Genomic DNA, 57,671 nt, shown 5'->3' with positions numbered 1-57,671 from the left:
AACTAATAGACAGAGGAGAAGAAAGAAATGGCGAAGAAGCTAATCACAGTTTTACTGGTATTAACCATCGTCGCTTGCTCATCAGTTTCCATTTACGCAGCAGAAAGCAGAGAAGTAGAATCTAGTAACGATACAGAAAAAGGCGGACAGAGAGTAGAGCAGATGGTCGACGAATACGACGAAGCAGAAGCTCAGAAGGAAGCAGAGAAAAAGAAGAAAGCTGAGGAAAAGAAAAAGAAGGAAGAAAAGTACCGTAACGGTCTTGCCGCTTACATCAGAAAAATTAATCCAAATGTAGGAACAAGAAAATCCAAGACTTTGGCAAAACTGTTCATTGAAAAAGGCGAGAAGTACGATTTGGATCCTAAAGTACTGATGGCAGTTGCTCAAGGCGAAAGCACTTTTTATACCAATGCAACTAACCCTTATGGCTATAAGGGGCTTATGCAGACCAGCGATTCTTTAGCAAGAAGTTACGGATATAGCCCGTCAAGCCTTTACAAGCCGGAAGTCAGTATTGAAGTCGGCGCAAGGTATTTAAAAAGTATGAAAAAAACATACAAGACCTATAAAAAGGCGCTTTCCGCCTATGCGTATGGACCGGGCTCAGTGAATGCAGGAAAATTTTCCTACAGTTATGCAAACCGAGTACTGAATCGCAGAGATAATATTACAAAATATTTGGAACGCAATAAGTATATCTAAGCTTTTAAATACCATGCTGGCGCATAGTGTTTAAAGATAAAAAAGACGCAGCTGCGAGGGCTGCGTCTTTTCCTTTTGAAATTGTGGGCGTTTATGCAACGAAAACATTAACTGCGCGAAGTTTTGCGGAATCCCTTGGATCCTGCTCTACATCGTAGGTTACATGCTGTCCTTCTTCCAGGGATTTGTAGCCTGCACTTTGAATAACAGAAAAATGTACAAAGACATCTCCGCTACCATTATCTCCTGAGATAAAACCAAAACCTTTTTCGTTGTTAAACCATTTTACAGTACCAGTATTCATAAGTGGTACCTCCTTTATATTATATTAGCCCAAATGATACAAATAAAAAACACCACGGGCAGGTCAAAATGGAAAATCGACCTTGCATTGTGGTGACAATCAATCATACATCTTAGAACTAATATTAGTATAACAGATATTTTAGAATTTACAAGAGTTTTTATATGAAAAATTTAGAAAAATATAATTCTGGTTAATTTATAACTAGCAGAAGTGGACGGAGACGATGCTGCCAGCATCGCAAAACATGCAAGGGAATTCTTGTCAATACCGCACTCAGTGTGGTATACTATAAGCTTAGAGGAGTGTAAAAATGAAAGTTTTCGATATTGCACCGGTTAAGTATCTGGACGGAAAAATGCTTGTTTTGGATCAGACCTGTTTGCCCGGTGAAGAAATTTACATAGAAATGCAGAGCAAAGAAGACGTCTTTGAAGCAATTTACAAATTGCGTGTTCGAGGCGCGCCGGCAATTGGTGTGGCAGCGGCATACGGTCTTTATGTGGAAATGCGGGATTTTCCGGAAGAAAAGGGGCTTGCAGAGTTTATGCAGGCGCTAAAAAAAGCAAAGGACTATCTGATTTCGGCAAGACCGACGGCGGTCAATCTGGCATGGGCACTGAATAGAATGTGCGGCGTGCTTGGGGCGGAGAAACCGCAAAGTGTTGAAGCCGCAAAGCAGAGGCTCTTTATCGAGGCGGAATCCATTCGCAGTGAGGATGAGGCTGCCTGCTATGCTATGGGAGAATATGGTTTGTCGCTGCTGCGTCCAGGTATGGGAATTCTGACCCATTGTAATGCTGGAACCATAGCGACTGCCAAGTACGGAACTTGTCTGGCACCAATTTATCTCGGTGCAGAGCGAGGGTTTGATTTTCATGTCTTTGCTGATGAAACCAGGCCGCTTTTGCAGGGGGCAAGACTGACTAGCTGGGAGCTTTCCAAGGCGGGTATTGATGTTACTCTGATTTGTGACAACATGGCGGCGACTGTGATGAAGAAGGGCTGGGTTGACGTTGTTGTGACCGGCTGCGACAGAATGGCGGCAAATGGTGATGGCGCCAACAAAATAGGTACCAGCGGCGTAGCAATTTTGGCAAAGGAATATGGGATCCCTTTCTATATGTATGTGCCGACTTCGACCATCGATTTGAATACGGCAAGCGGCGAAGCAATAGAGATTGAGGAAAGAGACGGAGAAGAGATTTATAAGATGTGGTATGAGAAGCCTATGGCGCCTGCAGGGATTAAGACTTACAATCCGGCTTTTGATGTGACTGAGGCGAAATATATCACAGCAGTAATTACGGAGAAAGGAATTGTCAGACCTCCCTACAGGGAAAATCTGGAAAAGTTATTGAAATAAATGAAGAAGAATACGACGATTTACGCACTTATGGTACTGGCTGCTTTTTTGTGGTCGGGGGCTTTTATTGCTGGGAAATATACGGGTCCATACATTCCGTCCGGCTCGGTGACATTCCTGCGATTTGCAATTGCTTCGGTTTTAATGTATTTTATCATGAAGGCGACCCAGGAGAAGGAGCCACAGGCGGCATATAAATTTACAAAGAAGGACATTCCGCATTTTCTTTTTACAGGGGTTGTGGGTATGGTAGGCTATCATTTGTTTTTCTTTGAATCCCTCAACTATACGACGGCAATCAATTCTTCGATTATCAGAGCTATTGACCCTGTGATTACGGTGCTCATCGCTTTTGTGTTTTTACATCAGAGGGTGCCGCTCAAACAGCTTCTCGGCATTTTACTGTCTCTATTTGGGGTGGTGCTTACGATTACAGCCGGTGACTTTGCACATTTTGCAGAGATGGAACTGAATCGAGGCGACCTATATATGATCGGTGCTGTGGTATGCTGGTCGGCATATGGGGTTTACAGCAAGAGCAGATGCAGTCACATTCCACCGGTGGTATTGACTTATTACAGTTTTTTGGTATGTTCCATCGTGCTGATTCCTGTTTCGCTCATGGAAAAGCCGTGGGAATTTCTGCCAAGCGTTCCGGTGTCTGCTTGGATCGCACTATTATTCATGGCTGTGTTCTGCTCAGGCATCGCTTATTATATACAGCAGATTGCGCTTAGAATCATCGGACCGACCAGATGCTCAATTTTCGTCAATTTAGTGCCGGTATTTTCTTTCATCCTGGCAACGTTGATGCTGGGAGAGGAACTGCAGCCGGTTAAGATATTAACAACGGTTATCATCATTGCTGGCGTTTGCATATGTCAGGCGGCAGGAAACAGGAGTGAAGCGAAATAATGGAAAAAGAAAAGAAGGGCGTTCTTGCCCGCTATGTTAAAATTATTGTAGTACTGGCTGTAATGGCAGGGTCCTCCTCAGGCATTTTTGGCAGTGTGATTGAGGCGCCTTCTCTTGCTATTGGATTTTGGAGACTGACTATCGGTGTGCCGTTCTTTGCGGTTCCGGTGCTTCTAAAGCAGCGGGATGTGCTGAAACAGATTTCTGTGAAAGACTACATATGGACCTTTGTTGCAGGGGCATTTTTGTTTGGACATTTCTTTTCCTGGTTTAATGCGGTGAAAATGACGAATGTGGCTAGTGCAGTTGTGCTGGCAGCACTGCATCCGCTGGTCGTTCTGGCAATCACGATTTTTATTTTCAAACGGAAGGTTGGACGCAGACCGATTATGGGCATTGTTCTAGCCCTTCTCGGCGGTGTCATGATTGCTGGACTTGATTATCAGCAGCTTACGGCAGGCAACTTTAAAGGCGATGTGCTGGCGTTCCTTGCCGGTGCATTTATGGGCATTTACTTTGCAATCGGCAATGAAGTGCGAAAAAAGGTGCCAGGCGCGGTTTATGTATTTTTAGTATTTTTCTCCTGCTGGATTTGCTTTTCTGCAGGTGTTATTGCAACGGGAACGCCGGTTTTGGGCTACAGCAGCATGGACTATATCTATATTATCGCAATGACGCTGGTTTGCCAAATCGGCGCCCATGCAGTGCTTAACCTGTGCTTTGGCTATGTGGATTCTCTGTACGTTTCTGCATGGGAGTCGGGAGAATCCGTGTTTGCTATCATCATGGGCGTTATCTTTCTGGGACAGATTCCGACTTCCTACGAGCTGATTGGCTGCGTGATAGTGATTATCGGACTTTTGTACTATAATTATTATACGGGCATCGCTGAAAAGGAGAGATTATGAGTTACAAAGTAAAGCTGCCTATTTTTGAGGGACCTTTTGACCTTCTTGTATATCTCATTGAGAATGCCCAGATGAGTATCTATGATATAAAGGTTTCGGAAATTACCGGACAGTACTTAGAATATATCAAAGCGATGCGGGAGATGGACTTTAACATCGGCACAGAGTTTATGGTGCTGGCAGCGACTTTAATTGATATTAAGTCGAAGATGATTTTGCCGAGGACAACCATCGACGGCACGACGGTGCTTGAAGATGACCCAAGAAGCGAACTGGTTGAACGTCTGCTGGAATACAAGCGATTTAAAAGAGGTGCGGAAATTCTGGCGGAACGAGAAGCGTATATGTCTTTTGTTTACGAGAAACCGCAGGAAGATATTTCTGCTTATCTGGAAGAACCGGATGAATACCTGGCGCTGGATATTAAGCAGTTTGCGACGGCTTTCGATCTGTTTCTGCGAAAGAAAAAGCGGGAGGAAGATGTCAGAGCCCACTATACCAGGGTGGAGAGAGAAAAAGCCACCATTGAAAGCAGAATGGTCTACATTAAAGACCGATTTAAATCAGCCTTATCAAGGGGAATTGGCAAGCTGAATCTGAAGGAACTGATTCCTGACAAGAAAGATCGATATGATGTGGTGGTTACTTTTACTTCTGTGCTGCAGATGATGCGCGACAAATATCTGGACGCAGAGCAGAAGCATATTTACGGAGATATTATGGTTTTGCCGGGAGAAAAAAACATGGAGGAGACAATCGAACATGAACAGTAAGAAGACAATCAAATCTGCGCTGGAATCCATGATGTTTATCTGGGGCGAGCCTCTGGAAGTGAAGACTTGTGCAGATCTCTTTAATATCAGTAAAGAGGATATGATGGAATATTTTCTGGAACTGAAAGATGAGTATGAGCAGGAAGGCAGGGGAATTGTCGTCAGGCAGGTGGGAAAGTCTTTTCAGTTTGTAACAAGACCTGAGAATGCCGAGTTTATTGAGAGACTGTGCACGCCGGTCAAGGTGAAAAAGCTGTCTCAGTCAGCGCTGGAAGTACTGGCAATTATCGCTTACAAACAGCCGGTAACGAAGGGGGAAATCGATGCGATCAGAGGAATCAAATGTGACCGGGTGATCGATGGTCTTGCAAAGAAAGACTTGATCTGTGCAAAGGGGCGGTCTGAAGGGATTGGAAGACCCATTTTGTACGGTACAACAGATACGTTTTTAAAGAATTTTGGATTTACCAGTCTGAAGGAATTGCCGGAGATTGAGGATATTGAAGGCGTGATTAATGTGGAAGAGCCTAAGGACATGGAACAAATATCAATTGAAGAGGTGGATTATGGAGAGGGAGAAATTTAAATGCCCGGGCTGCGGGGAAGAGATTATGATGGATATCCATGAATTTGTAGATGTGTGTGTGGAGCCGTCGTATAAGGAGAAGGTCATGAATGGGTCCTTTTTCCTTGCAAAATGTCCAAAGTGCGGAGATGAAACGCTGGCGGAGTATCCGATGATGTATATGGATCCTGATCGGAAACTGACCATTTACATGGCGCCGGAACACGACAACTCTTTGCTTGCGCAGCTCAACAGTCTGGAACTGCCGGAGTCTTCGATAGACGCAGAGGCAGTTTTTCGAGTAGTCAAAGATGGCGGAGAGCTTTTAGAAAAAATTCTCATCTTTGATGGCGGCAGAGATGACCGGATTATCGAGCTTTACAAGGCGCTGGTTTATGAGAATATAAAGGGCGAATGGCCTAAGGTGCGCCGCGAGGACCTTTTGTATTATCTCGATGGTGAGGAGGATTACTTTATTATTTGGGATTATACGAACGCTATGGGCGAACAACTGACGGTTAATTTGGATGAGGAACTCTACGGGCAGCTGGAGCGGGATTATCTGAAGTCCCTTTCAGTGCCTGCCGGAAAGTATGCCGAGGTCAATGCCGCATGGCTTTCTGAACGGGTGGATGTGGAGTAAGTCTGTAATAGGGTTATTTATGAAATGAAAATCGCCGTTGCAGAAAAACGTTGAAATATAATTGAAAAAAGGAAAATTTGATTGATAGGGGCGTCCGGTGATGGGGATGCTCCTTCTTTTTGAGAAAAATATAGGCGGAAGGAGTGTTGTATCCGTCTTGCGACGTATTGTCTTTAGGAATTTTCCTTTTTTTTGTGGCAACAAAGGGTAAAGTTCTGTAACTTCCAAAATGCTTTTACATAAGCCTTACTGTCAACAAAAGGAGGCAAGCTGTCTCTTGTAGTTTTTGTAAATATCTCGTATACTATCCGTATGTGTGATGGAAGATTTTATGTTGGGGGGGGAAGAGAATGAAAGAATCCACGAAAAATTATAAGCTTCACAAATTGGGAGAGCGGCAGTACCTGACGCTAAATGCTTTTGCGGCATATCCGGAGCTTGTGCATCTGTTTACAACGCGTCACGGCGGTGTGAGCGGCGGCTGTACCGCCAGCTGGAATTTTGGAGCGCGAACTCTGGACAGTGAGGAAAATATACGGCAGAATTATGAGCTTTTAGCGGAGACATTGGGAACTGGCGCTGAGAGCCTTGTCGTTTCAGATCAGACCCATACCACCAATATTCGAGTGGTGCAGGCATCGGATGCGGGAAAGGGTGTAACGTGTCCCAAGGATTACGAAGATGTGGATGGTCTTGTGACTGATGTACCGGGGATTGCTATAGTAACTGGTCATGCAGACTGCAATGCAGTGTTTTTTTATGATCCGCTAAAGAGAGTTATCGGTCTTGCCCATTCGGGATGGAGAGGAACACTTGGCGGTATCAGCAGGGAAATGGTGCGTAAGATGAAAGATTGCTACGGCAGCTCTGCAGAAAATTTGATCACAGGGCTTGGACCTGCCCTTTGCCAAGACTGTTTTGAGGTGGATACGGATGTCGCGCAGCGTTTTTTTGATAAGGACGAAAATTATAGAAATTTTTCTTACCAAAAAGGCGAAAAATATTATCTTGACTTAAAGCAAATCATCAGGTATGATTTGCTGGCAGAGGGAATTTTGCCAGAACATTTCAGCGATATGAATCTCTGTACGAAATGCCATAAGGACGTATTCTTTTCCCACCGGGGGCACCAGGGGAAACGAGGTATTATGGCAGCAGCGATGATGTTACGATAGAAAGAGGACGAAAAAATGCGATATCTACAGAAAGTGTTATATCTGACTGCAGGGGTCGGGGAACAACTTCTGCGATGCGGTGCGGAGATTGCCCGTGTAGAAGAGACCATGGAGAGAATTGCAAAGCACTATGGAACGACAAAACAGCAGGTATTTATCATATCTAACGGTGTGTTTGTCAATTTGGAAATGGGAACAGAAGAGCGGGAGACCAGCCTGGAGCCGATTATGAGCACCAGTGTAGATCTAAACAAACTTTGCGAACTGAATAATCTGTCGCGAAAAATAGAGCAGATGGATTTAGAGATTGATGCCGCAATAGAAGAATTTGAGGCAATTAGACAGGGGCGGAAATATAATAAGTGGCTGCACGTTCTCTGCTCTGGTATCGGTGCGGCAGCGTTTTGCTATTTTCTCGGAGGAGGAACGTTAGACTGCATGGTAGCTTGTCTGATGGGGATTCTCGTTTGGGGCTTTTTTCTGGCACTGGAACCCCTGCATCTTTCCAATGTGCTTCTGCACATTGCTGCTAGCTTTATAGCGGCGGGAGGCTGCGTGCTGATGATGAGAATGGGCATGGTGGAAAATCTTGATAAAGCCATTGTCGGGGCGATTATACCGCTGCTTCCCAGTGTGGCTTTTGTTAATGGCGTGCGGGATTTAGTGGATCAGAACTATATCTCCGGCGGGGTCAGAATGGTAGACGCAATTTTACTGTTTACCTGCATTACCACAGGAGTATTTTTAGCATTGCAGCTGGGAGGTCGTGTCTGATGATAGAATTTGTATTGCAGGGCATTGCTGCCTGTATCGGAACAGCGGCTTTTGCGGTGCTGTTTAAAGTGCCGGGCAGACAGTGCGGCGTATGCGGCCTTGTGGGACTTGCGGGCTGGATTATTTATACGCTTTGTATTCCTTTTATGTCCATTGCGCTGGCGTCATTTCTTGCAGCGTCAGTCATTGCGCTATTGGCGAGAATCCTTGCCGTATTTTGCAAGGTGCCTGCCAACGTGATTATGATTCCTGGGATATTTCCCATTATTCCAGGGATTAGCATCTATAACATGATCTATAATCTGTTTATCGGAAATACGGTGCAGGGGCTGTCTGGCGGTTTTGCAGTGCTGAAAATCATCGGCGCTATGGTGCTGGGCATGGTTGCGGTGTTCTCTCTGCCGAGAAGTATGTTCCGCAGACATAAAAAGGTTTCTTAAAAAGAACCTTTTTCGTGAATTTTCTCGTTTTCACAGTGAATTCTGTAAAGTTCTATGAATAGAGAGAAAAAGTTTCTTAACAAGATACATAGATGGAAAAAGTTTCCTTTAAGGAAACGACCCTATGTTTGTCATCGGCAGATTTCAGATGATAAAATAGCCTCATGAATTTTAGTTGTGAGGTGTAAAGATGAACAAAATTAAAACAGCTGATTCCCTGACCATTGGCTTTGCACTCTTTGCAATGTTCTTTGGAGCAGGGAATCTTATTTTTCCTCCATTTTTAGGCTGGGAGTCCGGCGGATCCTGGCTGATTGGATTTTTATGCTTTATTTTTATTGATATCGGTATGAGCTTGTTTGCCATGATTGCTATTGCAGGAAGCGGAGAGGGTGCAGAAGGGCTTACGGGAAAGCTTGGAAATAAAATTTCTACTGTGGTTCTTGCGCTTAACTGTCTGTGCATTGGACCTTTTGTAGCGGTTCCTAGGACGGCGGCAATTACCTATGAGGTCGGTGTAGTACCGAACCTGGGAGCAATAAACTCCTGGTTATTTACTGGGATTTTCTTTGCAGTCGCATTTCTTCTCAGCGCAAAACAGAGCAAGGTTGTAGATCTTGTAGGGAAATTTATGGCGCCTGTGATGTTTGTTGCACTTTTAGTAATGATTGGAAAAGGAATTGTAACGCCGCTGGGGGAAATCGGACCTTCTGCCCAGACGGGAAGTGTTGTGAGAAACGGACTGCTGTCCGGCTATCAGACTATGGATATGATGGCTGCGTATATTTTCTCTGTAGCGATTTTGATGACCATTCGTCAGAAAGGATATAGCCAGCAGAAGGAACACTCTGCGCTGATTCTAAGGGGTGGTCTTATTGCAACGGTATTGCTAGTCGTGGTGTATGGCGGCCTTGCCTATATAGGCGCGACTATGTCGGTTTCTGTAAAGGAACAACTGAGTCAGGCACAGCTTCTGATTTTGCTGACAGAACAGCTTCTGGGAAAGCCTGGTATGCTTCTTCTGGGTGTGATTGTCGCCTTTGCCTGTCTGACGACGGCAGTTGGACTTTTGACTTCCATTGCATCCTTCTTTGCAGAAAAAACAGGTGTAAAGTATGAAGTGCTGGTTGCTGTATTTACGCTGGTTTCCTGGGTCATTTCCAATTTTGGAACTTCAACGATTATTTCTATGGCAGCGCCGGTACTGGATTTGATTTATCCGGTGTTGATTGTGCTGGTGGTATTTGGATTTTTGGGAAGGTGGATTCGGTCAGAAACGACCTACCGCTTTGCAGCATTTGGCGCCTTTGCAGCATCGGTGCTTTTGCAGATTGGAAATATCTTCGACATTGATATCTTTGCAAATTTGCTGCCGCTGTCCGGTCTGGGCTTTGGCTGGATTATCCCGGCAGGGATTTTTACAGTGCTGGGCGTGCTGAAAACGAAGAAAATTTAGCGCCTTTGCAGCGATACGATACCGGTGTTTCGAATGCGTCTGATTTCCGTCTGGTCGAAGGTGAGGGCGTCAAGGAGCAGCTGGTTTTCTGTCAGCGGTTTTTCTGAAATGACTGCCTTGCAGGTGACGGGAACCAGATTGGCAAAGGATAGACCGGTGAGAAGACCGATATTAAAGAGCAGGTTATCCAGATTAGAGCGATAGCAGATGGAAACCTGCTCAATATTATTTTTTTGATTGATTAAATGCAGATGCGTAAAGATGTCCTTTTTGGTGATAAAACCGTAGTAGAAACCCTGGCATTTTTCGGGTGTCTGAAAAGAGGGAACGCCGTAGAACATGGAAGCTTCCTGATGATGCAGATTCGAATTTTGATTGCCGCTGTAAATTTCTACAAGACTTCTGTGGAGTGTGCCGCTGCGTCCGGCAAGGTTGTACAGATAAAACTGAGATACGACGTTTTTTTCAGATGGGAAGTCTTCTTCCTCTGCAATTGTTAAAAGTGCGTGCATTGGTATTTGCAGAAGCTGGCATATTTCGTGCAGGGTTTCAAGATCCAGTGCAATAGCAGCATGCTCATATTTAGAAATGGTTGACTTTGTTTTATGCAGTGCATCTGCAAATTCTTGCTGACTGAAGCCCTTGGCTTTTCTGAACATGCGGATTCTGTTTCCAACTTCTTTGCTGTACTGGTTCATCAATTCTGTGCCTCCTATTTTCCTCCTTATATTGTACATCAGGTTAGGGTGGTTTGCCAATGATTCTTTTTGCAGAGATTCAAGCCTGACTTTGCTATCTGAACCGATTTATGGTAGAATAAAAAACTAAGTGAAAATGATAGGAGTTTAAACGAAACATGCAGAATATTATTTTAGTGGGAATGCCCTCCTGCGGGAAGAGCACGGTGGGTGTTGTTCTTGCAAAAACTTTAAATAAAGGTTTTGTGGACACGGATCTTTTAATTCAGCAAAGGGAGAAAAAAACCTTGCAGGAGATTATTGACAGTCGGGGCAATGGGTACTTTCATCAGGTAGAAGAATCTGTGCTGCTGGATTTTGAGGGAGAGGATTATGTCGTTGCCACAGGCGGCAGCGCGATTTATTTCGACAAGGCGATGAATCGCTTCAAGGAAAACGGCATCGTTGTCTATCTGCAGGTGACGCTGGACACGGTGCTTGAGCGGCTGTCTAATATTAAAACCCGCGGCGTGACTTTGGAAAAGGGACAGACTCTGGCGGATCTTTACCAGCAGCGAGTGCCGCTTTATGAAAAATATGCGGATGTAACGATTTGCTGTGATGAATGTACGGTAGAAGACGTAGTAGAAAAAATTGCCGCAGCGCTGAACTGATGGAAATCTGTGCATGAAATTAGGAGGTGCGGCATAAATTGAGAAGAATGGGAAAAGATATTTTTACAGGAATAACCGAAAGGAAGGTTTTGTTATAGGAACGTTTTGATACACTTTGCCGCATAGCGGCATCTTGTTAAGATTGGGGTAAGGAATTTTATGTGTACAGCGATTACGTACAAGACGAAGGACTTTTATTTTGGGAGGACACTGGATTATGAGTTCTCTTATGGGGACGAGGTTACCATAACACCGCGAAACTATCCGTTTCGCTTTCGGAACATGGAGACGATGGAAAACCACCATGCGATGATTGGGATGGCGTATGTGCCGGAGGATGAGCCGCTTTACTATGAGGCCGTCAATGAAGCGGGGCTTGGTATGGCAGGACTGAACTTTGTGGGCAACGCGGTGTATCAGAAAGAAGTGAAACAGGGGAAGTGCAATCTTGCCCAATTTGAACTGATTCCGTGGCTTCTGGGACAATGCGTTTCAGTAAAGGAGGCACGGAAGCTGCTTGCGCGCGTGAATCTTTTGGATACTCCCTACAGCGACAGTCTTCCGCCGGCGCAACTGCACTGGATGATTGCCGACAAGCAGGAAGCTATCACGCTAGAATCTACCGCGGAGGGATTGTTTATCTATGATAATCCGGTGGGCGTACTGACCAACAATCCGCCTTTTGGGGAGCAGATGTTTCAGCTGAATAACTATATGAGCCTGTCGACCTGCGCGCCGCAGAATCATTTTTGTGATAAGCTGCCGCTTTTTGCTTACAGCCGGGGCATGGGCGCTTTAGGGCTTCCGGGAGATTTATCCTCTCAGTCGCGCTTTGTGCGGGCTTCTTTTGTAAAAATGAACTCGGTCAGTGATGATTCGGAAGAAGAAAGCGTCAGTCAGTTTTTTCATATTCTAGGCGCAGTAGATCAGCAGCGTGGCTGCTGTGATTTAGGAGACGGCAAGTACGAGGTGACCCTCTTTACGGCTTGCTGCAATGCGGATCGAGGAATTTACTATTATACTACCTACGATAATCATCAGATTTCGGCAGTGGATATGCGAAGAGAAAATCTGGAGGCATCGGAACTGATCCGGTATCAGCCGGTTCGGGGTCAGCAGATTTACAGGCAGAACTAAATATTTTGCGTTTGCTAGCAAGCCGCTCCCTTGGGCGCGGCTTGCTGCTTTCGCTTTACGGCAGCAGGTTCACAACTGGGTCTACAGCCGGGTTCACAAAGTAGGCAGTCTGTCAGTGCAGAAATTCCAAAAAATCTTCTAAAATATGCACAGCCTGATCTATGTCCGGTGGAGTAGTGGAGCAGCGAAAACGGTAAAGGCAATCAAACTCGCTAGCATTTTTACGTGCGGGTTTTTCTTTTGCTTGACGAAAGAACAAATGTTCATTATAATGATAAGGTATAACAATGAAAGAAGGAGTGATCCCTTGATTTTTGGACGTCATATCAATCCATATTATTTTCGGTATGCACCGATGCTTTTCTTCGGCATGGCCGCACTGCTTTTGGTAGACTGCCTGCAGCTGGCGATTCCTAATTTATATCAGATGGTAATAAATGGTATGAATCAGGGCTTTGTCGAGGTTGACGGAACGGCAGTATCTTTTGATATGGACTTTTTATTGGATAGAATCTGCATGCCGATGACAGGGATTATTCTTGCCATCGTTTTCGGCCGTTTTTTGTGGCGGGTGATGTTTTTCGGGGCGGCAGTCCGTGTGGAAGCAGGGCTCCGGGAGGATATGTTTGACAACTGCCGACGGCTAAGCCTGGCGTATTACCAGCACAATAAAGTCGGCAATTTGATGAGTTTATTTACCAATGATTTGGATACAGTACAGGAGTGTTTCGGCTGGGGCATTATGATGTTTTTGGACACGCTTTTTCTCGGCGTTTTGGCAATCGCCAAGATGTGGAAGATGGACGCGGTGCTGACGCTGCTTTCTCTGATTCCTATGGCGCTTCTGCTTGCCAGCGCTACGGTTGTAGGCCGTTATATGATGGTGAAATGGGACATCAGACAGGAGGCTTTTTCCAAGCTTTCAGATTTCTCGCAGGAAAGCTTTTCGGGCATTGCTGTCATCAAAGCCTTTGTAAAGGAAGCAAGGGAACTGCTGGCGTTTCAGAATTTGAATGTAGAGAACGAAAACGCCAATATCGATCATACGAAGGCCTCGGTACTTCTGCGCATCCTGGTTACCATGTTTGTGGAAAGTGTGATTTGCATCATCCTGGGATATGGTGGTTATCTTGTCTACCGGGGCGTCTTTAACGCAGGGGAACTGGTAGAGTTTATCGGATATTTTAATGCTGTAGTATGGCCGATTATGGCGGTTTCCGAACTGATCGACATGACCTCTCGGGGCAAGGCTTCTCTGAACCGAATCGGAGAACTTCTGGATGCGGAGCCGACCGTAACGGATCGCCCCGGTGCGTCTGTCCTGGAGGATGTCAGAGGCGAAATTCGTTTTGAGAGTCTCTGTTTTCACTATCCTGGCGAAAAGCGGGAAGCTCTGTCTGATATTACCTGCACGATTAAAGCTGGGGAGCAGGTGGGCATTGTAGGAAAGACTGGCGCGGGAAAAACGACTTTCGTCGATCTGCTGCTACGAACCTATAACGTGAATGACGGCATGATTTTTCTGGATGGAAAGGAAATCAACGACCTGACGATTGCTTCCGTGCGGGAGGCGTTTGCCTATGTGCCGCAGGATAATTTTCTCTTTTCGGATACGATTGCGCGAAATATCGCCTTTGGAATGGATGGAGACGTGTCAGGGATGGATCGCATACAGACCGCGGCGAGAATGGCGGACATTGATGAGGATGTCTGCGGCTTTACCGCTGGCTACGATACGGTGCTGGGCGAAAGAGGCGTGACGGTGTCCGGAGGTCAGAAACAGAGAATTTCAATCGCGCGCGCTTTGATGAAGGATGCGCCGATATTGATTTTGGATGATTCGGTTTCAGCGGTGGACACCAAGACGGAAAGAATGATTTTGCAGAATTTGCGTTCGGTGCGGAAGGGAAAAACGACGCTTCTAATCGCGCACCGTATTTCCACCATCGAGCAGATGGACCGTATTTTGTTCTTGGAAAACGGGCGCCTGGTGGCGGAAGGAAGCCATGCGCAGCTTTATGACAGCTGCCTGCCGTACCGCAAGATGGTGGAGCTACAGAAACTGGAAGAGAGAGGAGATGAGGCGAATGCGTAGCTATCTCCCGATTCTGATTGTGGGTGCAATCATCGGTGTCTTTACGCTGATTTTTGTACTGACCTATCTGGTAGAAAAAAATAAAAAAGAAGCGCCGGATTTGGACCGCCATATGAAAGATGGAGAACTGATCAAAAGGCTGATGACCTATGCCAGACCTTACCGGAAAGAATTTTTGAAGGTACTTATACTTTTGTTATTTTCGATTGCGTATGATTTGACTTCACCTCTTTTAATTGGCTATATCGAAGAGACGGTAAAGGGTTCGTTCGCCCTGTCTTATCTTTGGACGATGGTGGGATTTTACGCAGGAATTTTGATTGTCAGTATGATCTGTACCTACGGACAGTCCATGATTTTACAGCGCACGGGGCAGAAAATTCTTTCTGCGCTGCGAGAGGATGTTTTCATCCATATAGAGGGGCTTTCTCATGGACAGCTTTCGGCGATTCCTGTAGGTAAGCTGGTTACCAGGGTGACCAATGACACCAATGCAATTTCCTATATGTTTACCAATATTTTAGTGACGCTGATTAAAAACATGGTAGTCATCTTCGGCGTGCTGTTTGCCATGCTACTGCTCAACTACGAGCTGACCCTGATGGTGTTGTGCTTTGTGCCTTTTGTGGTGCTGTTTACAGTACTCTTTCGGCATTTTTCCCGTAAAGTGCACCGCAGGGTTAATAACGCGACGACGGATGTGAATACCTACCTTTCAGAAAATCTGTCCGGCATGAAGATTACGCAGGTATTCAATCAGGAAGAACGCAAGATGGAGGAATTTCGGGCAAAAAGCCAGACGTTACGGAAGGCAAAAAAGGACAGAATTTTCGTTTTCGGGATTTTTCGTCCGATGGTATACATGCTTTATGTATCTTCGGTGATGTGCCTGTTTTATCTGGGTGGCAGGGGCTACATTGATGATCTTCAGCTGTTTGGACAGACGGTGACCAGCGGCGTAGTTGTCACATTCTATATGTATATTTCACGTTTTTTTAATCCAATTCAGACTTTGGCGGAGCAGTTTGATATGCTGCAGCGATCCTTTGCCGCCGCGGAGAAAATTTTCACTATCATGGACATGGCGCCGGAAATTGTGGACGTGGAAGAAGAGGAGCAGCTGATTGAGCTAGAGACTTTGCGCGGCGAGATCGAATTTCGTGATGTTTGGTTTTGCTACAATCCTGGTCAGTGGGTGCTGAAAGGTGTGTCCTTTCATGTGTATCCGGGTCAGACCGCAGCCTTTGTTGGCGCGACAGGCTCCGGCAAGTCGACCATCCTGTCTCTGATTTGTAGGAATTACGATATTCAGGAAGGGCAGATTCTGATTGATGGAATCGAAATCAGAAAAATCAAGATTGCTTCGCTTCGCCGCCACTTCGGGCAGATGCTGCAGGATGTATTCCTGTTTTCCGGCACGGTGCGCAGTAACCTGACGCTACGGGGTGATTTTACCGATGAAGAGGTCTGGCAGGCGTGCCGCTATGTCAACGCGGACAGTTTTATCAGTAAGCTGGAGCATGGTTTGGATCAGGAGGTCAGGGAAAGGGGGAATAACTTTTCCGCTGGGCAGCGGCAGCTTTTGTCCTTTGCCAGAACGGTGCTGCACCGACCTTCTGTGATGATTCTCGATGAAGCAACGGCCAATATTGACACGGAAACGGAACTTCTGATTCAGGATTCTCTAGAGAGGATGCGAAATATTGGCACCATGCTCATTGTAGCACATCGTCTTTCTACGATACAGCATGCGGATCACATCATTTTGCTTTCTCATGGCGAAATTGCAGAAGAGGGCAACCATCAACAGCTGCTTGCAAAGCAGGGGAGATATTACCAGCTGTATATGTTGCAGTATAGCCGCAGACAGATGGCGGATGGAGAAACTTACGCGTCGGGGCAGGAAGAGTGCTGAAGCAACATAGAAAAAGCCGGACAGGCAATTAGGTTTGCTGGTCCGACTTTTTGCATATTTTCTTTAGATTTCCGCTTTCCAAAATCCGTGGAGATTACAGTATTCATAGGCTGCGATTGCTTTTTCGCCTTCACAGAGAACAAACTGCGCAGTGGGTTTTCCGGTTTTATCCAGATATTTTCTCTGTACGCCCTGATTTGTCTCCAAGATGATGAAGGCGATGTGATGCTCTTCCATCATCGGATGTTCGGTGCTGCTGACACAGACAGTAACTTTATTTCCGTCGATAGTAACAACGGGCACATGTTTTTCCTGCGCTGCGTCTGTAGTGTTTGGATTCATCAGCTGCATCGCTTCACCGCAGCAGGCGGGTTTTACACCTTTGTCTTCCACCATTTCTACAATATTACCGCAATGGGCGCATTTAAATAATTTTACCATGCAAATTTCCTCCTGATTGATTTGTTTTTATTAATATACCCCCTGGGCACGGAATTTAATCATAGCTAGAGAATTGCAGCACTGCGCGAGTTTGTGTGTAGGGAACAGGTGCAGCGGCAGCGGTTGGTTTTGCTATATTTTTAAATATATGTTATAATATCAGTTCAAGACAAAAAATATCATAAAGGAGCAGGAATTGTGATTGATGTAGTAAATGTAAGTTTAAACTTCAGCGGGCAGCCGCTGTTTAAAGATGTAGATTTGAAATTCACGCCGGGCAACTGCTACGGCATTATCGGCGCCAACGGCGCAGGAAAGTCCACATTCCTTCGGATTTTGTCCGGAGATTTGGAACCGACTACAGGGCATGTTTCCGTCAAGCCGGGCATTCGGATGTCGGTTTTGAAGCAGGACCACTTCGCTTATGACGCGTATACGGTACTGGATACTGTTATCATGGGCAATGCCAGACTTTACGAGGTTATGCAGGAGAAAGACGCCATCTATATGAAGGAAGATTTCAGTGATGAGGACGGTATCAAGGCGGCGGAGCTTGAGGCAGAGTTTGCGGAGATGGACGGCTGGGAGGCAGAGTCCGATGTGAGCAGGCTGCTGCAGGGACTGGGACTTTCCAACGATATTCTCTATAGCCAGATGAGCGCCCTTTCCGGTAAGGAAAAAGTGAAGGTGCTGCTGGCCCAGGCCCTCTTTGGCAATCCAGGTATTATCCTTTTGGACGAGCCGACCAACCATCTGGATGTAAAAGCCATCAACTGGCTGGAAGATTTCCTCATGGATTATGACGGCACGGTCATCGTAGTTTCCCACGATCGTCACTTCCTCAACACAGTTTGCACAAACATTGTGGATGTAGATTATGGTAAAATTAAGATGTATGTGGGTAACTACGAGTTCTGGTATGAGTCCAGCCAGCTGGTACAGAAGATGGTGAAGGATCAGAACCGCAGAAACGAAGAAAAGATTAAGGAACTGCAGGCGTTTATCCAGCGATTTTCTGCCAACAAATCCAAATCTAAGCAGGCGACCAGCCGTCGTAAGCTGCTCGATAAACTGACGGTAGAAGAGATGCCGGCGTCCTCAAGACGGTATCCGTTCGTAGGCTTTAACATGGATAGAGAGCCGGGCAAGGATATTCTTATTGTAGAAGGAATTTCCAAGACTATCGACGGAGTTAAAGTGCTGGACAACATTTCTTTCCGCGTAAACAAAGGGGATAAAATCGCTTTCGTTGGAGAAAATGAAATTGCAAATACGACTCTATTTAAAATCATCATGGGTGAAATGGAGCCAGATGAGGGTTCCTACAAATGGGGCGTTACCATCACTAACTCCTATTTCCCGATGGACAATTCGGAATTTTTTAACGGTTGTAGCTTGAATCTGGTGGAGTGGCTCAGCCAGTACACCAGCGAGACTACAGAGACCTTTATGCGAAGCTTTTTGGGCAGGATGCTTTTCTCAGGGGACGATGTCTATAAGGAAGTACAGGTTCTTTCCGGAGGTGAAAAGGTGCGCTGTATGCTTTCACGCATGATGCTGTTTGGCTCTAACGTGCTGGTTTTGGATCAGCCGACCAACCATTTGGATTTGGAATCTATCACGGCGGTCAATGACGGTCTGAAAAATTTCAAAGGGAATGTGCTCTTTGCATCCCATGACCATGAATTTATTCAGACCATTGCCAATAGAATTATGGAAATTCGCAAGGATGGCACGCTGGTTGACAGACTGTGCACCTACGATGAATATATAGAAGAAAACTAAGGTTTCAGATTGGGGGATCAGAGATTATGCCGGGATTTTATGCGCATCACCGCTTTGGGAAAGAAGTTCTCATCTGTTTGAGGGAGGATTTGCGGGAAGTTGCAGAGAAATACAGGGTACAGTTTGATATTGGACTGCAGGGACCGGATCTGTTTTTCTTCTATAAGCCTTACAGGAAGAACAGAGTTGTAACCTATGGACATCAGCTTCATAAACGGTCTGTGCTGCCGTTCTTTGAACACGGCCTTTCTGTTGTGGAGAGAAGGGGTGTAGACAGCAGAGAATATGCCTACTTGCTGGGTTTTATCTGTCATTTTATGCTGGATAGTCAATGTCATAGCTATGTCAACTCCATGGTCCTTGAGACAGGCGTTGAGCATCTTGAAATTGAAGAGGAATTTGAAAAATTTCTGCTCCGAGAGGACGGTAAAAAGCCGGTAGCATTTTCGGCGGCTGAACTGGTGCCGCGCGATGGCGAAACTGCCGCATCCATAGCGCCTTTTTATGATGGTATTAGCGAGAAAATTGTGGCGGATTCGCTGGCAGATTTGCAGAAAGTAAAGAGACTGCTCACGGCGCCGGGGATTTTGAAGCAGGGCATCATCAATGGCGCAATGAAGATTTCGGGCCATTACGGGCAGTTGAAAGGTCTGATGAACCAGAGGAAGGATAATCCGGCTTGTGAGGAGACAAATCGGCAACTTCGGGAACTCTTTGAAGAGGCAGTACCTCTGACTGCTGCTATGATAGAAAGTTACGACGCAAGTTTGCGGACGGGAGAAAGACTTGCGAAGCGGTTTGACAGGAATTTTGAATAAGGTATGAGGTAGAAGGTTTCGGCTAAAATAAAAGTTAGATGCATTTTAGCCGAATTTTTGTGCCTGTGATAATCTCCATACGTTTTGATTATGAATTGACATACTGCATAAGTATTAGACATGACTGGCGAGGTGTGTTATACTGAGAACAGTTAAGTTTGAACTGGAATGAAACCGACAGGAGGTTGTTATGGAATATCGTGTAAACCGCCGGACAGGCGATAGAGTAAGTGAGATTGGAATGGGCGCGCATCTGACCCCTGCGACAGAAAAAGAGGGCGTGGAGACCCTGCAGATGGCTTATGAAGCAGGTATTAACTTTTATGACTTCGCGGCGGCAGAAAGCGCTTGTTTTGACTATTATGACAAGGCTTTCGGTGATGCCAGAAAGAATGTATTCTATCAGATTCACTTTGGCACGGAGTTCAGCACCGGTGTTTATGGGAAAAATTTAGCGCTGGATTCTGTGAAGAAAAATATCGACTGGCAGCTTTCTAAGCTGAACACAGATTATATTGACTACGGTTTTATTCACTGTTTGGATACGGAAGAGGAGTGGAACAAATACCTCGATAACGGCGTTCTGGCATACATAGAAGCATTGAAGCAGCAGGGCGTGGTGCGTCATATCGGTATGTCTTCCCATACGCCTTCTGTAGCGGCGCTGGGACTTGATACGGGTCTTGTGGATATGCTCATGTTCAGCATCAATGCGGGCTATGACTACTGTCACGGCGAGTATGCGGTCGGCGCCTCTGATGAGCGAATGGAACTTTATAAACGCTGCGAGAAAGAGGATGTCGGGATTTCGGTGATGAAAGTATTCTCTGCCGGGCAGCTGCTTTCGGAAAAAACTTCTCCTTTTGGCAAGGCGATGACGGAAATTCAATGCTTGCAGTACGCGCTGGATAAGCCTGGCGTGCTGACAGTGCTTCCGGGTATCATGAATAAGGCGGAGCTTCAGCGGATTTTGAGTTTCTATGATGCTTCGCCATCGGAAAAAGACTATTCTATGATTTCGTCTTTAACGCCGGCTGAGGTGAAAGGTGTATGCGTGTATTGCAACCATTGTCAGCCGTGTCCGGCGGGACTTGATGTAGGTCTGATTAACAAGTATTACGATCTGGCAAAAGTTGGCGATAGCCTGGCAGCCGATCATTATGCAAATCTGGAAAAGAAAGCCGGACAGTGTACCGCTTGCGGCCACTGCGACAAAAGCTGTCCTTTCGGCGTAGGTCAGAGTGAACGCATGAAAGAAATTGCTGCGTACTTTGGTGATAGCTTAGCTGTTGGCGACTAACGGCAGATTAATACACGGCAAACGTCAGGAATCTACGTAGCGTAGGTTGCTGTCGAAAGGTAGGCATGAAAGTGGATATCTATGGCTGGATTGTTGCACACTGCAATCAGCGCGGACTGTTTAATATATGCGTGTAGAGATATTGTTCTCTACACGTTTTTCTTTTGGCATCTAGTCAGGATAAGCAGAAAAGAAATGACGATATTGGGGTATCATGATATAATGTGCATAAAGATAAACTGGAATTTGAAAACTATGATTTTATAAGTGGTTACTGCCACTCATAGGGCGTTAATAAAATCCTCCAAAAGCCTTGAAAATAAAGGATTTATCGCAATGTGTTCGCCTTATCCCTTTATATGATTTCACACAAGTTTATTCTTTCCCTGATTGCTTATAAGGGCAAAATCAAGGGCAAGAAAATCTCATAACAAGATATAACAGAGTGTGGCAATCGGGGAAATGTGATGTATGTGCGAATATATTAAAACGGAGGATTTTTTAATGGATAAGTACATTTATGATGAAAGCAATGGTCTTTGGTATGAACTACAAGGAGATTATTATATTCCTTGTCTTACTTTACCAACCGAAAAAGAATACAAGCCTATCGGCTTATGGGGACAGCGACACAAACGCTATTTACAGGAACATAAACGGACAGTTTATATTTCGTTGCTCACAAGTGGCAATTTGAACAGTTATCTTGCTGACATCAACGAACAAGTTGAAAATATGTTTTGTCGGTTGGTTAAGAAAATGGCTACAAAAGAGAAAGTGACAGAACAGCTCAAAGCCGAAAATCAAATGTTGTGGGTGCAGTTGATGAATAACATTCACAACCGTGCAATGGAAGTTGTAAATAGCGAAATTATTTATCAATAAGATCATAGCGGTGTTTCTGTTCCTCAAACAGAAACACCGCTTGAATGATAAGAACTTAATTACCGGTTAATATTTCTTCTCGAAAGTTAATAAGTGGTAAATAGAAAATATAAGTATTTAATGCTACAATATAGGTACGAAAAAGTTAATTCGTAAAGGAGATAGCATTATGAAAATCAATGAAATAATTCGTGAGCGACGCTTAGCGAAAGGTTTTACGCAAGAACAGATTGCGAATTACCTTGGGGTTTCTGCACCTGCTGTAAATAAGTGGGAAAAAGGAACTTCATATCCCGATATAATTTTATTGCCAGCACTTGCCCGACTTCTCGATACAGACCTGAATACGCTATTATCTTTTCAAGATGATTTGTCAGAAAAAGAAGTTGCACTGTTTATGAATGAAGTTTCTGAAACGATGGATAAAAACGGTTTTGAAGCAGGATATTTGCTTGCCACTGAAAAGTTAAAAGAATATCCTACTTGCGATTTACTGGTGAGCAATTTAGCCATGCTGTTAGACGGTGCCTTGATGCTTCATGGTAGCAAAAACAAGTCAAATGAAATGTATCGAGAAAAAATTGAATCTTTATACTATCGTGCAGCACAAAGTGAAGATGCAACTATCAGAGAGCAAGCACAAGCGTGTCTAATTTCTAAATTGATGGGAAAACAAGATTATGAGCAAGCGCAGGAAATACTCAATACACTCCCCAAGAAAAGTCCTGTGGACAGAGAACAGGCTCAGGCAAATATATATATTGCACAAGGAGATTTAGAAAAGGCAGCGAAACTGATAGAGGAAAAACTATTATCTGCCACAAATGAAATTCACGCAGCGTTAATGACTTTAATGGAGATTGCACTTAAAGAAGAACGAATGGACGATGCTGAGTATATCGCTGATGTTGATAAGCAGGCGGCTCAAGTATTTGATTTGTGGGAATATAATTCCTATGTTGCACATTCTCAGCTTTATGAAGCCACAAAAAACAGGATTAAATTTTTGAAGATACTATTGCCTATGTTAAAATCACTCACAAAAAAATGGGATATTAACAAATCGCCATTATATCGACACATCCAAACAAAAGAAATTGATAAATCATTTGGACCAAAACTTCAAAAAGCTATTATTCAGTCAATTAACGCAGATGAAGAAACCGAGTTCTTAAAAGACAGTCCAGAATTGCATGAACTAATAAAGGAAATAGATATTGAGCAAAAGTAACTTAATAGCATTGTTTTTTCTATGTAGACACCGTCAGCAGGCTGCTAACGGTGTTTTCTTTTATCGGCTATCTCTGTCAATGGATTTTTTACGCTGTCTTTGCGGCGGTTGCTGCTTGTTGCGTTCCTGTATCTCTCGTAGATGTTTTAACACGCTCTGCTTTTCGGGCGGTCTGTGCTGTTCTTTGGCGGCGACTGTCGGTTTCCTGCTGACTTGGTATTCCCACTCGGCAAGGTCACGGTTGTACTGTTCTACAACGCTTTCCATTTCTCGGAAAGTCCTCATAAAAACTTGTACATCGGGATAACCGTCCGCTTTGAGTGTATCAGGAATTTTATCCAACCTGTCGGCAATCTCTGCTTCGGTTTCTTTGATTTTTACCTCTAACGCTTTTCGTTCTTTGCCTTTGAAAAGCCCCTTTGTATCGGCAAGCTGCTGTTTCAACTGCGGCAGAACTTTATCCTGCAAGTTTTTGATTTTTACCGCCTTATCCTGTACTTTTATCATCAGGTTTCTCATATGGCGGAACTCTGCCATATCAATATCAAGTGTAGGCTTGGGCGGCATATCTTTTTCTCGAATAAGGTTTTGAAGAAAATCTTTTGCCTTTGTCACAATCCCACGGAACAGATTGGGCAGCCAACCCTTGCTTTTGATAGACTGGCTTGCTTTTTCGTGTATCTCGGTCTGCTTGACTTCTAAAATTTTTGCTTCGGAAATACCCGATATGAGTGCCATATCCGCTGTCCTGTTCCATTCCTGCCTTGCGGCATTATCCGTTTCAATCTCGGCGGCTTTGGGATTGTTCTTGCCGATTTTCTTGGTGGGAAGATAAACGCTGTTCTTATCAAATACCTTTAACTGCTGCTCAGGATCGGAGATATGCCGATTGATAAGGTCAGTGTAAATCTCTTTTACCTCCCGAAGAAAAGGCTCGCTTTTGAATTTATCATCTTTCACGGTAAAAAGGTGGCTTTCATAAATTTCTCCCTTTTTTATGACAGTGCAGCCTTTTCGTATCTGCCCGTCCTCCCCTGTGATTTCTTTCTTGGTGCGTACCCTTTTGCCCGTTTCGTCATAGAACACGCTGCGTGTGGCTATCTTGATGTCAGGTTCAGGAAGCAGCTTTCTTTCGCTGAAGATAAGGTGGATATGATAGTTTGTCTTGCGTTTGTTGTGGTGGAGGGCTGACACGCACTCCACACCATACCGCCTGCGGAACTCCTCCGTAAAATCTTCAAGGACTTCCTGCGGCTCGTATCTTGTATATACTTCGGGCAGGGCGATAATCAATTCCCTTGCTTCAATACATTTGCCCTCTGTACCGCTTCGCTTAAATTCCTGCTGGCTTTCCCTTGCAAGGTTACTCCAAAATTCATTGTCGGCGGTGCGGTAGGTGGCATAGAGGTTTTCCTGTCTTGCGTGGCTTGTGATATAGGATATTCTTCCCTTGACATTGGGTAGCTTTGACATCTGTATAAAACTGTGTCTTGCCATATACTCCTTCCTCCCGTGACGGGCATACTCTTTTTGCAACCGAGAAATCGGTTGCCGCTGTTTCGGCGGCGTAAGCAGACGGACAGCGAAGAAAACAGCGGGCTGTTTTCTTCTGTATCATAGCGGCGGTGCTTTGTCCGAAGCTGTGATACATAGCCCCCTGCAAGGGCGAAATACCCAGAGTACAAATCGAAGATTTGTGCGAGGGGTGTATTTCGCTCTCAAACGCCGAGGGCTTGGAGAACGGTTATTCTACTTTGCGGACATCGTTTTCATTCAGCAGGTTTCTTCCCTGATTGACGCTCATAAATCGCTCTAAAGTATCCCTGCGGATAATCGTTTTTCTGCCGACTTTGAGGACGGGAAGTTTGCCCCAGTCTACCAACTTACGCATTGTATTTCTTCCGATACCCGTACATTCTGCGGCTTCTTCTATGGTTAAACCCATTTTGATGTCGCTCATTTTATCAACCTCCTTTCAAAGTACGCATTTTGCAACTACGTATCTGTAATTATACTTATTTTGCTATCTCTTGTCAACTTGTTTTGCAACCTATTAAGGAATATTTTTGTCTATTATTAAATTTATGGTTGCAAAATAGGTTTTTCTGTGCTATACTATCAGCAATAGGAGGTGAAAACCTTGAAAAAAGAAATTACATTCACCGCAAAACAGGTCGGTGAACGAGTGAAAGAACGCCGAACAGAATTAAACTTAACTATGCCCGAACTTGGCAAGCGTGTCGGGGTAAACAAATCTACCATTCAGAGATATGAAGCGGACGGAGTAGACCCGAAGCGTACAATGATTATCAACGGGCTGGCAGAAGCACTCCTGACCACTCCCGAATGGCTGACAGGACTTTCCGAAGATAAGGAATACGACAGCCGCACTTTATGTGCAAAGGATATGGAGGAACATATCAAAAATTATCTTGATACTGTTTCTTCCGTGGTAAAGGGAGAACCGCACCAACAGCTGCTCACCACATTCCTCGGAAAGATGATTGACCTCTATACGGTTATGACCTATCACTTTGCAGACGCTATGGCTGAGGTTGACCGTGTAGCGGAGGACGAGGGCTTAAAGCAGTCCTTACGCCGCTATGCGATTGAGTCAGGGGCGATTATAGAAAGAGTTTACCGTAAAGAAATGGAACTTCCTATCGAGGATATGAAGCAGTTTTTAGACGGGATTTTACATATCTACGATGAGGGACGCACCGCTGTAAAGATGGGCGACCTGTTCGGGATAGCGACAGCAGCCGAAGAAAGGGTTGCTGAAAAAGAAAAATTCCGTGGCTCTTTGACAAGTGAAAACGATGACTGACACTCATCGGCATAAGTAACCTTATTACTTTATGCACACCATATGTCACAGTCCCGATTGCCACGGATAGAAAGGGGAAATTTATCTATGGCAAAAGGTTCTGTAAGAAAAAAAGGTAAAAAGTGGTACGCACGCTTCTATATCGAAGATGAAAGCGGCAGAAAAGCACAGAAAGAGTTTGTGGGAACAGAAAGCAAGTCTGAAACAGAAGCCCTGCTCAGAAAAGCAATCGCTGACTATGAGGAAAAGAAATTCGTTGCGAAGTCTGAAAACATCACGGTTGGTATGCTGCTCGATCTGTGGGTGGAGGAAGAACTGAAACCCGGCAGTCTCAGCAATGGAACGGTAATGTCCTATCAGGGAACGGTCAACCGTATCAAACAGCACCCGATAGGAAACCGAAAGCTGAAAACCGTAACCGCCGACCATTTACAGGCGTATATAGACTTTCTCAGCTTTGGCGGTACAAATCCTGACGGCACAACCGCAAAGGCACTCAGCAAAGGGTATCTCCGATTGTTTTCGGCAGTTTTACAAGGGGCGTTCCGTTTTGCGGTATTCCCGAAAAGGCTGATAACCTTTAACCCGATGCAGTATGTGGTATGGCGGGGAAAGAAAGAAGAATATGAACTGTTCTCGGACGAGGATGGGGAAACAACTTCCACACCAACGCTCAGCTACGAACAGTATCAGAGGTTAGAGGACTTCCTGAAAAAGAAAAACAACCCTGCACTCCTTCCTATACAGATAGCCTATTATACAGGCTTGCGTATTGGAGAGGTCTGTGGTCTGACTTGGCAGGACATCAACCTTGAAGAACAATATCTGACAGTACGCCGCAGTATGCGTTACAACGGGGCAAGGCACAAAACAGAAATAGGGGCAACAAAGCGTAAAAAAATCCGCACCGTGGACTTTTGCGATACGCTTGCCGCAATCCTGAAAACTGCGAAAACAGAACAGCACAAAAACCGTTTCCGATACGGGGAACTGTACAGCCTTAATTACTATTTTGAGGTCAAAGAAAAAGACCGCATCTACTATGAGGTTTACAGTCTGCCGAGGTCGGAAGAAGTCCCAGAGGGGTACAAGGAATTATCCTTTGTCTGCCTTAGACCTGACGGGGCATTTGAAGCACCGAGTACGGTGGGGATTATGTGCAGGACAGCGAGAAAAAAGGTGGAGGGATTGGAGGATTTCCACTTCCATATGCTCAGACACACCTATACAAGCAATCTGCTTTCAAACGGTGCAGCACCTAAAGATGTGCAGGAACTTCTCGGACACGCTGATGTCAGTACCACAATGAACATTTACGCTCACGCTACAAGGGAAGCAAAGCGTACTTCCGCAAGACTGCTGGATAAGGTAATCGGCGGAGAATAAAAATTTCCCTTGTTTCGGCTCATAAGGGCAAAAACAAGGGAAAATACATAAGGTTTGAACATTTAATAGGCGATTTGCCTTGAAAATACAGGGTTTATAGAGGATTGAATAGATAAACTGGAATTTGAATGAGGATTTCTATTAAGTTGGAGTCCTCCCCCACACTTTTGCAACTGCCAGTTGACACATTTCCATGCCTAAATGGTAGTCATGCAACTGATAATATTGCTATAATCACACTATGAAAGGAAGTGCTGATAATGAATATGGCAGACAGAATACAATATTTAAGAAAAACAAAGGGAATATCACAGGAAGAACTTGCTGATAAAGTCGGTGTCTCAAGGCAGGCTGTTTCTAAATGGGAAAGTGAACAAAGTACACCCGACTTAGAAAAAATAATTATAATGAGTGACTTTTTTGAAGTAACAACAGATTACATTCTAAAAGGCGTTGAACCAATAAAGAGTGAAGAACAAAAAAGCAAAGAGATTGCAAGTAAGATACTTTATATCTCATCAACAGCTTTTATTGCTATTGGGTTATTTTGCGCATTTGGCGGGTGGTACGCTGAACAAACGATGGAAGTTGTTTGGGGTTCAATGATTATTCAAACGGTGGGAATTGCTGGATATTTTATTGGGAGATTATTGTCAATGGAAAAAGCATCGTTTTATATTAACTGGCTTAATATAGTTGGAATTGCTTTAATGCCAGTTTCTATGGTGACAGGCTATATATCGATACTTGTTTTTAAACAGGGTTGGATTGCGCCTTATCCCAGTGGAATGTTTCATACGTTAATTTTTAGCTTGGTATTCTTTACAGTTTTGGCTGTAAGTTTTATCTTTGTAAAAAGGTCATTTTCGGTAAAATAAAATACAAAATGCAATGGGGAGATAATTTATGAAAAAAGCACAAATGATACAAAAGATGACAGATTTTTATGAAGGGAGTGTGCATGATGTCGAACATTTCTTAAAGGTGCTCAGTTATGCAGGGATGATTGGCAAGCTGGAGGGTCTGGATGAGAAGACGCAGGATATTTTGGAGATGGCTGCAATTGTTCACGATATTGCCTGCCCACTCTGCCGGGAAAAGTATGGTAATACCGATGGAAAACACCAGGAGGCGGAAAGCGAGGCGCTGCTTAGACCGTTTCTTTTTGAGTTTAATTTGGCTGAAGAGGTGCTAGAGCGGGTAATTTATCTTGTATCGCACCATCACACCTTTTCAGGGATAGATGGACAGGACTATCAGATATTGGTAGAAGCGGACTTTCTGGTCAATGCATCGGAAGCGCAGATGTCAAGGGCGCAGATTGAGGCATTCAAAGGAAAAGTCGCAAAGACGGAAACAGGAAAGGGGCTTTTGGATTCGATCTATCTTAGATGAGGGCGGATTGGCAGGCGCAGCATTAGATATAGAACAATATGATGTGGTGTTTGTGGGTTATCCAATTTGGTGGTACATTGCCCCGACTATCATCAATACATTTTTGGAAAGCTATGATTTTTCCGGTAAAACCATCGTGCCTTTTGCGACTTCGGGTGGCAGCGGTATGGGTAAAACTAACGAGAACCTTGTGGACAGCTGTCCGGGGGCAGTACTTCTTCCGGGAAAAATGCTGAATGGCAAATTGTCTGAGTCAGAGCTGAAAGCATGGGTAGAGCAATTCTAAACGAAGCGGGAAGCAGCATGGATAAGGTGATAAAAACAACCTGTTTTCTTGCGGATATGGAAGACTTTGCTGCATTTAACGAGGTGTATGCTGCCCATTTTACATCGTGCCCGGCAAGAAGTTGTGTTGCAGTGAAAGCGCTCCCAAAAGGCGTTCTTTGTGAAATTGAAGCGATTGCGGAAAAATAATTATTGCGTAATGCTAATGTAGCATGCTGAGAAATATCAGCATTGAATGCGACATATAAATGAGCGTTTTATAGAAAAAGGTTCAGAAGCAGGATTAAACCACAGAGGGCAGAACACGATGCGATTAAGTAAACAGAAGAAATAAACCATAGGGCTTATCATAGGGGCGGAATTGTGCTGGTGGTTCTTCCCGTTACAATACGATAGCTGGCAGAAGACGTGAAAACTACATTCCTCAACAAAAGGAGAACTCTCTTCCGGAGACCCTGCATGATTTAAAGACTATTGTACAGGCGGATATTATGACAAGGCAGCTAGATTTCTACATCGATAAGGATGTCAAACTTCCGTATAAGTCTGCGGCTGAACTAAAACCTTTTGACATTCAATTTCTTTTTCTATATAATACGGTGTATACAGGTTACGGACCTAATTTTGCTTTAGGATAAACGACTGTGAATCCAACAGAAAGCGAGGTGGGTCTTTTTTTATGTATTTTATGGTCGATAACTACGATTCTTTTGTCTATAATCTGTCCGCCTATATGAGGGAGCTGGGGCAGGAGGTGCTGGTGCGGCGGGCGGACGCAGTAAGTCTGGCTGAGATACGTAGGCTTCGCCCGGAGGGGATTATCCTCTCCCCGGGCCCGAAACGACCCTCTGACGCCGTGGAGGCTAAAAGTGTTCTTAGGGAATTTCAGAACCAGATTCCGATACTCGGCGTATGCTTGGGACACCAGGTTCTGGGTCAGGTCTACGGGGCAAATGTATGCAAGGGGGAACGTCCCATGCATGGGAAAATCACGAAGCTTTGCAATGACGGAACGGGGTTGTTTGCAGGGCTGCCCGCCGAGTATGAGGTGACACGTTATCATTCCCTCGTGGTGTCGGAGAAGCGGTTTCCTGCCTGCCTGCGGGTGACGGCCAGAAGCGCGGACGGGGTCGTCATGGGCCTTGCGCACAGGACTATGCCGATTTACGGGGTACAGTTTCACCCGGAGGCTGTGCTGACCCAGCACGGTCGGGAGCTTTTGGGGAATTTCTGCGGCATATGCAGACGGTATGAGCAGGGAATATGGCGTCCGGAGCCGAGCCAGCCCTTGGGCTGGTCCGGGGAGGCACACTTTGCGGAAGCGTTGAGCTGGGAGAACGGCTACGGAAGGGAGAAATTTTGATGCAGCTGATACATGAGCTTGAGCAATACCCTGATATGGAGCGGATATTTTCTCTGGTGCAGGATTGGGAGGACAGCGTGTTTCTCGATTCCTCCCTGGAAAATGATCTGGGGCGCTATTCGATCATCGGGCTTCACCCTTACCTAAAGCTGGTAAAGGCGGAGAAATTTACGGTAAATGGCGAGGTCTTGGAGGAAAGCTTTGAGGACTATGTCAAGATGTATCTGCGGAAGCACAGGGAGGAAAACCGTACAGGCCTTCCGCTGGCCTCCGGGGCCGTGGGCTATTTTTCCTATGAATACGGAAGAGAAAAGGAGGGTGTGAGGACACGGCACAGAGCGGAGGCGAAGATTCCCGACTCTATCCTCATCTTCTACGACAGCTTTGTGATAGAGGATAAGAGGCAGAAGAAATTGTTCCTAATCTCCAACGGTCATGGGCGGGACTGTGATGAGGAGTTGGAGGAGCTCCTGGGACTTGTGCGGCAGGCAGCAGGGCAGGCGGCGGACGAGGTCTTTGCGATGAAGAGCTTCAGCAAAAATGCGCCCGGCATGTTGGTCGCAGACAGCTCTGCCGGGCAGGGAGAGCCGGGAGAGATTTGCGCAAACTTTACAAAGGAAGCCTATCTGACCGCTGTTCAGCGCATGATCGAGTATATCATAGAGGGGGACATCTACATAGCCAACATGACGCAGCAGCTTCGCATTACAAGTCCGGTGCCGCCCTATGAGATGTTCCGGAAGCTGCGCAGGAACAATCCCTCACCGTTTGGGGGCTATTTCAACTATGGAAGCTTTCAGGTGGTGTGCGCCTCCCCGGAGCGTTTTCTGCAGGTGCGAGGCGGTCGGGTTGAGACGCGGCCGATCAAGGGCACGAGAAAACGGGGCAGTACGCCGAAGGAGGATGCGTTCCTTCGAAGGGAACTGGAGCAGTCAAAGAAGGACAAGAGCGAGCTTTTGATGATTGTGGATCTGGAGCGCAACGACCTGAACCGAGTCTGTGTTCCAGGCAGCGTGCGGGTGACGGAGCTCTTTGCAGTGGAGGAGTACGCCACGGTCTTTCATCTGATTTCCAATATCGTTGGGGAGCTTGGACCGGAGATGACGGTCATGGATCTGCTGGAGGCCGCTTTTCCGGGAGGTTCCATTACCGGAGCACCGAAGCTGCGGGCCATGGAGATTATCGATGAGTTGGAGCACAGTGGGCGGAACCTCTATACGGGCTCTATGGGTTATCTCTCCCTGGACGGGGACTGCGATTTCAACATTGTGATCCGGACAGCCCTCTGTCAGGACGGCATCTATTACCTGGGCGTAGGCGGCGGAATCACCTGTGAATCGGAGCCGGAATTTGAGTATGAGGAGACGCTTCAAAAGGCCAGAGCCCTTCTTGAGGCGCTGAACGTTGGGGAGCAGGAGATTGCTGCAGACGTCCCAGGGGTCGAGGTGGCAAAGCTGGGCGCAGGGGCGGATTTTAACGGTACGAATACGAAGTAGGAAGGAGCAGCTATGCAGATTACATTGGATGAGGGGTATCAATTCGGGCTGGGGGTCTTTGAGACTGTAGCGCTGGAGTGTGGGCGGCCGGTTTTTCTCGACTGGCATCTGGAACGGCTCGGGGTCTCTCTAAAGGAACTGGGAATTTCTAGGAGTATCACCGAGGGGGAGGTTCAGGACTACCTTACTTCTATAAAAGAGGGAGAAGGGGCGCAGGCTTTTTTGGATCACGGCGCTCTAAAAATCATGGTATCCGAGAAAAACAGCCTTTTTACCATGCGCGAAAATCCCTACACACCCGAGAAGCGAAGGAGAGGCTTTCGACTGGTATACAGCAGCGTATACCGGAACGAGACCTCACCCCTTGTGCGCCACAAGACCATGAACTACGGCGACTGCATCATGGAGAAGCGCAGGGCAGCGTCCTTGGGTGCGGACGAGCTGATTTTTCGAAACAGCCGAGGAGAGATTTGTGAGGGAACCACAACGAATATTTTCTTTGTCCGGGAGGGCAGGCTTTATACGCCGCCTGTCTTTTGCGGTCTTCTTCCGGGAATCCTGCGCCGCTTCATTTTGGAGCGCTTCCCGGTGACAGAGTGTGTGATAAGGGAGGAGGATGTCTCGAAGATGGAGGAATGCTTCGTGACCAATTCCCTGATGGGCGTTATGCCTGTGAACTGCTTAGGAGAAAAGAAATTCCTTACGAGAGAGCAGGCACAGGTCTGTCAAAAGGCCTATCTGACCGTCCAGCGCCTTTAAACGATTAGTAGATGTCTTTGCAAGAAAAAGCTGTTCTATTATCGCAGGTTAAAGGAATAGAACGGCGAAAAGGGCATTTCATTTAAAAGAAAAACAATATATTAAAAGAGTCAATGGGAAGCGTAATGGAGACCGGGAGTCTTTTGCCCGAAAGAATTGAAATGAAAAGCCAATATGCTGTTAAGAGACATATTGGCTTTTAGGGTTCAAGATTTTCATTATTAAATAATGGCGATTTAAAGAAGTCATACAACGCAATATCAAGTCCTTGGCACATTTCATGAATGATACGCAGTTTTACGGATGGATAAGAACAATGAATCACATTGCTTATTGTTGATTTAGGGATGCCGCTTTTAATATAAAGCTGATATTGTGTCATATTGCGTTCAGTAAGCAATTCCAATAACCTTTGGCTTATCGCTTCGTTCAGTTGCATATATATCACCACCTTGCAATCATAATTATAAGTGGAATTTTAAAAAAGATAGAACCTGTAGCTGTACTAGTTGAGCGTTTCATGGTATACTTAAAGAAGAGAATGATATTCTAAACTTGACATATTGATTTGAGGTTTAGGGCTCAAGATTTTCATCATCGAATAACGATGAGTGAAAAAAATCGCATAATGTAATACCAAGCCCTTGACACATCTCGTGGATGATACGTAATTTTACAGATGTGTAAGAACAATTAACCACATTTCCTATTGTGGATTTAGGTACGCCACTTTTAGTAAAAAGTTGATACTGCGTCATATTACGTTCTGCAAGTAGTTCCAATAGACGTTCGCTTATAGCTTTGTTTAGTTGCATTTGTACTTCCACCAATCCCTGTGACTGTACTAATTATTATAGGTTAATGTAATGCCAAAATAGTCCCTGTAAATATACTAAACCGAGGAATTTCTAGTATCCATGCCTAAATATAGTAAAGCTTTAGATAAGCCATTCTTCATTAGTTTAATTTTGCTTAATAGGGAGTTGCAGTATGAAAAAAGAAATGAATTACATTGAAGAATATCAATGGGACAGATTAGTTTTTGAAAAAGAGGAGAAAACGCCTCTGACAAATGAGCAAAGGGAATACTTTGACTTGGTAAAGCTATTGGTGGAAACGAGGGAATCACAGTATAAAAGAAGAAAAAATAAACAGAAGTGGGATAATTTTATAGATATATTATATCCAGCACTTTGCAATATTGCAGAAATACAGGGTGGATGTGTTAAAATGAATACATGTGAGGATACCTGCTATGCAGGACTAATTTACATTGGAAATAATCTTATGTTAGACATCGATAGAGTTCAAGGGTTGACAGACTTTAATGCAATTTTATCTGTTGCAGATAGTTTTTCAATTTCTCAAAGGGGAGAATACTTTGAGATGCATTTTACATTTGAATTATATGATAAAATTAAAATAGCAGATTTATCTGGGCATATTATGGAAATCGAAAAAAGGTTGAAAGAGATTAGGTGCTCCAATTTGTAGGAAGATGTGATATGGATAATCGGATAGATGCACAGGAGAAAGCGAAGGCGGATATTTTTGAAGCGATACTTGGAGCCATTGCGATATCCTGTCAATGGGATCCGGAAATTCTTCAAAATGTAGTGAAGAAAAAGATATCGATTGAAGCTTATCTGACCGAGTTAGAATCAGATAGATGTAGAACGGAAGATTTGTCGGCAGATAATGCGGTAAACACTTTGAAAGAAATGGAAGAACACGGCATGTGTAGTTTTCTGATCTATGAATTTAATTTGCCAGAAGAGCTGGGAGGGGATTGAAAAGACAAGTGTGGGTATCATCAAAAAAATATGCAGGGTATCTGGTGCTTTGCGAACACTTTGAAGTGAAAATGAATACGGACCAAGTAGGGGGGTACTTGATTTGGAATTTTAAGGAAGGTGTGCTTGTGCCGTGGACATGGAGTTAATCAGATTAGGATGTTTTTATTATTCCGAATACGATAAAACATTATTCCTTTCAAGTTGATATTATTCCGAAAATAGGATATACTATTTTCGGAAGAGAGGTACAATCTTTATGTATATGACGGTAAAGCAGGCGGCAGAAAAGTGGGGGATTTCTGATAGACGAGTGCGTATACTTTGCGCAGAAGGGAAGATCTTAGGTGTTACCCGTGAAGGGCGTAGTTGGATGATTCCGGCAGAGGCGAAAAAGCCAGAGGATGGGCGTTTTAAGGCAACAGAAAGTTTGCTGACGGTCATAGACAGGAAGAAAATGGAATTAGATTCCAGACGCCCACTGACAGAGGGAGAACTGGAACGTTTGACTGAGGAATTCATTATTGAGTATACCTATAACTCTAATGCAATTGAGGGAAATACGCTGACCCTGCGTGAGACAGACATGGTTTTGCGTGGGTTGACGATTGACAGGAAGCCGTTAAAAGACCATATGGAGGCAGTCGGGCATAAAGAGGCGTTTGGTTTTGTGCAGGATCTGGTAAAGGAACAGGCGCCTTTATCGGAGCGTATCATCAAGCAGATTCATTATCTTGTGTTGGCAGATAAACCACAGGATCGAGGGGTTTACAGAAAAATCCCCGTCAGGATTATGGGCACGAAACATGAGCCGGTACAGCCATATTTGATCCAGTCTGAGATGGAACAGTTGCTGCAGGCTTATAGAAATAGTAGCGAACATATTATTAGCAGGCTCGCACGATTTCATATCGAGTTTGAGGGGATTCACCCTTTTATTGACGGAAACGGCAGAACTGGAAGGCTGCTTGTGAATTTGGAATTGATGAAAGCCGGATATCCGCCGATTGACATTAAGTTTGCAGATCGCATTTCTTATTACAATGCGTTTGATGAATACCATGTAAAGCATAATCTTGGTACAATGGAAAAGCTGTTTGCAGGTTATGTGAATGCAAGACTGGATCGTTACTTGATGATTCTGAAAGAATAACCATACAAGAGAGGCTTCGGGTCAAGAACATATAATCCGTTGATTGCAAATATATTTTTCAGAGCTGGTTTTATTGAGGCATGGGGACGTGGAATCGAAAAAATCTGGAATTATAAAAAGAGAAGGTTCTAGTCAAAAAGGAAAATGGATTATTTTATAACTATATTTCACACAATTCAACAATAATATTACTTTGCTGGTACAGCCAGTCCGTAAATTTTTTCGGGCTGGCTATTCCTGTTTCTTTGCAAAATTATCTATCTTGAAAAATGCTCATGCACGGTAAAGAAGCAAGAAATCAAAAACAAGAGATAGATTGCCAGCACCACACTATTCCCACAATGCCGACGACAACGGAATCCCTATCATTCATTCATACTTGTTTCCAAACTGCAATAATGCTGATGCAATTCATATATTTTTTACGGAAAATTCATTTGCCAATTCGCCTACAGTAAAATCTTTTTTTGCATTTATTGTTATCATCATTTCAATAAGCCGTTCTGCTTTTGACATTTTTGAACTCCTTTCCGAATGGTGACAGCTCTTGTCACTATTCTATGATAAACTATCCATGTTCCAAATGCAATATGGCACAAAACAAAGTCATGTACCCCCCCCTATGTGGAAGAAAGGGGGAATCATTTATGACTTGTATAGAAGCATACAAAGGGCATATTATGTATACTTTCAATGGCTTTTGCAAAGTTGTCATTCGCTATGCCGCTATCAACGCATGGCGTGACAGGAGCAGACGGCGAAAAAAGAAATATCCCTTGAATACCTCACAGAAAAAAGTTTTACCCTTTAGGCACAACGGACGAATATTTTGAAGCACCCTATGAAGAATACCCCATTACGATATGCGGTCAGACAGTTATCCTCACCAACGGAAAACTTGCCGCCGCCCTGTTAGCTCTGCCGGAGAAAAAACGGGAAATCATTTTCCTTTACTTTTTCAGGCATTACACACAGCGGGAAATCGGGGAAATGTACGGACGCCGCCGGAGTACGACCGGGTATCAAATCCATAGGACTTTACAACTCCTGCATAAAGAAATGGAGGTGCTTTCGCATGAGAAATCCTAATCTTTTGCCTTATGAAATGATTGTCTGGGCGACCAGCGGAGAGCCGGAGAACTACCTGCATAAAGACCGTTATAGGCGTGGGCTATAAGTTTGCTTCCGGAAAATGACAGACAGATTGCTATTGCCGGATAAATATAATATAATACCCTCAGTGAATCCCCATAGAATGTAAAGGAGAAAATCGTATGGAAAAATTGATGTACATGATGATGATTGAGAAAAGCAAGACCTATAATAAAATGACAAAACAGGTAGTTATGGAACACGTTGAGAACATAAGACGGTTGGACGATGAGGGAAAACTGGAAATCTGCGGTGTCTTTAAAGGTTATCCGGGAATGGCAGGTATGTATATCCTAAAAACAGAGAGCCGTGAAGAAGCAGAAGAAATTTGCAAAGCAGAGCCGCTGGTTATGGGAGGATATGCAACCTACAAATTAGTTGGTTTGCAGATTGCAAACCGGGAAAATAATTACTTGTTGTAATTGCGAAAAGGAACAACACTGGGGCAAATAAAATCCGGCTTGTATGGAAACTGAATAACCGCCGCTACATGGAACGGCACACCAAGACAGGAAATCAAGAAAAGATTTCCTGTTTCTTTGTAGAACGAAAACCATCGGCTGTACCGGTGGTTTATTATAGGTACATACGTAGAGTTATCGCTATGGGCAGTGAATCACACTTTTCTGTAATTTAGTGTGATGGGTAAGCGACAAAACCAAACTTCCTGTGGCGGCAAAAATATAATAGTTTTGCCGAAAATATGTTGATGTTTTTGCCGATAATATGATATACTATACAGTAGATTAGTGTAGTTCTTTGATTTGATTTATGACGGAGGATAGCAGATGCGATACCTTTCGGTTACTGAGATAGCAAAAAAATGGGATGTGTCAGAGCGTAGTGTTAGAAACTATTGCGCCCAAGGACGTGTGAATGGAGCCTTTCTTACCGGCAAGACTTGGAATATTCCCGAAAATGCAGGAAAACCAGAGCGTGCCAACAAGAGAAAAGAGGAACCGATTACTCTGTTGGATATTCTGAAAGAGCAGAAAGCAAGCAAATACTCTGGTGGTATTTATCATAAGACGCAGATTGATTTGACATACAACTCAAACCACATCGAAGGTAGTCGTCTGACTCACGATCAGACCCGATATATTTTTGAAACCAATACGATCGGTGTGGAAAATGAAGTTCTCAATGTTGACGATGTTATTGAAACAGCAAATCATTTTCGCTGTATTGACATGATTATTGAGAACGCAAAAACGACACTAACTGAGAAGTTAATTAAGGAACTTCATCTAATCCTGAAGAATGGAACCAGTGATTCCAGAAAAGATTGGTTTGCAATTGGCGACTACAAGAAGCTTCCGAATGAGGTTGGCGGCATGGATACCGCCCTTCCGGAAGAAGTTGCCGATAAGATGAAAGCGTTGCTGGCAGAATACAATGCCAAGGAAGAAAAGACTTTTGAAGATATTCTGGATTTCCATGTGAAGTTTGAGCGAATCCATCCGTTCCAAGACGGCAACGGTCGTGTAGGCAGATTGATTATGTTCAAAGAATGCCTGAAATATGATATTGTTCCATTCATCATAGAGGATAATCTGAAGATGTTCTATTACCGAGGATTGAAAGAATGGAACAATGAAAAGAGTTATTTGACTGATACCTGTCTGAACGCGCAGGACAAATATAAAGCATACTTGGACTATTTCAGGATTGCTTATTAAGAAGACGGATTTCCAAAGTGTCGAAGGCTCATTTTGGCTATAATTTTGTTTTGAATCTGGTCAAAAAAGAGGATTTTGGCTATCGCAAAATCAGCACCGTCAAGGTATCCGATGCAAAACAGTGGTTTGCAAAGCTGCAAAAGGACGGCATGGGGTCACTCCGGTGCGGGCGTGACGCTCAATGTTTACACCCATGCAAGCTACGCACACGCTGCGGAACAGATGGCGAAAATTTCACAGTTTCGCCAGCCCCCCTGAAATGAAAAAAGACAGGGATTTTGCTGTTGGATAAGCAGCAAATATGGTGGTAGTATCTTGAGTTTACTACGCCAATTACTACACCACCAAGGGGTGTAGTTACATAGATTTATAGAGACTTATGAAAAATTGAAGAAAAATCGAAAGCTCGAAAACCAGTAAAATCAAGGATTTTCGGAATTCTGGAGGAATATAGAGATTATGATAAAAATACTTTTCATCTGCCACGGCAATATTTGCCGTTCGCCAATGGCTGAATACGTAATGAAAGATATGGTCCGCAAGGCGGGCTGTGAAGCGGAATTTGAGATCGCATCTGCAGCCACCAGCCGCGAGGAAATCGGCAACGATATCCATAGAGGCACCAAAGCAAAGCTGCGGGAACAGGGCATTGCCTTTGAGAAACGGCAGGCTCGCCAGGTGACGAAAAAAGATTATGAGGAATTTGACTATCTGATTTTGATGGATAGAGAAAATAAAAGAGGATTGTCTCGTATTATCAGTGCAGATCCCTATAATAAAGTACACATGCTGCTTTCCTTTGCCGGAAAGGATCGGGATATTGCAGATCCATGGTATACGGGGAATTTTGACGAAACCTACGATGATGTTGTAACGGGATGCCAGGCGTTTTTGCAGTCCCTTGCTAAACAAAATTTGCAGTTGTAATTAGTATAAGCCTACTCTGAAAAACAAAAGGAGAATTGCAGTGAATATAGAAATCGGTGCGCTTTTGAAAGACAAACTTTTTGAAAACAGAAAGGTGCTGGCGGGGAGAGCGGGGCTTCATAGAAAAGTGAAGCGAATATCAGTCTTTGATTGCCCCTGCGTACCCGATCTTTTGGAGCGCAAAATTCTTTGCGAGGGGGATTTATTCATTACGTGTCTGGAACAGTTCCGCAGTGAGAAAGATGATCACGAACTTCGCTATTATCTGGAATGTCTGATTCATTCTGAATCTGCAGGGCTTTTAATTGTTACGGACGATAGAGTGAACCTTTTGACGCCGCAGGTGCTAAAGCTGTGCGAGGATAATGACTTTCCTTTAATACTCATACCAGAGGAATATCCTTACACGGTGATTATTGATACAGTGCACAGCTATATTACCTTCGATACTTACAATACTATTAATAAACTTCGACTGGATAAGATTATGTACGAGAGCCTAAACGATACAGAACGCAGCGAAGTACTTTACAGTATCAAGCCTACAGTAAAGCAGTACATTAGAGGGATATTTATTCAGGGCGGCTTCAATTCGGATATCGCCAGGCTGGAACTGCAAAGTTATTATCTCAACAGAGAAAATGATATTTTCGTCAGAACTGAGCAGGGAATGATTATTCTGCTCAGTGAGGACAACAAAGAGCGGCTTCAGCAGACTTTAAATGCATGTCTTGTCAGAATCAAAGAATTTCTGGACAATCCCGTCATCGGCTACAGCCGGGCATTTCCAAGAAAAGACTGCGGCAAGGCGCTGGAGGAAGCAAGACTTGCCCTGGAAACTGCCAAGGCTATGGATATGACTGTAAAAACCTATGATGCCCTTTCGTCGATTCAGCTTTTAACGGCAGTGAAGGATACGCAGGAAGCGGAAGATTACTATGATGCTTACCTAGAGGCGCTCAGAACAAAGATTACCGAGGAAAACCTTCCGGAAATGATACTGACCGTGGAGAACTATGTGGCTAACTCCGGAGATTTCAAGCTGACAGCGGAGATGATGAACCAGCATGTCAACACCATAAGATATAGGATTAATCGTATCAAGAGTGCGCTGAATATGGAAAACGATACCATTAAGTTCAACGAAACCATTGCAATTGCAGTTAAACTCAGAATTCTGCTAAATCGGGAAATCTAATCGAAGTATAGGGCTTGTAATAATTACAAAAAAATCCTGTCATAATTAAAACCAGTACAAAGAAAACTGAATTAATTTTCTGTAAAATCAGGGAAAACTAAGGAGGTTTTCTTATGAGTGACGAGAAAAAGAAAAACACTATGGAAACGACCACGCTGACGGAAGTTCCCATGGAAGAAAGAAAAAGCTGGATATCCGTAGCTTTTATGCAGGCGGGCATTATGATTTGTGTTCCGAGCCTGCTTCTGGGCGGAATACTGGCAGGTGCAATGCCGCTTCATCTTGCAATTATTTCTGGTATTATCGGTTATATTATTGTAATCGTACTCTTTAGTCTTATGGGCATTATCGGAAGCGATCTGGGAGTTCCAACCTGTATGACGACATTAGGCGGCTTTGGAAAAAAGGGCTCCCGCTTTATCATCAGCACTTTGATCTTTATTTCTATGATTGGCTGGTTTGCTGTCCAAAACGACGTGTGCGGAAATGCTTTCTCTAATTTGATGTCGGAGTTTTTTGGACTGGATGTTCCGGTATGGCTGTCTTCCACTGTATGGGGGATTATCATGCTGGTTACGGCAGTATATGGAATCAATGCCTTGGATAAACTGAATAGGATTGCGGTTCCTGCCCTGTTTGTAATCACCATTGTTGGAACTATTATCGCGGTGAATAAATATGGCACTTCAGCGCTGAATGTGGATCCGGCGGAGATTACCATGTCCTTTGTAGATGGCATAGTACTGACTGTTAGCTTTATGGCGGCAGGCTGTCTTGCGGCATCAGATATTACAAGATATCAGGCAACCCGTAAAGATACCATTCTTTCCAGTTCCATCGGTGTTGCGCCGGCAGGCATTTTGATGATTGTACTTGGCGCTATTATGACAAAGGTTGCACAGCAGTATGATATTACAATTGTGTTCTGTGAAATCGGAATCCCGGTTCTGGGCATGCTGGTTTTGATTGCTGCTACATGGACAACGAACACGACCAATGCCTATTCCGGAGGCATCAATGCAGTTATGATGTTTAATTTGAAAGATAACAAGAGGGCCGCAGCGACAATGATTTCCGGTGTTCTTGGAACAATCTGTGCGCTGCTGGGCTTTGCTTCTCATTTTGAAAGCTTTTTATATGTGCTGGGAGATTTAATGCTGCCGACTATGGGCGTGATTTTAGCGGATTACTGGATTGTCAATAAAGCAAAACCGGAGAATTACAAGACTGCAGACGGCTTCAACTGGCTTGGGATTGTATCCTGGCTGGCGGGCTATGCTGTGATCAAATTCATTCCTTATGGCGTTCCTTTTGCGCAGGGAATTATTGCAGCAGGACTTTTATATGTCATTCTGGCAAAGACAGTAGGAAGACCGCAGGATAAAGCAGATGGTAAAGATCTGGCATAATAACAGGACGCAGAACAATTAACAGGGATTGTCCGTAATGCTTTTTCAATAGATGGAGTCGTAATCGCTTTCGGGAGAATTTGATGGCATATAACTTGCATGGTGTATTTACATGAGAAGAATACTTCTGAAAGGAGGCCATAAATGAAGAAAATTTTTATTAGTGCGGACATCGAAGGCGTGAGCGGAATCACCAGTTGGGAAGCAACCAGATACGGTGGCAAGGGTTACGAGGAAGCTTGCAGGCAAATGGCGAAGGAAACGGCCGCTGCATGCAGGGCTGCGTTAAACTGCGGCTATGGTGTGGTTGTCAAAGACGGACATGAAGATGCGATGAATATCGCCCATGAATTGCTGCCGGAGGAGGCTGAGCTGATTTCAGGCTGGACGTGTACACCTTTATCTATGCTTGGAGGCATAGATGAAACCTTTGCGGGCGTCATTTACATCGGCTATCATTCCGGGGCGTGGACCAACACGAGTCCGCTGAAGCATACCTGTGAGGATTACATCTACAACTGGTTTAAAATCAACGATAAATATGCGTCTGAATTCACGATCAATTCAGGGGTTGCTGACCAGTTTGGCGTTCCGTCACTGCTGCTGTCCGGTGACGCGGGGATTTGCAGCGAAGCGGAGACAGAATATCCGGGTATTGTCACCGTTCCGACCAAAAAAGGAATGGGCAATGCAACATGGAATATACACCCTGATAAGGTGGTAGCAGAGATTGAGCGGGCTGTGACTGAAGTACTGTCAAAGCCTTTACCGAAGTCCAAGCCGCTTTCAAAGTCCTATACGATGACACTATGCTATAAGGAGTTTCAGAAAGCTATGTCCGCAACTTGGTTTCCGGGCGTTGAGAAGCTAAATGACTATACTGTCTCCTATACGGCAGATAGCCCGATGGAACTGGCAAGATGCCGGTATTTTATCGGCTAACGCACTGTAGCTTGAACAGGGTTTTCTAAGTAAAGAATTAAAAACTAAAATTTATCCAGCCGAAGGCGTAATTCGGCTGGTTTTTTGTATAAGAAAATCAAGGTAAATAAATGAGGACAAAAAGGTTCATAGAATAATAGAACCTATTTTTAGCGAAACACATAAGAGGGCAGGCGAAGGAGTCGTTGATGAATTTACGCATTTTTACACATTATTGTAGTGAAGATGGTAAATGGCATGAATATTGCAATTTAACAGAATATAATGCAAATGCTGTGTCGCAGACCAGCAAAAAGTATGGGAACAGAAATTCTTGTTCCCCCCTGTCTTGCCGAGCGGGAGAAAGGTTCTAAAGGTTTGGCGGACGTGAAAGGAGGAAAAAATGAAAAAGAAGTTATTGGCGACCGCGCTTTGTATAGCGATGGTGTTGACCTGCCTTGCAGGATGCGGAGGAGAAGATAAAGGTGATAAAGGCGCAGACGGAATGAAGAAAATCGTTTACGCTAACGGCGGACAGCCGGAATCAATGGAGTATGTTGAAGGAAGCCGCTATGCGAAATACAGCGTCCTGAAATACAACATTTATACAGGACTTACACGAATTTCTAAAGACGGCACATCTGAGATGGGATGGGCAGACAAATATGAAACCAGTGATGACGGATTGGTATGGACCTTCCATATCAGAGATGGTGCAAAGTTCTCTGACGGCACAGATATGACTGCCCATGACTGGGAAGAAACGATGAAATACTACTGCGCACCGGAGACAGCTGCACAACAGACGACTTTGGAAGAGTATGTAAAGAATATGGGCGACTACATCGCCGGAAAATGTGATTGGGAAGAGGTCGGCTATAAGGCCCTTGACGATCGCACACTGGAGATTACACTGGAAAGCCCTTGTACTTATTTCCTGGATATCGCATGTACTTATGTAGCACTGCCGATGCACATTGTAAATGAAAATCCGAACTGGAATAAAACTGCGGAAACTTACGTTGGAAACGGTCCGTTCAGAATGACCAGCCTTAAAGACCAGGTAAATGTGGTGCTGGAAAAGAATCCGTACTATTATGATACAGATAATGTTGCCATTGATCAGGTAGAATTCGTATTCCTGGACGAACCATCTGTAGAATTGGCTTCCTTCCAGAATGGGGATATCGATGTATCAGATAACCTTAATGCGGAAGCGGTGTCTAAATATAAAGACAGTGACGAATTTGTAAACGAAAGCCGTATCGGTGTAAACTATCTGACCACTCATACGGGACATATTACAGATAATCGTGTGCGCCAGGCGTTGTCTCTTGCTCTTGATAGAGAAACCCTGCTTTCAATTCTGGGTCAGGTAAGCTACCCTGCTACCGGTTTAGTCCCTTATGGTATTCACTGGGGAGATGAACAGTATCGTGACAAAGCGGGCGATTTAGTAAGCTTTGATTTAGAACGTGCTAAGAAGCTCCTCGAGGAAGCAGGATATCCAAACGGCGAGGGACTTCCGACATATAAATATGTTTGTCAGAATAATGAGGAAGCAATGAACCGTGCGCAGGCAATGCAGTCCATGTGGCAGGCAGCAGGCTTCAAGATTGAAATCGTTTCCTATGAGCCGTCCACTTACTGGGACGTATTTGAGACTGAGGACTGGGATATCGCCGATGACGGCTGGACCGGTGACTATGACGACCCAAGCACAAACCTGTTCTTGTGGGAAGAACGTCGTGAAGTAAATCCGGACGGCAGTCTGAAAGATGCTCGTTGGCATGATGAGAAAGCGCTGAAATACAATGCGCTGATGCAGAAGACTTATAAAGAGACCGATTATGAAACTAGAATGAAGACATTCCTTGATGCAGAAAAGATTCTGATTGAAGAAACACCGATTATTCCAGTAACCTTCTATACAGATACAATGCTGGTAAATCCGAGAGTGAAAGGCGTAGTGAAGAACTACATCGGTCACGTATTCTTCCAGTATGCAGATATTGCAGAATAAGAAAGCATAGAAACTGCGGCAGGTGTTCCAATTTAACTGGAACACCTGCTTCAAAAAAGGAATTGAAACAGAGAGGATAAGTCTATGTTTAAATATGTTGTCAAGCGTGTATTGATTGCAATCGTATCAATGTTCTTATTGATTACGATTACCTTCTTCCTGATGCACACCATTCCGGGAGGACCCTTCAGTGCAGGCGAACAGAAAAACCTAAATCCGGAGGTTTTGGAAGTAATCAGGGCCAGGTATGGACTGGATCTTCCGGTACATGAGCAGTTTTTTAACTATGTAAAGGATCTTTTTCATGGAGATATGGGTTTGTCCATGAAAAAGCTGAATTATAGCGTAAATGAACTGATTGCCGACAGCTTTCCGGTTTCCGCTCAGATTGGTTTTGTTGCCATCATTGTAGCGCTTCTAATCGGTATTCCCCTTGGAGTAATTGCCGCACTGAAGCGGGGAGGCGTGGCGGATATGCTGTCCATGACCCTTGCCACGGTGGGGATATCCATTCCAACCTTTGTTATCGCCATGCTGCTGATGTATGCTTTTTGTATGGAATGGGCAATTTTGCCTACGCACGGCTGGGGCGAGCTGAAGCATTTCATTTTGCCTGTAGCCTGTCTTTGCCTTGCACCTGTGGCGAACATCACCAGACTGACCCGTTCGACTCTTATGGAGGTGGTGCAGCAGGATTACATTCGGACTGCCAGATCGAAGGGGTTGTCTGAGTTTACAGTGATAGGTAAGCATGCTATGCGTAATGCTATCGTGCCAGTAGTTACCTACTTGGGACCACTGGTGGCAGGACTGATGACAGGAAGCTTTGCCATTGAGCGAATCTTTATGGTTCCCGGCATTGGCAGGTATTTCGTTAATTCTGTCAGCGACCGCGATTATACCATGATTATGGGTGTAACGATTTTCTATGGTCTGTTTATTATGATCTGTACGCTGATTGTGGATATTGCTTATGCACTCATCGATCCGCGCGTAAGATTGGATTCGTGAGGTGGGAAAGATGAGAAAGAAGAAAAATATGTTTCCGGAAGTTCCTGTACCGCCGTATACCATGGCAGATACAGATATTCCGGCGGAATTATTTGAACCGCTTCCAGAGGAGGATAAGCTGACTGATGTAATCAACCGGCCCAGCATCTCCTACTGGCAGAATGCTTATATGAAGATGAAAGCAGATAAACTGGCGGTTGTAGGAATTATTTTTATTATCTTTATGATACTGGTAGCGATTTTCGTGCCTATACTAAGTCCATATACCTATGATGGGCAGGATTACAACGCAATTTATCAGTCGCCGTATGCTGAACACCCACTCGGTACAGATATGTTTGGACGCGACCTGCTGGTGCGTGTTGCCTATGGTGCAAGAATCAGTTTGACGATTGGTATTGTAACAGCCTTGGTCAGCCTGGTGGTCGGTGTGCTTTTCGGCGGAATATCAGGTTTCTTTGGCGGCAAAGTCGATATGCTGATGATGCGTTTTGTAGACGTATTTTCGGCAGTTCCATCGCTGCTATACAGTATTTTGCTGATTATGTTTATGGGCCCGAAAATGTCCAGTATTCTGATTGCAATCTGCTTGACCTATTGGCTTAGCCCGGCGCGGCAGACAAGAGGTCAGATTTTATCGGTAAAGAACCAGGATTTTGCTACGGCAGCTAAGGTAGTAGGCGAGAGCAAGGTGCAGATTTTACTGCGGCATCTGGTGCCTAACAGTATGGGCCCGATTATTGTTACGGTTATGCTGCTTATTCCTTCCGCAATCTTTGAAGAGGCGTTCCTGAGCTTTATCGGTATTGGTATTGCTGTACCGGTAGCAAGCTGGGGAACACTGGCAAACGACGGTATGGCAACAATGGGTATGTATCCGTATTTGATGCTGTTCCCGGCTTTGGCAATCAGCTTAACCATGTTTGCACTGAACTTTATTGGGGACGGATTACGCGATGCACTTGACCCGCGTTTAAAGAAATAGAGGTAGAAATTATGTCAGAACATCTTTTAGAAGTAAAAAATTTGCGAACCAACTTTGCGACCGGCGGCGGAATTGTGCAGGCGGTTCGCGGTATAGATATTTATGTGGATTCTGGCGAATTTCTTGGCATTGTAGGAGAGTCAGGATGCGGAAAGAGCGTGACTATGATGTCTATCATGCGTCTTCTGGCAGACAATGCGGCAGTACGTGCGGATGCGCTGGAATTTGACGGCAGAGATATTCTTTCACAAAGTAAAAAGGAAATGAAACGGATTCGGGGAAACGAGATTGGTATGATATTTCAGGATCCTATGACTTCTTTGAATCCGCTGTATACAGTGGGCAATCAGTTGATGGAGCCCTTGAGAGTACATAAAAAGCTGTCCAAGGCACAGGCCAAGGAAAAAGCCATCGAAATGCTGCGGCTGGTTGGCATCAATGAGCCGGAAAAACGAATGAAACAGTATCCTCATGAAATGTCAGGGGGTATGCGCCAAAGGGTGATGATTGCTGTGGCGATGTGCTGTGATCCGAAAATACTGATTGCTGACGAGCCGACTACAGCCCTTGATGTGACCATACAGGCGCAGATTATGGAGTTGATGCAGGAGTTGAAGGAAAAGTTTTCGACATCTGTTATTTTAATCACCCATGATTTGGGTGTAATTGCCCAGGTCTGCACTCGCGTAGTGGTTATGTATGGTGGGCTGATTATGGAAGAAGGTTCTTTGGATCAGATTTTCTATGAAACAAAGCACCCGTATACAATGGGGCTTTTGGAGTCAGTACCCCATAGTGATACGATGGGAAGCGGCACCTATGAAAAGCAGAAGCTGAAACCGATTCCGGGAAGTCCTCCGGACTTAATGAATCCGCCGAAAGGCTGTCCTTTTGCAGCACGCTGTGAAAATGCGATGAAAATCTGCAATATGGCGCCGGCAGAATTGACGACAGTAGCAGAAGGTCATCGCGTAGCCTGCTGGCTCCTTCATCCGCAGGCAAATCGAGGAAAAACCATGGAGAAGGAGGACGCAAGTGAACGAGAATAAGCCTTTAGTTGAAGTACAGGGATTGAAAATGCATTTTTCAGTGGCTGGAAAGGGTTTCGGAAAGAAAAGCAAGCAGACATTGAAAGCGGTAGATGATGTGACCCTGTCTATTCCTGCCGGAACTACCTTTGGATTGGTAGGAGAATCTGGCTGCGGAAAGACTACCGTTGGCAGAACAATATTGAAGTTATACAAGCCTACCGGCGGAAAAATTTTCTTTGACGGGCAGGATATTACCGATTTATCGGAAAAGGAATTTTCACCGTATCGGAAGGATATGCAGATGATTTTTCAGGACCCTTATGCATCGTTAGATCCGAGGCAGACAGTCAATGAAATTATCGGTGCGCCGCTGCTGGTTCAGAAATTAGTTGCTTCCAAGAAGGAGCGAGATGAAAGGGTTAGGGAACTAGTGCATATGGTCGGATTGAAAGATGACCATATCAACAGATATCCTCATGAATTTTCTGGCGGACAGCGGCAGCGTATCGGTATTGCCAGAGCGCTGGCTTTAAAGCCTCGGTTTATTGTCTGTGACGAACCGATTTCGGCGCTGGACGTATCCATTCAAGCACAGGTTGTCAATATATTAGAGGACTTTCAGGAAGAAATGGGGTTGACCTATTTGTTCATCTCCCATGACCTTTCTATGGTTCGACATATTTCCCACAGGGTAGGCGTGATGTATTTGGGACATTTGGTAGAAGTGGCAGATGTTGCAGAACTGTTCGAGAACAAGAGACACCCATATACCCAGTCCCTTATGTCTGCGGCGCCTGTGGCAGATCCGAAAAAGTCAGCGGACAGCAAGCGAATTATTTTAGAGGGCGATGTTCCCTCACCTATGAATCCTCCGAGCGGGTGCCCGTTTAGAACCCGTTGCCGCTATGCAACTGCAGAATGTGCGCAGGCGATGCCTCCTCTTACAGATATCGGAAACAACCATCAGGTTGCCTGCTATCACATGCTGTAATAGCAAACCATAAAAGGAGACGGCCTAAAGACTGTCTCCTTTGCTGTATCCCCAAAAGCGGATTAATGCTTTTCGCTGGAATCAGAGGTTAGCAGAGAGGAACCTTTCTTTGTAATTCGCATTCCATGTCTGCCTTTTCCTATTTCAATAAGACCATCCTGCTGAAGCTGATTGAGTATAGGGCGCAGCGCTCTGTCGCTGAGATAAAGTCCCTGCTTTTTCAGAAGCTCCGCCAGACCCGTTCGACCGATGCCGTGGGAAATTTTGGTATTTTTTCTGATTAGCTTTAGGATTTCTATCTGCACCTCAGCCGTGGAAGGACAATCCTCCGGCACAGAGATTTCCTCATAGAGATATTCGGGAAAAGAGGAAAGGGTCTTATAATAGGTGCAGAAGTTTTCCAGCTCTCGCACGTTTCCGGGCCATGAATAAGCAGTAAGCTGCCGAAGTTCCTGTGGGGTCAGATTATCATAAGATGTGCCGAGAAAGTACTTGAGCAAAGGAATAATGTCTTTCATTCTTTTGCGGAGAGGAGGAATCCGAATGGGAAGCACATTGAGACGGTAAAACAAATCGCTGCGGAAAGTCTTCTCCTGGACTGCCTGCTTTAAATCTCGGTTTGTCGCTGCAATTAAGCGCACATCAATGTTGATGATGTGGTCTGTACCTATTCTCATGACCTGCTTTTCCTGAATGACCCTCAGCAGCTTGGACTGCAGATTCGGTGATATGTCGCTGATTTCATCAAGAAAAATCGTTCCGTGGTTTGCCTGCTCAAACAGCCCTGCCTTTCCCTTCGCAATGGCGCCGGTGAATGCGCCGGGTTCATATCCGAACAATTCACTCTCTAAAAGATTTTCCGGAAGCGCTGCACAATTTACTGCAACAAAGGGAGCATTTGCTCGCTTTGAGGCGTTATGAATGGCCTGCGCAAAGACTTCCTTGCCTGTTCCGCTTTCACCATAAATCAGCACCGTGTGCTCTGTTAATGAGATTAGCTTTGCAGTCTGAATGGAGTTTTGAATCTCTTCCGACATGTGGACGATATCCTGAAAATGATATTTTGCCACATATCCTTTTTGCAGGTTGACTTTATTGACGGGAAGCAATTGACTTTTTTCTTTCAGAACAACAAAATATCCTATGACTTCGTCGATGAGTTTTATCGGGTATTTGTCGTAGTAATAATCTGTGCCATTTATTGTCGTGTAAGGATTTCCTGATTCGCTGTCGAGAGAATCCTTTAATTCTACTAATTGGCCTGCATCTAACAGACTGCTGTGATCTTTTCGGGAGATGCCCTCGACAGGGTCGTTTGCGTAAATGATGTTCATATGCTGGTCTGTCAGAAATACGCAGGACTTGTTGGAATTTGTTACAAAACTCAGGGTCTGCGTTTTTAAATACTCATAAATGTAATTTGTATTGAAGATAGTATCCGGTTCTGCCAGTGACTGCATGTATCGGAACAGGTTGCGATTAACGACGCTGTTATCCAGATCCAGGAGTTTCATCAGTCTGAACATGGTATCAAAGCTGACCTTACGGTAGCCAATGTCGATAATGTTCTTAATATGTGCCGGTACAAAATGCTTTTCGGAAGGAGTAACAGCAAGGGACAAATCGTCATAAATCGTCGTATGTGCAAGCTCCTTATCAAAGGGAACAAAGTTTAAATGGCTGATTCCAAGCTCGTAAAACATGTTTACCGTATTTACGGCAGTGCTGTAAGAGTCGTTGACGACCAGTACATTTGTATCTGCGGGGATATCCTGGAGGGTAATTAGTACACTCTGCTCAATACTCCTGCCCATCTTGATTACATTACTGAAATCTGCAACGCATTCTTTCGCTTTCTGAAAGACTCTTGCATCAACGGCAAGAAAAGCGTCGGCATGAAGGATTTCGTTTTCTTTTAAATCTGCCATAAAGCAGTTTTCGAAAACGGCATAATCACTGAATACTGAACGCAAATTGTCGTAGATGAATTCGCTTGCGGGGGTGTTGACGGAATCTTTCGAGTTTCTATAAAGAATGATTACTTTTTTCATGGGCAGCATACTCCTGTGGGTTTTCATATTGTTGATAAAAGTATACTATATTTAATGACAGGGTGCAATGTGATTGAACTGAATTGAACTTATTTCTGCCTCCTGACCTAGAAAAATATGGGCTGCCTCCATGAACGAAAAATAATTGTTCATGGGGGCAGCCCGTGTTTTTAAGATTTTTAGATTTATACTGTTGGATCCAGTTTCTTTAATTCTTCATCAACGATAACGCCGTCTTCCATAATCAGCTTACCATCGAAGTAGATGGTGGAGTTGAGGCAGATACCATCAGTGTGGGAAGCGGCAGGCTGTCCGATTGGAGGTGCTTCAATTGCGCTGACGTAGCCGATACCCCATTCTGTACATCCCCATACACGTTCGTCTTCTACGACATTTCCTGTCAGCTTTGCACCCGGATTGAAGCCGTAGGCGATATGTGCCATTTTCAGCATACCTTCATCGTCAAAGCCTTTCAGGAATTTTTCATATTCAGAAGCTTCGCGGCCGCCTTCGATTTTTACGATAACGCCGTTTTCTACAGTCAGTTCAACCGGCTGAGAAGGCACGTGTCCGAATGGTGGGGTAATTGTACCGTCGAAAACGATTTTTCCGTTGATGGTACCGAACTTCGGAATGACATTGAGCTGGCCTGGGCACATGTGAAATCCAGGAACGTCAGCTTTGCCGCAGTCTACGGCTACAGTGTGAGATGGATCTAAAACAAAGCTTACGTCGGTTCCTGCAGGCGTAGTGACACGCATTTCTTTTACCTGTCTCTGGCGAACGCCGAAGGCCTCCATAAATTCTTTCAGCTGTGCAGTGTTGATGTCACCGATTGTTCTGATTAGAAGCTCTGGTGAAAAATCGACCAGACACATGTATCTGAGTTTTTTGTTCTTATCCATTGCAATTTCAAATGGAGTTGAGTACAGCAGCCACTGTTCATTGAACTCAATCCATACGTCAGCTTCAGATAGAGCAGCAGTTAAAAGCTCTACTGGAATATCAGGGTCGGCAGCTTTGCCAACACCCTTTGGTGTTGCAATCGTGATGACGGCTGGAAAGCCGCCTACGCTGTGTACTGCAGCGGCAACCGCCTGAATCAGAACCGGATTGGATTTCGTGTCAGCTGTGATAGCGACCGTTTCTTTCTCCTTTACGCCGAAAACCTCGCGGATCAGCTTATCGGCAGCTTTCTGTAATTCAAATTCTAACATGATGTGTCCTCCTTTTTGACGCATAATATGGTCTCATTATAGCTGGAGCTTTTTTCTGTTTCTTTAGAATAATTTTAAATCGAACCTTCTTTTTTTGTAGTCAGTACAATGAAAAAAGAGCCATACTCTTATAAAATCTTTACAAAACTATCATAGGGAGGATTGCGATGAAAGCGGAAGATTTCGTAAAGAAAAACAGAGAACAGATGATAATGGATATCAAAGAATTTTCAGCGATTCCAAGCATTTTAGATGAAGAAACGAAAGGGGAGGGAAGACCTTTTGGGCAGAAAGCTGCGCAGGCTCTTACATGGATTTTGAACAAAGGAAGATCCATGGGAATGGAGGTGAAAAACTTTGACGGCTACGCCGGAGAAATGACGGCAGGCGGAGGCGATCGGCTGATTGGAATTTTGGGTCATGCAGATGTGGTGGCGGCAGGAGAAGGCTGGCATACGGCGCCTTTTGAAATAAAGGAGATAGATGGCAAGCTGTACGGCAGGGGTACTTTGGATGATAAGGGTCCAATTATATCTTGTCTTTATGCAGTCAAATATCTGATGGAGGAGAATCTGATTCCAGCGGAAACGGCGATTCGGATGATTATCGGTTGTGATGAGGAGGAAAACTGGAGATGTATTGAGCACTATGCGAAAAAGGCAGACCGGATGCCGGACTGCTCCATCGTGCCGGATGGAAACTTTCCTCTGATTCACTGCGAAAAGGGTCTTCTGGATGTGGACTTTTCCTATGAAACGGACGGGGACATTGGCTGTCAAATTGCAGTGGAGTCTCTTTACGGCGGAGCAGCCAAAAACGTAGTACCGGGAAAAGCACATTGCACCTTGCGGTGTCCGGATACAGAAACCGCTGCAAACCTTACTGCGGTACTGAATGCCTTTGAACATATCTGCGCGCAGCAGGAACATTGCAGCATTTTCGTGACCGTTTCGGGAAAGAGCACTCACGCCATGTCTCCGGAAAAAGGTTTGAACGCCATCAGTCTGATGATGAAAACCCTGGAAGAGGTCAGCGCAGAATTTGATATAGCGCCGGTATATAAAACCTATAATCAGTATATCGGCATGACCTATTATGGAGAAAAATTTGGCTTGAATTTTGCGGATGAAGCTTCCGGCAAACTGACTTTTAATGTGGGAACCATAGCGTTAGAATGCGGAAAACTTACTTTTGGCGTCAGTGTCAGATATCCTGCCACTGTGGATAAAGTCAAGGTGTTTTCAGCAGCCGAAGAGACCTGCAGACGCGCAGGGATGAAAATGGATATTACAAGTCATATGAACGGGCTGTATGTGGATGCTGGATCGGACTTTATTGGAGTCCTCATGAATGCTTATCAGAAGATTAGCAGGGACTATGAGTCCCTTCCAATTGCTATTGGGGGTGCAACATATGCGAGAACGATTCCGAATGCAGTGGCTTTTGGACCGTTATTTCCTTATGAGGAGGAGTTGGCCCACGAAGCAGATGAATTTCTGGATTTAGAAAGTCTGGATAAGATGACGCTTATCTACATCGAGGCGCTGAAAGGGCTGCTGACAATGAAAAAATAAACCAGTCATATTTCTCCCATCCTAAAATAGATTAGGTATGGGAGATTTTTTATTATGAAGAAAATATTGATTATCATAGGAACGATATTAGGATTTGCGCTGGGCGCTATGATCTTTGGCTATATTGCAGAGCCGGAGGGTGAAGCGGCGGCTGCAGATATGGTACAGCCGCCGACGATAAGCGCCAAGCAGGCGATTTTAATTGACGGAAAAAGCGGCGAGGTGCTTTTTGAGAAAAATGCAGATGAAAAAGGGTATCCTGCCAGCACGACGAAGATTATGACTGCTCTTGTGACTTTGGACGTCTGTGAACAAATCGGCGCAGGCATAGATACGACAGTGAAAATTCCGGAGGAAGCAGTAGGCGTGGAAGGATCTTCCCTGTATTTGAAAAAAGGAGAAGAAAGAACGTTGGAAAATCTGCTTTACGGTGTAATGCTCAGGTCTGGAAACGACGGCGCCACAGCACTGGCTGCTATTATGGGCGGAAACACAGAACACTTTGTACAGCTGATGAATGAAAAGGCGGAGAAACTAGGCTGCACCGGGACCAATTTTGTTAATCCCAGCGGGCTTTATGATGATAACCATTATACGACGGCACGAGATCTTGCGACCATCGCAAAAGAGGCCATGCAAAACAAGATTTTCCGGGAAATAGTGGGTGCAAAGTCCTGGGAAGAATACCATAACAAAAACAAGACGGTGTTTCAGTATGAGGGCGCCACAGGGATTAAAATCGGATTTACCAAGATGAGCGGAAGAACACTGGTAGCATCATCTAAGCGACAGGATACGGAACTGATTTGCGTGGTATTATCTGATGGAAACTGGTTTAATGACGCTTATGCGCTGATGGATTATGGGTATGAAGTGAGGGGGATTGAGGATGAAGAAAAGTAGATGTATTGATGCAGGACGTCAGGGATGCCCTTGTGCGCTGGCAGAATGCGGACAGTGTCTGATTTGCGCAAAGCTGCGCGGTGGAACGTGTCAGGAGTGCAGCTGGCAGGGCACCTGTATTTATTCTCTGTATGAACAAAATGGCCGCAGCGTGATTTTAAGCCGCAAGGATAAGCTGCTTAAAATTAAGCAGATTAAGACCTACAGCGATGATTTAAAAGTCTTTATTGTCGAGGCTGACCGCGGATTCTGCCAAAAGGCACAGACAGCAGGAGCGTACGTGTTTGTGCGGGCCGAGGATGAGGCAAAATGGTATGATGCGCCAATCTCTGTTCTAAAAGCGGAACCGGAAGCGGGACTTTTGCATCTTGGTATTTGCCGGTGCGGTCCGAAGAGCAGCAGCATCTTTCAGGCGGAAAAAAATCTGTGGATTCGAGGCGTATATTATAATGCCCTTTCGGGTTTTGGCGCGCTTAGGGAAAATGCACAGGAAGCTTTTGTCTATGCAAAAGGCATTGCGATTGCGCCGCTGCGCAACTTTCTGGATGGCGGGAAGCGGTATAGCAGATGGCTTGGGCAACTGCATGTCTATGTTGATTTGGAAAAGGTAGGCTTTGATTTCTTTCACGACTATTTTGGGGATTTGCCGGCAGAAGCAGTTGAAGTGCGGGACTTTGCCAAGGAAGGTCTTTGCTCTTTAGATGATTTGGATCATATGGAGGAAAGTGATTCTCTCAATGTGTTTGCATTGACTTCTCCATATTATGCCAGTCAGGTTGAGAGAGCAGCAGGAAGCAGCATTGTACGACCGGTAGAAGGAAATATGTGCTGTGGTGAGGGGATTTGTGGAGCCTGCACTTGCACAGATGAGATGGGACGCACCGTGCGCAGGTGCAAAATAAAAGAGTAGAAAAAACGATTATAAGTGAAAAGCTGTCGATATATGTAGAATCTAATTGAACTTGGGCGAAAAAGATGATAAAATGGCAGAGAGAATAGACATAGCAGAAGTCAGAAAAGTTGAGGAAATTTTCATGTCATCAATTTCGAATTTTACACAGGCGATGAAAGAACTGACCGGATTTGACGATGAAACGTCAAAAGAAAAAGTTAAGACCGCCGAAAAGCGTGAGGATTTTGCGCAAGATAGAGATAAGACCAGCGAGCCATTTCGGATGCCGCAGATGGAACCGCGTATCAGACCGCAGATGGAAATTCTTGTGCCTGAATTTAATCAGGAGGCAGGAACTGTCATCAGCAGCAGCATGGTGATTACCGGCAATATAGAAGGGGCGGACCAAGTAAAGGCAAATGGATGTATTTTTGGCGATTTGAATACGACATCGTCCGTCATCGTCAATGGAAAGATAATCGGAGATGTTGCCACAGAAAGTCTGGCGGTAAGCGGTAGTATTAAAGGTGCTGTGAAGGTCAGTGCAGATGCGTGCATTGAACATGCGGCAGTAATTGTGGGCGATATCAAGTCGGCGAATTTGCAGACAAAAGGAAAAGTAAAAGGCAATCTGGAAATCAAAAACGTCGTTGATATTACGGAAAGTGCTGTGGTCGTGGGAAACATTGATACTGGGGAACTGAATTCCGAGCGAGGCTGCGTCATCAATGGCAATGTGACAACGAGGAATACCCGCAGCTTTACTTTTGATGAAGAGCAACTTTTTAGTATTGGAGAGTAAACATGGAAGAAGAAAAGAAACAGCAGACAGAATACGAAGAACCAGTACAGGAAGAGACTGCTGAAGAGGAAAAAAACCATGAGGGCGTGCTGCCTATAGATGAGACCGGTGTGATTGCAGCGAATACCAAGGTGACGGGCGATATTGTGACTCGTGGGCACCTAATGATATACGGAGAGGTAGAAGGCAATGTAACAGCAGCAGGAAACATCACTGCAACAGGCAAGATTTCGGGTGATATCGCCTGCAGTAATCTGAAGCTGACTGGCTGCCAGCTGAAATCCAATCTCACCGTAAAAGAAAATATCCTGATGGATGCAGACTCCAAAGTGGAAGGGAGAATTTTCTGCAGTGTGCTTTCCGCAGACGGCACCATTAAGGGAAATATAGAGGCGACTTCGGAAGTGCAGATCCACAGCAGCGCCAGCATTACAGGCGGAATTCGCACAAAATCTATCTCTGTTGATGCAGGGGCACAGCTCCTGGGAAGTATGCAAGTGGTTCGGTAAATAAATATGGAAGGCAGATTTTCAGTAAGATTTTTTAAGCGACTTATTACATTTACAGTGCTGGGCATCCTTCTCATCTTGACGGTGGCGGTCATCGTTCTCTCTGTGAGAGTGACGGCATTGTCTGCAGAAGCTGGCAGTGGCACAGATTCTGGCGGAAACGAAACCCAAAATGCAGATTCTGCGCTGATTGTTGAAGAGGAGGCACTTCCTTATCAGGAAAAGTATGCATCACTTTATATTCGGGATGAATTCCGGCAGGCAAAGGCGAAGTCAAAAACGGTATACCTGACCTTTGATGACGGACCTTCTCAGACGTGCACGCCAGAGGTGCTGGACATTCTGAAGGAACACAATATTAAAGCGACCTTTTTTGTAGTAGGTAAGATCAGCGAAAATAGAGACATTGTACAGCGGATTATTGATGAAGGACATACTATCGGTATTCACACGTATACTCACTCCTACGAATACGTTTATCAGTCGATGGACACTTATCTTGCGGATTTTGAAAAACTCTGGACAGAGCTTTATGAGGAATTTTCTTATCGGGCAGAAATTTTCCGTTTTCCAGGCGGTTCTGTCAATACTTATAATTATACACTTTGTCAGCAGATTATCGCAGAGATGTACAGGCGTGGGTTTGTGTATTTTGACTGGAATGCCTCTGCAGAGGATGCGGCATCAGGAAATCCGTCCAGCGATGTGATTGCAGAACGAATCTTAAACGGCGTGCATAATGCTGACAGAAGTATCGTACTGATGCACGATAGTGCCAGCATGGGATCCACCGTGGAGGCACTGCCTGAAATTATCGAGCAGCTGCAGGATGAAGGTTATGCTTTTGATAAGCTGGACCGGAGTGTAAAACCCATTACTTTCTCTTATTTAAAATAAATGGGCAGACTTTGCCGTGTGTGCGGTGATACGGGACTTGACAGTGTGCCGCACCATAAG

General features: G+C 44.7%; 57 protein-coding genes and 3 pseudogenes. 51 read left to right on the top strand and 9 right to left on the bottom strand.

Annotated elements, in window-relative coordinates:
• Positions 1 to 27 precede the first annotated feature (27 nt).
• Positions 28 to 705, top strand: coding sequence for a transglycosylase SLT domain-containing protein (locus D1151_RS10790; RefSeq protein ID WP_160200808.1), 678 nt, complete (start codon positions 28 to 30; stop codon positions 703 to 705).
• A gap of 91 nt (positions 706 to 796) precedes the next feature.
• On the opposite strand, the gene D1151_RS10785 is transcribed toward D1151_RS10790, so the two are convergent.
• Complete coding sequence (locus D1151_RS10785; protein ID WP_161908912.1) at positions 797 to 1,009, bottom strand: cold-shock protein; 213 nt, start codon at positions 1,007 to 1,009, stop codon at positions 797 to 799.
• A 313-nt stretch (positions 1,010 to 1,322) separates the two neighbouring features.
• On the opposite strand from D1151_RS10785, the gene mtnA reads away from it, so the two are divergent.
• The 10 genes from mtnA (at position 1,323) to brnQ (ending at position 10,024) form a co-directional block, all read left to right on the top strand.
• On the top strand, positions 1,323 to 2,375 hold the full coding sequence (mtnA, locus tag D1151_RS10780; RefSeq protein ID WP_161908911.1) for an S-methyl-5-thioribose-1-phosphate isomerase: 1,053 nt from the start codon (positions 1,323 to 1,325) through the stop codon (positions 2,373 to 2,375).
• On the top strand, positions 2,376 to 3,290 hold the full coding sequence (locus D1151_RS10775) for a DMT family transporter (RefSeq protein ID WP_161908910.1): 915 nt from the start codon (positions 2,376 to 2,378) through the stop codon (positions 3,288 to 3,290).
• A complete protein-coding gene (locus tag D1151_RS10770) occupies positions 3,290 to 4,198 on the top strand; it encodes a DMT family transporter (RefSeq protein ID WP_161908909.1) in 909 nt (302 codons plus the stop codon). Before D1151_RS10775 ends, D1151_RS10770 begins: the two co-directional genes overlap by 1 nt.
• Positions 4,195 to 4,971 (top strand): ScpA family protein, encoded by a 777-nt coding sequence (locus D1151_RS10765; RefSeq protein ID WP_160200813.1) that lies wholly within the window; start codon positions 4,195 to 4,197, stop codon positions 4,969 to 4,971. Before D1151_RS10770 ends, D1151_RS10765 begins: the two co-directional genes overlap by 4 nt.
• Complete coding sequence (scpB, locus tag D1151_RS10760; protein ID WP_161908908.1) at positions 4,961 to 5,557, top strand: SMC-Scp complex subunit ScpB; 597 nt, start codon at positions 4,961 to 4,963, stop codon at positions 5,555 to 5,557. Before D1151_RS10765 ends, scpB begins: the two co-directional genes overlap by 11 nt.
• Positions 5,538 to 6,179 carry a CpXC domain-containing protein gene (locus D1151_RS10755; protein ID WP_161908907.1) on the top strand — a complete coding sequence of 214 codons (642 nt, stop codon included), beginning with the start codon at positions 5,538 to 5,540 and terminating at the stop codon, positions 6,177 to 6,179. The genes scpB and D1151_RS10755 overlap by 20 nt, the downstream gene beginning before the upstream one ends.
• A 350-nt stretch (positions 6,180 to 6,529) precedes the next feature.
• On the top strand, positions 6,530 to 7,354 hold the full coding sequence (pgeF, locus tag D1151_RS10750) for a peptidoglycan editing factor PgeF (RefSeq protein WP_160200816.1): 825 nt from the start codon (positions 6,530 to 6,532) through the stop codon (positions 7,352 to 7,354).
• Between the two features lie 15 nt (positions 7,355 to 7,369).
• Positions 7,370 to 8,128, top strand: coding sequence for a threonine/serine exporter family protein (locus D1151_RS10745; protein WP_161908906.1), 759 nt, complete (start codon positions 7,370 to 7,372; stop codon positions 8,126 to 8,128).
• On the top strand, positions 8,128 to 8,568 hold the full coding sequence (locus tag D1151_RS10740; RefSeq protein WP_160200818.1) for a threonine/serine exporter family protein: 441 nt from the start codon (positions 8,128 to 8,130) through the stop codon (positions 8,566 to 8,568). The genes D1151_RS10745 and D1151_RS10740 overlap by 1 nt, the downstream gene beginning before the upstream one ends.
• 190 nt (positions 8,569 to 8,758) lie before the next feature.
• Positions 8,759 to 10,024, top strand: a complete 1,266-nt coding sequence (brnQ, locus tag D1151_RS10735) for a branched-chain amino acid transport system II carrier protein (RefSeq protein WP_160200819.1) — start codon at positions 8,759 to 8,761, stop codon at positions 10,022 to 10,024.
• Here brnQ and D1151_RS10730 read toward each other — a convergent pair.
• Positions 10,021 to 10,722, bottom strand: a complete 702-nt coding sequence (locus tag D1151_RS10730; protein WP_161908905.1) for a helix-turn-helix domain-containing protein — start codon at positions 10,720 to 10,722, stop codon at positions 10,021 to 10,023. The genes brnQ and D1151_RS10730 overlap by 4 nt on opposite strands.
• Positions 10,723 to 10,880: 158 nt before the next feature.
• Between D1151_RS10730 and D1151_RS10725 the strand changes: the two genes are divergently transcribed.
• The 4 genes from D1151_RS10725 to D1151_RS10710 all read left to right on the top strand — a co-directional run bounded on the left by D1151_RS10725 (position 10,881) and on the right by D1151_RS10710 (position 16,522).
• The gene (locus D1151_RS10725) at positions 10,881 to 11,375 is read left to right on the top strand and encodes a shikimate kinase (RefSeq protein ID WP_161908904.1); all 495 of its coding nucleotides are present in this window, start codon (positions 10,881 to 10,883) and stop codon (positions 11,373 to 11,375) included.
• Between the two features lie 159 nt (positions 11,376 to 11,534).
• Positions 11,535 to 12,512, top strand: coding sequence for a choloylglycine hydrolase (bsh, locus tag D1151_RS10720; RefSeq protein WP_160200822.1), 978 nt, complete (start codon positions 11,535 to 11,537; stop codon positions 12,510 to 12,512).
• Between the two features lie 307 nt (positions 12,513 to 12,819).
• A complete protein-coding gene (locus D1151_RS10715; RefSeq protein WP_161908903.1) occupies positions 12,820 to 14,607 on the top strand; it encodes an ABC transporter ATP-binding protein in 1,788 nt (595 codons plus the stop codon).
• Positions 14,600 to 16,522: an ABC transporter ATP-binding protein gene (locus D1151_RS10710; protein WP_161908902.1), complete on the top strand. Its 1,923-nt coding sequence runs from the start codon at positions 14,600 to 14,602 to the stop codon at positions 16,520 to 16,522. The genes D1151_RS10715 and D1151_RS10710 overlap by 8 nt, the downstream gene beginning before the upstream one ends.
• A 63-nt stretch (positions 16,523 to 16,585) precedes the next feature.
• On the opposite strand, the gene D1151_RS10705 is transcribed toward D1151_RS10710, so the two are convergent.
• On the bottom strand, positions 16,586 to 16,963 hold the full coding sequence (locus D1151_RS10705; protein WP_160200825.1) for a desulfoferrodoxin family protein: 378 nt from the start codon (positions 16,961 to 16,963) through the stop codon (positions 16,586 to 16,588).
• 198 nt (positions 16,964 to 17,161) lie between these two features.
• On the opposite strand from D1151_RS10705, the gene D1151_RS10700 reads away from it, so the two are divergent.
• The 5 genes from D1151_RS10700 to D1151_RS10680 all read left to right on the top strand — a co-directional run bounded on the left by D1151_RS10700 (position 17,162) and on the right by D1151_RS10680 (position 22,982).
• Complete coding sequence (locus tag D1151_RS10700) at positions 17,162 to 18,748, top strand: ABC-F family ATP-binding cassette domain-containing protein (RefSeq protein ID WP_161908901.1); 1,587 nt, start codon at positions 17,162 to 17,164, stop codon at positions 18,746 to 18,748.
• Positions 18,749 to 18,774: 26 nt separating this feature from the next.
• The gene (locus tag D1151_RS10695) at positions 18,775 to 19,566 is read left to right on the top strand and encodes a zinc dependent phospholipase C family protein (protein WP_161908900.1); all 792 of its coding nucleotides are present in this window, start codon (positions 18,775 to 18,777) and stop codon (positions 19,564 to 19,566) included.
• 190 nt (positions 19,567 to 19,756) lie between these two features.
• On the top strand, positions 19,757 to 20,866 hold the full coding sequence (locus D1151_RS10690) for an aldo/keto reductase (protein WP_161908899.1): 1,110 nt from the start codon (positions 19,757 to 19,759) through the stop codon (positions 20,864 to 20,866).
• 504 nt (positions 20,867 to 21,370) lie between these two features.
• Positions 21,371 to 21,751 carry a TnpV protein gene (locus D1151_RS10685; RefSeq protein WP_161908898.1) on the top strand — a complete coding sequence of 127 codons (381 nt, stop codon included), beginning with the start codon at positions 21,371 to 21,373 and terminating at the stop codon, positions 21,749 to 21,751.
• 169 nt (positions 21,752 to 21,920) lie between these two features.
• On the top strand, positions 21,921 to 22,982 hold the full coding sequence (locus tag D1151_RS10680; RefSeq protein WP_161908897.1) for a helix-turn-helix domain-containing protein: 1,062 nt from the start codon (positions 21,921 to 21,923) through the stop codon (positions 22,980 to 22,982).
• 60 nt (positions 22,983 to 23,042) lie between these two features.
• On the opposite strand, the gene D1151_RS10675 is transcribed toward D1151_RS10680, so the two are convergent.
• Complete coding sequence (locus tag D1151_RS10675; protein WP_161908896.1) at positions 23,043 to 24,479, bottom strand: MobA/MobL family protein; 1,437 nt, start codon at positions 24,477 to 24,479, stop codon at positions 23,043 to 23,045.
• A gap of 247 nt (positions 24,480 to 24,726) precedes the next feature.
• Positions 24,727 to 24,942: a helix-turn-helix domain-containing protein gene (locus D1151_RS10670; RefSeq protein WP_161908895.1), complete on the bottom strand. Its 216-nt coding sequence runs from the start codon at positions 24,940 to 24,942 to the stop codon at positions 24,727 to 24,729.
• A gap of 180 nt (positions 24,943 to 25,122) precedes the next feature.
• Here D1151_RS10670 and D1151_RS10665 point away from each other — a divergent pair, with 180 nt between their 5' ends.
• From D1151_RS10665 to D1151_RS10625, 9 genes and pseudogenes are all read left to right on the top strand, one after another.
• On the top strand, positions 25,123 to 25,809 hold the full coding sequence (locus tag D1151_RS10665) for a helix-turn-helix domain-containing protein (protein WP_161908894.1): 687 nt from the start codon (positions 25,123 to 25,125) through the stop codon (positions 25,807 to 25,809).
• An 87-nt stretch (positions 25,810 to 25,896) separates the two neighbouring features.
• Positions 25,897 to 27,195, top strand: a complete 1,299-nt coding sequence (locus D1151_RS10660; RefSeq protein WP_161908893.1) for a site-specific integrase — start codon at positions 25,897 to 25,899, stop codon at positions 27,193 to 27,195.
• A 260-nt stretch (positions 27,196 to 27,455) separates the two neighbouring features.
• Complete coding sequence (locus tag D1151_RS10655) at positions 27,456 to 28,073, top strand: helix-turn-helix domain-containing protein (protein WP_161908892.1); 618 nt, start codon at positions 27,456 to 27,458, stop codon at positions 28,071 to 28,073.
• A 28-nt stretch (positions 28,074 to 28,101) separates the two neighbouring features.
• A complete protein-coding gene (locus D1151_RS10650; RefSeq protein WP_161908891.1) occupies positions 28,102 to 28,590 on the top strand; it encodes an HD domain-containing protein in 489 nt (162 codons plus the stop codon).
• A complete protein-coding gene (locus D1151_RS10645; RefSeq protein ID WP_161908890.1) occupies positions 28,484 to 28,876 on the top strand; it encodes a flavodoxin in 393 nt (130 codons plus the stop codon). Before D1151_RS10650 ends, D1151_RS10645 begins: the two co-directional genes overlap by 107 nt.
• Positions 28,867 to 29,064, top strand: a pseudogene (locus D1151_RS10640) (Rid family hydrolase); the annotation flags it as partial. The gene D1151_RS10645 and the pseudogene D1151_RS10640, both read left to right, overlap by 10 nt.
• Before the next feature lie 490 nt (positions 29,065 to 29,554).
• Positions 29,555 to 30,238, top strand: coding sequence for an aminodeoxychorismate/anthranilate synthase component II (locus D1151_RS10635; RefSeq protein WP_161908888.1), 684 nt, complete (start codon positions 29,555 to 29,557; stop codon positions 30,236 to 30,238).
• Positions 30,238 to 31,734 carry an aminodeoxychorismate synthase component I gene (pabB, locus tag D1151_RS10630; RefSeq protein WP_160200834.1) on the top strand — a complete coding sequence of 499 codons (1,497 nt, stop codon included), beginning with the start codon at positions 30,238 to 30,240 and terminating at the stop codon, positions 31,732 to 31,734. Before D1151_RS10635 ends, pabB begins: the two co-directional genes overlap by 1 nt.
• 12 nt (positions 31,735 to 31,746) lie before the next feature.
• Positions 31,747 to 32,493: an aminotransferase class IV gene (locus tag D1151_RS10625; protein WP_161908887.1), complete on the top strand. Its 747-nt coding sequence runs from the start codon at positions 31,747 to 31,749 to the stop codon at positions 32,491 to 32,493.
• A 199-nt stretch (positions 32,494 to 32,692) separates the two neighbouring features.
• Here D1151_RS10625 and D1151_RS10620 read toward each other — a convergent pair whose 3' ends face one another.
• Positions 32,693 to 32,932, bottom strand: a complete 240-nt coding sequence (locus D1151_RS10620) for a helix-turn-helix transcriptional regulator (RefSeq protein WP_160200836.1) — start codon at positions 32,930 to 32,932, stop codon at positions 32,693 to 32,695.
• 136 nt (positions 32,933 to 33,068) lie between these two features.
• Positions 33,069 to 33,308: a helix-turn-helix transcriptional regulator gene (locus tag D1151_RS10615; protein WP_160200837.1), complete on the bottom strand. Its 240-nt coding sequence runs from the start codon at positions 33,306 to 33,308 to the stop codon at positions 33,069 to 33,071.
• Between the two features lie 175 nt (positions 33,309 to 33,483).
• Here D1151_RS10615 and D1151_RS10610 point away from each other — a divergent pair, with 175 nt between their 5' ends.
• From D1151_RS10610 to D1151_RS10540, 16 genes and pseudogenes are all read left to right on the top strand, one after another.
• Positions 33,484 to 33,987 (top strand): hypothetical protein, encoded by a 504-nt coding sequence (locus D1151_RS10610; RefSeq protein ID WP_161908886.1) that lies wholly within the window; start codon positions 33,484 to 33,486, stop codon positions 33,985 to 33,987.
• 11 nt (positions 33,988 to 33,998) lie between these two features.
• Positions 33,999 to 34,286 (top strand): ribonuclease III domain-containing protein, encoded by a 288-nt coding sequence (locus D1151_RS10605; protein ID WP_161908885.1) that lies wholly within the window; start codon positions 33,999 to 34,001, stop codon positions 34,284 to 34,286.
• A 259-nt stretch (positions 34,287 to 34,545) separates the two neighbouring features.
• Entirely contained in the window at positions 34,546 to 35,439 is an 894-nt protein-coding gene (locus tag D1151_RS10600; protein ID WP_161908884.1) for a DNA-binding protein, read from the top strand.
• Between the two features lie 33 nt (positions 35,440 to 35,472).
• Positions 35,473 to 35,571 (top strand): annotated as a pseudogene (locus D1151_RS17175) (hypothetical protein); the annotation flags it as partial.
• Positions 35,572 to 36,086: 515 nt separating this feature from the next.
• Positions 36,087 to 36,528, top strand: a pseudogene (locus tag D1151_RS10595) (RNA polymerase sigma factor).
• A gap of 185 nt (positions 36,529 to 36,713) precedes the next feature.
• Entirely contained in the window at positions 36,714 to 37,013 is a 300-nt protein-coding gene (locus D1151_RS10590; protein WP_160200841.1) for a YciI family protein, read from the top strand.
• A 366-nt stretch (positions 37,014 to 37,379) separates the two neighbouring features.
• Complete coding sequence (locus tag D1151_RS10585) at positions 37,380 to 38,270, top strand: Fic family protein (RefSeq protein ID WP_161908883.1); 891 nt, start codon at positions 37,380 to 37,382, stop codon at positions 38,268 to 38,270.
• A gap of 459 nt (positions 38,271 to 38,729) precedes the next feature.
• Positions 38,730 to 39,197: a low molecular weight protein-tyrosine-phosphatase gene (locus tag D1151_RS10580; RefSeq protein WP_161908882.1), complete on the top strand. Its 468-nt coding sequence runs from the start codon at positions 38,730 to 38,732 to the stop codon at positions 39,195 to 39,197.
• 40 nt (positions 39,198 to 39,237) lie between these two features.
• Entirely contained in the window at positions 39,238 to 40,395 is a 1,158-nt protein-coding gene (locus D1151_RS10575; protein ID WP_161908881.1) for a PucR family transcriptional regulator ligand-binding domain-containing protein, read from the top strand.
• A 113-nt stretch (positions 40,396 to 40,508) separates the two neighbouring features.
• Positions 40,509 to 41,804 (top strand): cytosine permease, encoded by a 1,296-nt coding sequence (locus tag D1151_RS10570; protein WP_160200846.1) that lies wholly within the window; start codon positions 40,509 to 40,511, stop codon positions 41,802 to 41,804.
• 144 nt (positions 41,805 to 41,948) lie between these two features.
• Positions 41,949 to 42,746 carry a M55 family metallopeptidase gene (locus D1151_RS10565; protein WP_160200847.1) on the top strand — a complete coding sequence of 266 codons (798 nt, stop codon included), beginning with the start codon at positions 41,949 to 41,951 and terminating at the stop codon, positions 42,744 to 42,746.
• Between the two features lie 382 nt (positions 42,747 to 43,128).
• Positions 43,129 to 44,748 (top strand): peptide ABC transporter substrate-binding protein, encoded by a 1,620-nt coding sequence (locus D1151_RS10560; protein WP_160200848.1) that lies wholly within the window; start codon positions 43,129 to 43,131, stop codon positions 44,746 to 44,748.
• A gap of 84 nt (positions 44,749 to 44,832) precedes the next feature.
• Positions 44,833 to 45,759 (top strand): ABC transporter permease, encoded by a 927-nt coding sequence (locus D1151_RS10555; RefSeq protein ID WP_160200849.1) that lies wholly within the window; start codon positions 44,833 to 44,835, stop codon positions 45,757 to 45,759.
• 10 nt (positions 45,760 to 45,769) lie between these two features.
• The gene (locus D1151_RS10550) at positions 45,770 to 46,744 is read left to right on the top strand and encodes an ABC transporter permease (RefSeq protein ID WP_243151204.1); all 975 of its coding nucleotides are present in this window, start codon (positions 45,770 to 45,772) and stop codon (positions 46,742 to 46,744) included.
• 11 nt (positions 46,745 to 46,755) lie between these two features.
• Positions 46,756 to 47,793, top strand: coding sequence for an ABC transporter ATP-binding protein (locus D1151_RS10545; protein ID WP_160200850.1), 1,038 nt, complete (start codon positions 46,756 to 46,758; stop codon positions 47,791 to 47,793).
• Positions 47,780 to 48,766: an oligopeptide/dipeptide ABC transporter ATP-binding protein gene (locus tag D1151_RS10540; protein ID WP_330588326.1), complete on the top strand. Its 987-nt coding sequence runs from the start codon at positions 47,780 to 47,782 to the stop codon at positions 48,764 to 48,766. The genes D1151_RS10545 and D1151_RS10540 overlap by 14 nt, the downstream gene beginning before the upstream one ends.
• Before the next feature lie 62 nt (positions 48,767 to 48,828).
• Here the strand turns inward: D1151_RS10540 and D1151_RS10535 are convergent, their stop codons facing one another.
• Together D1151_RS10535 and D1151_RS10530 are read right to left on the bottom strand one after the other, a co-directional pair.
• Entirely contained in the window at positions 48,829 to 50,817 is a 1,989-nt protein-coding gene (locus tag D1151_RS10535; protein WP_160200851.1) for a sigma 54-interacting transcriptional regulator, read from the bottom strand.
• Positions 50,818 to 51,002: 185 nt separating this feature from the next.
• Positions 51,003 to 52,034 carry an aminopeptidase gene (locus D1151_RS10530; protein ID WP_160200852.1) on the bottom strand — a complete coding sequence of 344 codons (1,032 nt, stop codon included), beginning with the start codon at positions 52,032 to 52,034 and terminating at the stop codon, positions 51,003 to 51,005.
• Between the two features lie 167 nt (positions 52,035 to 52,201).
• Here D1151_RS10530 and D1151_RS10525 point away from each other — a divergent pair, with 167 nt between their 5' ends.
• The 6 genes from D1151_RS10525 (at position 52,202) to D1151_RS10500 (ending at position 57,611) form a co-directional block, all read left to right on the top strand.
• Positions 52,202 to 53,608, top strand: a complete 1,407-nt coding sequence (locus tag D1151_RS10525; RefSeq protein ID WP_161908880.1) for a Sapep family Mn(2+)-dependent dipeptidase — start codon at positions 52,202 to 52,204, stop codon at positions 53,606 to 53,608.
• A gap of 54 nt (positions 53,609 to 53,662) precedes the next feature.
• Positions 53,663 to 54,511, top strand: a complete 849-nt coding sequence (locus tag D1151_RS10520) for a D-alanyl-D-alanine carboxypeptidase family protein (protein ID WP_160200854.1) — start codon at positions 53,663 to 53,665, stop codon at positions 54,509 to 54,511.
• Positions 54,498 to 55,421 carry a hypothetical protein gene (locus D1151_RS10515; protein WP_161908879.1) on the top strand — a complete coding sequence of 308 codons (924 nt, stop codon included), beginning with the start codon at positions 54,498 to 54,500 and terminating at the stop codon, positions 55,419 to 55,421. The genes D1151_RS10520 and D1151_RS10515 overlap by 14 nt, the downstream gene beginning before the upstream one ends.
• Positions 55,422 to 55,494: 73 nt before the next feature.
• Complete coding sequence (locus D1151_RS10510) at positions 55,495 to 56,205, top strand: polymer-forming cytoskeletal protein (RefSeq protein ID WP_161908878.1); 711 nt, start codon at positions 55,495 to 55,497, stop codon at positions 56,203 to 56,205.
• Between the two features lie 2 nt (positions 56,206 to 56,207).
• Positions 56,208 to 56,714, top strand: a complete 507-nt coding sequence (locus D1151_RS10505; protein ID WP_161908877.1) for a polymer-forming cytoskeletal protein — start codon at positions 56,208 to 56,210, stop codon at positions 56,712 to 56,714.
• A 6-nt stretch (positions 56,715 to 56,720) separates the two neighbouring features.
• Positions 56,721 to 57,611, top strand: coding sequence for a polysaccharide deacetylase family protein (locus D1151_RS10500; RefSeq protein ID WP_160200858.1), 891 nt, complete (start codon positions 56,721 to 56,723; stop codon positions 57,609 to 57,611).
• The last annotated feature ends 60 nt before the right edge of the window (positions 57,612 to 57,671 follow it).

It is taken from the genome of Emergencia sp. 1XD21-10 (assembly GCF_009936045.1).
Taxonomy (GTDB): domain Bacteria; phylum Bacillota; class Clostridia; order Peptostreptococcales; family Anaerovoracaceae; genus Senimuribacter; species Senimuribacter intestinalis.
This window is presented reverse-complemented; position numbering and strand designations above follow the sequence as displayed.

Coding starts and splice junctions, on each gene's coding strand:
- D1151_RS10725 (WP_161908904.1), top strand. CDS start 10,881: ATGCAGAATATTATTTTAGTGGGAATGCCCTCCTGCGGGAAGAGCACG.
- D1151_RS10625 (WP_161908887.1), top strand. CDS start 31,747: ATGCAGATTACATTGGATGAGGGGTATCAATTCGGGCTGGGGGTCTTT.
- D1151_RS10710 (WP_161908902.1), top strand. CDS start 14,600: ATGCGTAGCTATCTCCCGATTCTGATTGTGGGTGCAATCATCGGTGTC.
- D1151_RS10670 (WP_161908895.1), bottom strand. CDS start 24,942: ATGAGCGACATCAAAATGGGTTTAACCATAGAAGAAGCCGCAGAATGT.
- D1151_RS10590 (WP_160200841.1), top strand. CDS start 36,714: ATGGAAAAATTGATGTACATGATGATGATTGAGAAAAGCAAGACCTAT.
- brnQ (WP_160200819.1), top strand. CDS start 8,759: ATGAACAAAATTAAAACAGCTGATTCCCTGACCATTGGCTTTGCACTC.
- D1151_RS10570 (WP_160200846.1), top strand. CDS start 40,509: ATGAGTGACGAGAAAAAGAAAAACACTATGGAAACGACCACGCTGACG.
- D1151_RS10675 (WP_161908896.1), bottom strand. CDS start 24,479: ATGGCAAGACACAGTTTTATACAGATGTCAAAGCTACCCAATGTCAAG.
- D1151_RS10785 (WP_161908912.1), bottom strand. CDS start 1,009: ATGAATACTGGTACTGTAAAATGGTTTAACAACGAAAAAGGTTTTGGT.
- D1151_RS10605 (WP_161908885.1), top strand. CDS start 33,999: ATGGATAATCGGATAGATGCACAGGAGAAAGCGAAGGCGGATATTTTT.
- D1151_RS10505 (WP_161908877.1), top strand. CDS start 56,208: ATGGAAGAAGAAAAGAAACAGCAGACAGAATACGAAGAACCAGTACAG.
- D1151_RS10610 (WP_161908886.1), top strand. CDS start 33,484: ATGAAAAAAGAAATGAATTACATTGAAGAATATCAATGGGACAGATTA.
- D1151_RS10685 (WP_161908898.1), top strand. CDS start 21,371: ATGGATAAGTACATTTATGATGAAAGCAATGGTCTTTGGTATGAACTA.
- D1151_RS10635 (WP_161908888.1), top strand. CDS start 29,555: ATGTATTTTATGGTCGATAACTACGATTCTTTTGTCTATAATCTGTCC.
- D1151_RS10620 (WP_160200836.1), bottom strand. CDS start 32,932: ATGCAACTGAACGAAGCGATAAGCCAAAGGTTATTGGAATTGCTTACT.
- D1151_RS10690 (WP_161908899.1), top strand. CDS start 19,757: ATGGAATATCGTGTAAACCGCCGGACAGGCGATAGAGTAAGTGAGATT.
- D1151_RS10695 (WP_161908900.1), top strand. CDS start 18,775: ATGCCGGGATTTTATGCGCATCACCGCTTTGGGAAAGAAGTTCTCATC.
- D1151_RS10680 (WP_161908897.1), top strand. CDS start 21,921: ATGAAAATCAATGAAATAATTCGTGAGCGACGCTTAGCGAAAGGTTTT.
- D1151_RS10730 (WP_161908905.1), bottom strand. CDS start 10,722: ATGAACCAGTACAGCAAAGAAGTTGGAAACAGAATCCGCATGTTCAGA.
- D1151_RS10600 (WP_161908884.1), top strand. CDS start 34,546: ATGTATATGACGGTAAAGCAGGCGGCAGAAAAGTGGGGGATTTCTGAT.
- D1151_RS10775 (WP_161908910.1), top strand. CDS start 2,376: ATGAAGAAGAATACGACGATTTACGCACTTATGGTACTGGCTGCTTTT.
- D1151_RS10755 (WP_161908907.1), top strand. CDS start 5,538: ATGGAGAGGGAGAAATTTAAATGCCCGGGCTGCGGGGAAGAGATTATG.
- bsh (WP_160200822.1), top strand. CDS start 11,535: ATGTGTACAGCGATTACGTACAAGACGAAGGACTTTTATTTTGGGAGG.
- D1151_RS10745 (WP_161908906.1), top strand. CDS start 7,370: ATGCGATATCTACAGAAAGTGTTATATCTGACTGCAGGGGTCGGGGAA.
- D1151_RS10770 (WP_161908909.1), top strand. CDS start 3,290: ATGGAAAAAGAAAAGAAGGGCGTTCTTGCCCGCTATGTTAAAATTATT.
- D1151_RS10740 (WP_160200818.1), top strand. CDS start 8,128: ATGATAGAATTTGTATTGCAGGGCATTGCTGCCTGTATCGGAACAGCG.
- D1151_RS10550 (WP_243151204.1), top strand. CDS start 45,770: ATGAGAAAGAAGAAAAATATGTTTCCGGAAGTTCCTGTACCGCCGTAT.
- D1151_RS10790 (WP_160200808.1), top strand. CDS start 28: ATGGCGAAGAAGCTAATCACAGTTTTACTGGTATTAACCATCGTCGCT.
- scpB (WP_161908908.1), top strand. CDS start 4,961: ATGAACAGTAAGAAGACAATCAAATCTGCGCTGGAATCCATGATGTTT.
- D1151_RS10500 (WP_160200858.1), top strand. CDS start 56,721: ATGGAAGGCAGATTTTCAGTAAGATTTTTTAAGCGACTTATTACATTT.
- D1151_RS10555 (WP_160200849.1), top strand. CDS start 44,833: ATGTTTAAATATGTTGTCAAGCGTGTATTGATTGCAATCGTATCAATG.
- D1151_RS10545 (WP_160200850.1), top strand. CDS start 46,756: ATGTCAGAACATCTTTTAGAAGTAAAAAATTTGCGAACCAACTTTGCG.
- D1151_RS10525 (WP_161908880.1), top strand. CDS start 52,202: ATGAAAGCGGAAGATTTCGTAAAGAAAAACAGAGAACAGATGATAATG.
- D1151_RS10645 (WP_161908890.1), top strand. CDS start 28,484: ATGCATCGGAAGCGCAGATGTCAAGGGCGCAGATTGAGGCATTCAAAG.
- D1151_RS10580 (WP_161908882.1), top strand. CDS start 38,730: ATGATAAAAATACTTTTCATCTGCCACGGCAATATTTGCCGTTCGCCA.
- pgeF (WP_160200816.1), top strand. CDS start 6,530: ATGAAAGAATCCACGAAAAATTATAAGCTTCACAAATTGGGAGAGCGG.
- D1151_RS10660 (WP_161908893.1), top strand. CDS start 25,897: ATGGCAAAAGGTTCTGTAAGAAAAAAAGGTAAAAAGTGGTACGCACGC.
- D1151_RS10565 (WP_160200847.1), top strand. CDS start 41,949: ATGAAGAAAATTTTTATTAGTGCGGACATCGAAGGCGTGAGCGGAATC.
- mtnA (WP_161908911.1), top strand. CDS start 1,323: ATGAAAGTTTTCGATATTGCACCGGTTAAGTATCTGGACGGAAAAATG.
- pabB (WP_160200834.1), top strand. CDS start 30,238: ATGCAGCTGATACATGAGCTTGAGCAATACCCTGATATGGAGCGGATA.
- D1151_RS10655 (WP_161908892.1), top strand. CDS start 27,456: ATGAATATGGCAGACAGAATACAATATTTAAGAAAAACAAAGGGAATA.
- D1151_RS10535 (WP_160200851.1), bottom strand. CDS start 50,817: ATGAAAAAAGTAATCATTCTTTATAGAAACTCGAAAGATTCCGTCAAC.
- D1151_RS10510 (WP_161908878.1), top strand. CDS start 55,495: ATGGCAGAGAGAATAGACATAGCAGAAGTCAGAAAAGTTGAGGAAATT.
- D1151_RS10515 (WP_161908879.1), top strand. CDS start 54,498: ATGAAGAAAAGTAGATGTATTGATGCAGGACGTCAGGGATGCCCTTGT.
- D1151_RS10765 (WP_160200813.1), top strand. CDS start 4,195: ATGAGTTACAAAGTAAAGCTGCCTATTTTTGAGGGACCTTTTGACCTT.
- D1151_RS10615 (WP_160200837.1), bottom strand. CDS start 33,308: ATGCAACTAAACAAAGCTATAAGCGAACGTCTATTGGAACTACTTGCA.
- D1151_RS10650 (WP_161908891.1), top strand. CDS start 28,102: ATGAAAAAAGCACAAATGATACAAAAGATGACAGATTTTTATGAAGGG.
- D1151_RS10530 (WP_160200852.1), bottom strand. CDS start 52,034: ATGTTAGAATTTGAATTACAGAAAGCTGCCGATAAGCTGATCCGCGAG.
- D1151_RS10705 (WP_160200825.1), bottom strand. CDS start 16,963: ATGGTAAAATTATTTAAATGCGCCCATTGCGGTAATATTGTAGAAATG.
- D1151_RS10585 (WP_161908883.1), top strand. CDS start 37,380: ATGCGATACCTTTCGGTTACTGAGATAGCAAAAAAATGGGATGTGTCA.
- D1151_RS10560 (WP_160200848.1), top strand. CDS start 43,129: ATGAAAAAGAAGTTATTGGCGACCGCGCTTTGTATAGCGATGGTGTTG.
- D1151_RS10520 (WP_160200854.1), top strand. CDS start 53,663: ATGAAGAAAATATTGATTATCATAGGAACGATATTAGGATTTGCGCTG.